Origin of the sequence: Tuberibacillus sp. Marseille-P3662 (assembly GCF_900178005.1) — a bacterium.
In the GTDB taxonomy this organism is placed as follows: Bacteria; Bacillota; Bacilli; order Bacillales; family Sporolactobacillaceae; genus Marseille-P3662.
The window spans coordinates 1-57,671 of sequence record NZ_FXBS01000004.1 but is presented as its reverse complement, the minus strand read 5'-3'; the positions used below and the strand labels follow the sequence as shown (position 1 = coordinate 57,671).

The following is a 57,671-nucleotide window of genomic DNA, read 5'->3' as shown; positions in this document are numbered from 1 at the left end:
AGTGTCGCATTTGTTATTGTCATATTTGTTACTGACATGCTGTATGGTGTAATTGATCCAAGAATCCGTATTTCTGGGGGTAACTCATAATGGCGACATCTAAAGATGATATCTCACAAGATTTGTTTGAGCCAGCCAACATTCAAGCGGGTAAAGAGGAAGAAATCACTCGAAAAAGTATTGGTTTTTGGCAAGATGCGATGCGCCGATTGTCCAAAAATAAAGGGGCAATGGCTAGCCTGGTTATCATTTTACTCATTGTAGCAATGGCCTTTATAGGACCGACGCTGAATAAGTGGGGTATCGACGATCAAGACCTTTTACGTCATAATCTACCCCCACAAGTATCTGGGCTATCAAGTATTCATTGGTTACCCTTCGATGGCTTAGATAAAAATGGTGATAATATCTATGAATCTAGAGGGATTGAACAGAATTTTTGGTTTGGCACTGACGAACATGGTCGTGACATATGGACTCGTGTTTGGGAAGGGACAAAGATCTCTTTATTTATAGGACTTGTTGCCGCACTCGCTGATTTTATTATAGGTGTTATCTATGGCGGTATATCGGGATATTTCGGTGGCCGAATTGATGATATTTTGCAACGAATTATTGAAATTCTTATTGGTATTCCGCAGTTAGTCTTAGTCATTTTGCTTATAATGGTGATGGAACCTGGATTAACGGCGATCATTCTCGCGATCGCGATGACCGGTTGGATCGGACAATCGAGGATTGTCCGCGGTCAAACCTTGCAATTAAAACAAATGGAGTATGTGCTTGCCGCTCGAACACTTGGAGCTACTAGTTGGCGCCTTATCCGTAAACATTTGCTTCCAAATACAGTAGGTATGATCATTATTACAACTATGTTTAGCGTTCCGGCAGCCATATTTACAGAAGCTTTCTTAAGTTTTATTGGTCTTGGTGTCATGCCACCGCAAGCTTCACTGGGCTCTTTAATTAAACAAGGCTATGAAGTCTTTCAACTACATCCTTATCAAGCCTTGTTTCCAGGGGTATTAATTAGTTTACTTCTTATCTGTTTTAATATTTTCGCTGACGGTTTGCGCGATGCGCTTGATCCAAAGTTGAGACAATAAAGGGTGAATAACATTGGACAATATATTAACAGTCAATGACCTGCATGTTTCATTTGATACGTATTCCGGAGAAGTACAAGCTGTTCGTGGCGTGAACTTGGAGCTTAAGAAAGGTGAAGCTTTGGCGATTGTTGGTGAGTCCGGTTCAGGAAAATCGGTGTCCTCTAAAACCATCATGCAGCTGAATCCAAGTCCGCCGGCACGGATAAAATCCGGTGAAATATTATTTGAAGACCAGGACATTACTAAACTATCGGAAAAAGACATGCAAAAAATTCGCGGTAGAGATATTTCGATGATTTTTCAAGATCCGATGACAACGCTTAATCCGACGATGACTGTGGGTAAGCAAATTATGGAAGGTCTTAGAAAACATCAAAATATGACTAAATCGGCGGCTAAAGAACGCGCTGTTGAATTATTAAGCCTTGTCGGTCTTCCGAATCCTGATACACGTGTCAAACAATATCCACACCAGCTATCAGGCGGTATGCGGCAGCGTGTTGTGATCGCAATTGCACTCGCGTGTGATCCGAAAATTTTGATTGCGGACGAGCCAACGACAGCGCTGGACGTGACGATCCAGGCACAAATTCTTGATCTAATGAAAGATTTGCAGGATAAGTTGAGTACTTCCATTCTATTAATCACGCATGATTTAGGTGTTGTTGCTAACATGGCCCAACGTGTGGCTGTTATGTACGGGGGCAAAGTTATTGAGACGGGTACGGTTGATGAAATCTTTCATAATCCAAGGCATCCTTATACTTGGGGACTGCTAGGTTCGATGCCCCGCCATAATGTTAAAAATGATGAATTGCAGGCCATTCCGGGGACACCTCCTGATCTGGTCGACCCTCCAACGGGCTGTCCATTCGCTGCTCGCTGTCCACATGCGATGAAAGTATGTGTCGATCATATGCCTGACTACACGGAATTAAGCGATACGCAGAAAACAGCCTGCTGGCTACTGGACGAACGCGCACCGAAAGTCGAACCTCCAGAAGCCGCTAAAACGGGTAGTCATAATGAATCAGGTGAAAGATAAGGAGGTGGGAAGATGACACAATCTGAAGAAAAATTAGTTGAAGTTAAGGACCTTAAAAAACACTTTAAAGTGGGTAGAAACCAAGTTTTAAAGGCTGTCGATGGTATTACTTTTGATATTTATAAAGGTGAAACTTTCGGTCTTGTGGGAGAATCTGGTTGCGGAAAATCCACAGCGGGTCGGACCATTCTGCGATTATATGATGCGACCGATGGTGAAGTGACATTTGAAGGTGACAGTGTCCATGAAAAGAAGTCGGGAAAAGACTTGAAGGCTTTAAAGAATAAAATGCAAATGATTTTCCAAGATCCGTATGCTTCATTGAATCCGCGGATGACGGTTAAGGATATTATTGCTGAGGGTCTTGATATTCACGGACTTGTTAAAAATCAGAGTGAACGCACGCAACGTGTTAATGATTTATTAGAAACTGTGGGTCTTAACCGTGAACATGCCAATCGTTTCCCACACGAATTTAGTGGGGGTCAACGTCAGCGCATCGGTATTGCCCGTGCACTTGCGGTGGATCCAGAATTTATTATTGCAGATGAACCGATTTCGGCGTTAGATGTATCCATTCAAGCACAAGTTGTTAATTTGATGAAAGAATTACAAAGAGAACATGGATTAACGTATCTATTTATTGCTCACGACTTATCAATGGTTAAGCATATTAGTGACCGTGTTGGTGTGATGTACTTGGGTAATATGGCAGAATTGGCGGATAGTGACGAACTCTATAACGAACCACTTCACCCTTATACCCAAGGTTTGCTATCTGCGATTCCGGTTCCGGATCCTGAAGTCGAACGCACGCGTGAGCGTATTGTTATCGAAGGCGACGTACCAAGTCCAATCAGCCCACCGAGTGGCTGTCCGTTTAGAACGCGTTGCCCGCATGCCATGGATGTTTGTGCACAAGTTACTCCAAAATGGCAAGAAGCACGCGACGGGCATTGGGTTGCTTGTCACTTGTACGATGATGAATATAAAGATCATTTTAAAGAAAATCAATAATAAGATGAGGCTATGGGACAAATCTAAAACAGGATACTCAGGAAGCTGAACAATAAGATATGAAAACAAGTTCTAAGCGGAGTCAAAATACGTAGACGCCTGCGGGAACAGCACGAACGCCTTATAATAAGCTTCTTTGAACTGCGACGAAGCATCTTGCTTTTCTGAATAGGCTTGAAGATGCAGGAGCACGAGCCGAAGATCCACTTGGTAAAGGGTTTTTCTTTACCAAGTTAGCTGAGGCCGTGCCCGCGGCAAGCGAAGGATTTTGACGAAGCGATGACAGAAATGACTATTTCATCCGAACTGATTAACCAGTTCGGATGATTTTGTGACTCATATACTTCTGTCCAAGTCTCATTTCTTTTGCCTTTTTCTTCTCCAAACAACATCAATGATGAATAAAATGATAGCGAGCCATAGCCACGTCTGCATCAGCCATGCGGGCATAAAAGGCCGCCAATTCTGGATGAGAAGAGCAATAACAAAAAGTCCGGCAAAACCGGCAACAATTTTTTGGAACATATCGTGTATCATCCTTATCTTAACCTGCTTCTATCATAGCGGGAATGAATACGAAACACAAATGACAACAAACGTTGATTCCACCGTCATCTTGACATGAATCCGCTTGCTTGTATATAATATTATTAAGCCTTCACTAGATAAGTGAAGGTTTTTTATTATTGTTGAGAGGAAATTTCTTCAACTCTCATAGAACCACTTATGATCCTCTACTTGCCAGCCTAGCTTAATCCTGTTCTACATTCTTGACTCAGTGGGCAAATCGTGTTTAAAAACAACACATATCCACATAATAATTAAAAAAGCGAGGGAAACAATGGACTGGTACAAAAAGCTGAACAAGTATTTTCCAATCGAAGAAATGAAATCAAAGGAACACATGGAGCTTTTATTAAAAGAAAAGCCTGAAATGTATCATAAAGATGAAAGCTCCGAGCACGTCTTAATGTATGCTGAGACGGCTGATTTTCTATTTATTGATTATATTTGGGTATCTGGAAAGACCCGTGGACAAGGAACGGGTCACAAGTTAATGCAAAAGCTAAAGGACAAAGGTAAACCGATTATTTTGGAAGTTGAACCCGTTGATTATGATGACTCGGATTCGGAGAAACGGCTGAAATTTTACAGGCGGGAAGATTTCAAGCATGCGTGTTCTATCGGATACCGCCGGAAGAGCTTGGCGACCAATGAAGTCAATGAAATGGAAATTCTATATTGGTCACCAACGGATGAATCTGAAGAAAGTATACTTGAGAAAATGAAAAAAACTTATGAGGAAATTCACACTTATAAAGATGAGCAAATCTATGGTGAATCGTATGAGGATGTTGACGATGTCTTGACAATTCAAGATGATAAGGAAGACAATATACTTGAAACATTTGATACAGAAAGGCCCTCTTCATAAGGGGTGTGTTGTGGTGCGGTATCGACCATAAAGGAAGGCGGTGATGGGATGTCCCGTTCCAAACAGCGAAAAGGACGTCAATCATTGAAGGATTGGTTAAAAAAACAATTAGGACGTTGGCAACAACCAAATGACAAAAAATCACCGGCGCCACAAAGCAAAAATACGGCTTAGTTTTGTAATGATCGGCATTGGTGGACGGAACAGCCACCACGGCCGATTTTTTTACTTAGAGAAAATATATAAACTTCCTTCATAGAAAAATGAACTGCAAGTTTTTTACTTGATAACACATGGGTCTATTTGAAAACCGAGATAATGATACAGGTCAGTAATAATTTTTATAACAGATGTTTAATCTCCAACTGAAACGGGAAAGAAGATACTAAGTCAAAAATCGGTATGATTTTATAACAGGGGTAGCCAAATTAAAAATATTATAATATAATAATGATATGAATAAAGTATTCAATTGACAATTTCCAGAGGAGGGGATGTCATGGTCACTTTATATACATCACCAAGTTGTACATCATGCCGAAAGGCTAAAGCTTGGTTAGAAGATCACAATATTGATTACAATGAACGAAATATCTTCTCGGAGCCATTATCCATTGAAGAGATTAAAGAAATTCTTCGCATGACGGAAGATGGAACCGATGAAGTTATCTCAACGCGTTCCAAAGCATTTCAAGATTTGAATGTCCAATTGGATGCCCTTCCAATGCAGGAATTATATGAAATGGTTCGCGATAATCCCGGACTGTTAAGACGTCCCATTTTATTGGATGACAAGCGTTTGCAAGTGGGTTATAATGACGATGAAATCCGGCGGTTCCTACCACGGAAAGTCAGAACGTTTCAACTGCAAGAAGCCCAACGCATGGTTAACTAAACAAAAGCACTTTCCGTCATTGGAAAGTGCTTTATTATTGATTTTGATAGCGTTTGGATTGGTTATAAATCCATCCTGACAGCAGTACGCCGACAATGACGGCCACATACACTGTTGATTTTAATTGAGGATGGTCGGCAAAAACGGTATTAATGGCCGGTTCGCCTGTGATCATACCGCTGGCTGTATAAGCGAGGACACCGCCGCCAATGTATAGAAGGCCCGGTACATGTTCAATGGCTGTTAAAATTAATTTACTGCCCCAAATGATGATAGGGACTGAGAAAAGTAGTCCAAACACAACGAGTGTGATATCACCATGGGATGCACCGGCAATGCCTAAGATATTATCAAGTCCCATCACCAAATCAGCAAAAACAATCGTCTTGACGGCGGTGAATAAGTGTCCGCTTGACTTGATATCCGGTTCAGAATCGTTGTCAATCAGCAATTTAAAGGCGATGAAGATCAGAAGCCCGCCGCCGACAAGGAGTAGATAGGGAATTTGCATCAGTGACATCATCACAGCGGTGAGAAAGATTCTTAGAATGACGGCAATTCCGGATCCAAGAAAAATGGCTTTATTTCTTTGTGCAGATGGTAATTTCCGGCAAGCCATGGCAATGACCACGGCATTATCACCACCAAGAATAATGTCAATGAGAATAATATTTATAACAGCTAGGATAATATCACTATTTATGTCCACGATACAACCCCTTTCTTTTTCTTACAGCCACAACCAATTTATGCGGACTTGTCCGAAAACATGCTTGAAATGGATTGAAAAATCGTGATGATAATCTGAAAGAACGTTTCATATAATCTCTAAAAAACGGGTCAAAAGAAAAGGGCATCCGCAATTATCAAAATGCTTGTATTTTTTATTTCAATGTATTAGGATTTATCATACAATAGAAGTACAAGATATGTAAGCTACAATGGTTGTGACACAAGTTGCTCCCGATACAGATTTTTTTCGGAAGGGAGAGAGAGCGTTTATGGAGATTGAACGCGTAAATGATTATACGCTGAAGTTTTTCATCAGTTATGTCGATATAGAAGATCGGGGATTTGACCGGGAGGAAATATGGTATAATCGTGAACGGAGTGAAGAACTGTTCTGGGAATTAATGGATGAAGCTCATCACCAAGAGTCTTTTCCGTTAGAAGGACCGCTCTGGATTCAGGTTCAGGCGATGGATAAAGGATTAGAAATTCTTGTTACACGGGCGCAATTGTCTAATGATGGTTCCAAGTTAGAATTACCAATTTCTAAGGATAAACATCTTGACATTCCAGTTCATGAGGAATTTGAAAATGTTTTGAATGAACAATTGGAGGACAGTGATCTTGATGATGAACCGCTTGATGAGGCGGAGCATTTGGGTGATTCGGATGGACAGATGTCTTTCCTAATCCGGTTTCACGATATTGAGGACCTTATTGCTCTCAGCAGCGATTTTGGTAAAGATGATGTTGATACTAAGTTGTACCATCATGGTAACGATTATTATCTTAGTGTCACCTTCTACGATGAGATGGGCGAATATGAGCAAGAAAATACTTTAAGTCGAATCCTTGAATATGGTGATGAAACAGGCTTAACTGTTCATTATGTTGCTGAATATGGTAAAGTCATCATCCAAGAGCGAGCGATTGAAAATATTCAATATTATTTCGGTTGATGTTGCGACATCGACCGTATTTTTTTGCCTAAACTATGTCAATTGCTGATGATGTGCGTTATTATAGTCATAGACATCGCTCAGGGCGGATTGCTATGGGCCGCTTATGAGTTTTTTTGAAATAGAGCAACAGGGTTTGGGCATAAGGGGTATCAGTTATGAAAAAACAAGCGCAGCTGCTATTGATTGTGTTTGCGGTCATGCTTGGTCTATTATTTTTACAAGATTGGCAGCAATGGATCTTTGATACGCTCAATATTGGTTTATCACTCAGCGTTATTTTTATTGCAATTGTGATTTTCCTAGAGAATCGCCAACCATCCAGAACCATGACATGGTTATTAGTATTGGCGGTTTTCCCTATTTTTGGATTTATTTTTTACATTGCTTTTGGCCAAAGTTATCGGAAAAAACGGCTGTTCCGTAAACGAGCCTATATGGAAGAACAATATCTTAACTATGCCGCTTCACCATCGGTGGACCAAGAACGTCTTGATATCATGGGTGAGCATCAAGAGGCAACGCTGCGGCTGTCTCAACGTCTGGGACAACACCCGGTATCATTCGCGACTGATACTGAGGTTCTAACGAATGGTGAAGTCACTTTCCGAGAGATTTTTAAAGCTCTAGAAGCGGCGGAGCACCACATCCATATGGAATACTATATTATTCGCAACGATGACCTCGGTCACCGCATTAAGGATACTTTGATTAACAAAGCCAACGCTGGTGTCGAGGTGCGATTTTTGTATGATGCCGTTGGTAGCTGGCAATTGTCGAAACGGTATATTCATGATTTAAAAAAAGCTGGCGTCGAAATGGTGCCATTCTTTCCAGTGAAGTTACCTTTCTTTAACCATAAACTGAATTTCCGTAATCACCGCAAGATTGTCGTCATTGATGGTGGAACGGGTTTTATCGGAGGGTTGAACGTCGGTGATGAGTATTTAGGTAAACATCCTGGATTTGGTTTTTGGCGTGATACGCATTTGCAAGTCATGGGTGAAGCCGTGCAAAGTTTGCAGATGATCTTTATGCAAGATTGGTATTATATGACAGGGGCATCTTTGGATCATGGCCATTACCTTAAATCTGAACCGGTGACGAGCGACCATGGCGCTGTGCAGATGGTGTCCTCATCACCTGATGATGAGTGGGAAGTGATTAAAAATCTGTTTTTCTCAATGATTACGTCTGCCAAGCGTTCGATTTGGATTGCTTCGCCTTATATGATTCCAGATGAGGATATTTTGACTGCACTGAAGGTCGCCGCCCTTAGTGGCATTGATGTCAAAATTCTTGTCCCAGGAAGGCCAGATAAGCGCATCGTTTTTTATGCTTCACGATCCTATTTTCCCGAATTGCTTGAAGCAGGTGTCGAGATTCATGAATACCAGCAAGGATTCATGCACAGTAAAGTGATTGTTGTTGACCATGAGTTGGCATCAATTGGGACGTCGAATATGGATATGCGCAGTTTTCATTTGAATTTTGAAGTTAATGCGTTTTTGTATCGCACTGAGAGCACTGTCCAACTCGTCGCTGATTTTCTAAATGACTTGGATAAATCTTCACAAATTGCTTTTGACGAATTTAAAAAACGCCCGTTATTGACGCGGGTGGTTGAATCAACATCAAGATTGCTTTCACCGTTATTGTAGTCAATGGCCATGGGACCATGGCCCCCATCTTTTCTTAAAACGAGGTGATGTCGATTGTTGGTTGCTCAAACCATTAATGGCATGTCTGTGTCATTGATGCATCATGATTGGTCCTTTCGGAAACTTGACGCTTGGCGACGAAGGACTCGATTTATATGTCCGGCTTGTCAAGGGACGGTGATTCTTCGCCTCGGTGACAAAAAACGCTGGCACTTTGCCCATAAAAACAATGCGTCATGTTCAGCACAGGCTGAACATGAAACCTCCAATCATATTCTCGGGAAACGAGTCCTTCATCGTTGGCTTAAAGCGCAATTGTATCATCCTCAACTTGAACATTATCTACCTCAAATCAAACAGCGGCCCGATTGTTATACAGAAAAAACAGAGCCTCCTTTAGCGATAGAATTTCAGTGTTCAACCATTCCTGCGCGAGATGTGATGCAAAGAACGCAAGGCTACCGGAGCATTAAGGTTCTCCCGCTGTGGATATTGGCCAGAGAACGCTTGAAGCGGGTGATGACTAATATTTATCAGATTACAGGAACAGACATAGCTACCCTTCAATTATCCACTCAATCATCACTTGTCTACTTTGACCCACATGAAAGACAGTTTTTACTTCTACATGATATCATTCCATTAACGGCGACACGGTTCTACGCACAGGCGCTGACATGGCCCATACAGGCCACACCGCTATCAAGATTATATGAAGTCCCAGAACGTCATGAGAAAGCCCTGACGACCGCTGTTTTGCAGCAAAAGAAACGATTGAGAACCAACCAGATCCCCCCGCAAACACCTGATGAAAGATATGTGCAGCAAATGCTCGCCTTAAGAGGCTACTCCCTTTATTCTTTTCCTGACTTTGCGGGTCTACCCTCAGCACGCTTTCTTCCGATACAGACACCAGCTTATCTTTGGCAGATATGGCTGATTGTGCAGTTTCTACTACACAAGCGGGGCGATACTTTCCATAAAAATAATATTCTCCAACGATTTCACCGGCTGATCCAAAAGGGGGTTTTTCGCTTGCGGGAGACGACTTACCCGATGAATGGGGTAAATAAGGCCATCAGTCATTATTTATTCTTGCTAACGGAACGAGGACTTCTATCACAGTCCCAAGATCAGTATCAGGTTATCAGCGATATTAAATGGCGTAATATGACTTTAGATGAAGCTCTAGAATGTGACATAAGCTGTCTTAAAAGGTTGGTTATGATTCTGTAGTAATGGACCCGAGAAAAATTGTGTACAATAATAGGTAGGATTTTTATGCCATGATGATGAATGGTATAATAGTCGATATTTATAGGAGGTGCACCATAAATGGCTAACTCGTTGCCAACAAGAGATGAGATCCCTGAAGAAGAGAAATGGAACTTGGAATTGGTCTATGGTTCCGTTGATGAATGGGAAGAAGATTATGAAGCTGTTAAAGCGATGATTCCAGAAGTGGCGGCTTTTAAAGGTCAATTGGATGAATCAGCTGAAACCTTATATCAAGCCTTTCAAAAGCGTGATCAATTAACAATGAAATTCGGTAAGCTTGTGCTTTATGCCACACGAAAGTCTGATGAGGATACATCGGATTCAACGTATCAAGCTTTAAAGGAACGGGTAATGAGCCTCGCATCACAAACTAACAGTGAGCTGGCTTATATGGTTCCGGAGATTTTATCGATTGATGAAGCCAAATTGAAGGGATTCATTGAAGACTATGAACCTCTGCAGCTGTATCGTCAGCAATTAGAAGAAATTAATCAGGAACGGCCACACATTCTACCTGAGGAACAAGAATCATTGCTCGCTCAAGCGGGTGAAATTCTAGATAATCCGTCAAGTACGTTTAACATGTTAAACAATGCAGACATGACGTTTCCTAAAGTGAAAAATGACAAAGGGGAAGAAGTGGAGCTCTCACACGGTCGCTACGGCAACTTGATCAAAAGTGATGATCGTGAGGTGCGCAAACAGGCCTTTGAAGCGATGTTCGACACGTATGCTTCTTATAAAAATACGCTCGCTAGCACCCTCGGTGGTGTCGTTAAGCATAATAATTTCACGGCGAACGTTCGTAATTATCGTTCAGCACGCGAAGCGGCGCTAAGCAGTAATCACATTCCTGAAGAGGTCTATGATAATTTGCTCAAGACGATTAATGACAATCTGCACTTGCAGCATCGCTATGTCAAATTAAAGAAGCAAGCGCTGGAACTTGATGACATACATATGTATGATTTGTATACGCCGCTTGTTAAAAACGTCGATATGGATGTGTCTTATGATAAGGCTAAAGACCTTGTTCTTGAAGGTTTGCAGCCACTAGGGCAGGATTATCTTGATGTCATTAAAGAAGGCTATAAAAGCCGTTGGATTGACGTACGAGAGACCAAGAATAAACAAAGCGGTGCTTACTCAGCTTCGACTTATGGCACAGCCCCCTATATATTGTTGAATTGGTCCGATGATATCCGTGATGTATTTACGTTAGCGCACGAGCTTGGACATTCAATGCACAGCTACTATTCATCAGAGCATCAGCCTTATCCGTATCATGATTACACCATTTTCAACGCTGAGGTCGCATCAACATGTAATGAAGCGTTATTAAATGATTATTTACTGAAAAACACAAATGATCGTCGTCAAAGAATGTTTTTGTTGAATAATTTGCTTGAAGATTTCCGTGCGACGGTCTTCCGCCAAACCATGTTTGCTGAATTTGAACAGATCATTCATGAGAAAGCGGCAGAAGGTCATGCTCTGACACCTGATTTTTTCACAAGTATCTATTATGATCTAAATAAGAAGTATTTCGGTGATGATATTACTGTGGATGAACGTATCGGTTATGAATGGTCGCGCATTCCGCATTTCTATAGAAGCTTCTATGTGTATCAATATGCGACAGGCTATAGTGCGGCCGCTGCTTTATCAAAGCAAATCATTGACGAAGGTCAGCCGGCGGTGGAAAGATACAAAGGCTTTCTGCAATCGGGAAGCTCTGATTACTCCATTAATTTGTTAAAAAATGCAGGTGTGGATATGACGACTTCCAAGCCAATTGAAGAGGCCCTGTCCGTTTTTGAGGGTCATCTCGATGAACTGGAGAAATTGTTACAGGAATAAGTCAATTTCATAAATGCTTATATTCATCATTGATCCGAACACTCGAACGGTCTAATGTATTAATGTTTGTCAATTCAGCGCATTAACATTGTTGATTGGAACGGCAGGCGGCGACTCCTGCGGGAATAGCATGAGTCTTGAGACCCCGCATCAAGGCTGATCAGCTCATGTAAGGAGGTTCGACTAAAAACACCACATCCTGTGGCAACGTCGAACTGACCCGCGTCCTGCGGGCCTACGTCCTGTGACAACGCTGATCCTACCCACATCAATCCACCCCAAAAAGCAAAAATCGCTTTTCGGGGACCCCGGGTGTGGGCATGAGGCTCAAGCCATGCCCGCGGAAAGCGTCCGCCTAAAGTGGAAAGCAACAGGCCAAGCACACTGACAAATGTTTGGTTTTTCTGCTTTAGTCTTGAATGATGAAATTGACTCGAATAAATAAAAAAAGAGGTCAAGTGCTGCTGACTTGGCCTCTCTAAGTTTCATTTTTTCCGTACTGTCTTTTATACGTGATGAGTTGAATGGTGACAAGCAGTGAAATAAAAAAGATGGAACCTGATATTAGCGGGGGGTATATATTCAGTAAGCTTAATAAATAGAACATAAAGGACACCCCGTTAACAAATAGGGACGCGATGATGAGCCATTTTTTCATGAAATAAGACACCTCCACCTTTATTATAAAAAATATGGTGAAGGTGTCCTTTTCATGTCTCTAAAATGGGAATTAGCCTGTGTACCTCCAAAAGGTACCGAATTTGACGGGAACGGCTTCCACGGATTGCCGTAGCTGCAGTTTCTTCATTTCTTTTTCCGTCTCTTGTTGATCCATATCATAAACCATGGCGATTTCTTGTGTTGCTACAAATTGATATTTAGACATAAAAGCTTCAAGCGGTGGGTGGGATTCAGGTTTCGGTGTTTCGCCTAACAATTCTGTCAACACTTGGACATACACATGATAGGGATAACGACCGTTGATTTTGATCCCTTCATCATTCTCACTAATATTGAAAAAGACAAATGCCGGCAAGTTGTCAACGTCCATTTCCGAAGTGATGTTTCGATCACACTGCAATGCTTTAAACGGGCGTTCTGATTCGATATCTTTCTTAAATTCATCAAGGTCAAGGTTAATACTTTTTGCGCAATCCATCCATAAATCTTCTTGATTCATATGGGCCTGGTTAACAAAAAGTTGTTCTCGGAATCGCCGTAAAAATTTACGTCCAGCGCTTTTTCCTTGCAGTTCAGCGGCCTTGACAGCAATGGATGTTTGATATGTCGAGAGCGCTTGTGTGGCAGCACCATCATAGGACATTCCTGTCAAATGGGCCATTTTTTCCTTGGTTGAATATTTATGACTTGCTGATTGATTGCCGATCACATATCTTAATGTGAAATATTGACTGTATTCTACCGTTAATTTTTTTATAATCGGTTCGAGTCCCCAGCATTCAGGACATAATGGATCTATAAATGAATAGATTTCAATGGGTTTGTGTGATTGTGATTGATATTGAGGTGTTGTACAAGTCCCATTAGATCCTTCACACGCGGCATTCTGCGTAAATGGTTGCACGACGTATCACCTCTCTAGGCTGTTTTCCTCGTGTAAGTTTACCATGTGGTGTGCCGTTAACGTCAAACGTTCAAACATGATCTCACACCAAGGTTCAGGAATCGTGACTGCATCCATCGCCGCTTGCATACAGGATAACCATGCACGACCTTGAGCGGCACCAATCGGAAATCTCAAGTGACGAGCCCTTAGGCGCGGATGTCCATGTTCTTCACTGTATAAGGACGGTCCGCCAAGAAACTGAGTGAGAAATTGCTGTTGCTTTCGTTTCGTCTCAGTTAAATCATCTGGGAAAATCGGTGCGAGATCAGGGTGGCGGGCAACGCGATCATAGAAATGATCGACAAGGGCTGCCACCTTATCGGCTCCTCCGATCCCTTCATATATCGTTTGATCCGGGTATTCCATATGATCCCCCAATAATTAATATTAGACAAAATTAAGTGAATCATGCGATTTAAGTCTGATGTCGTAATGTGATTATATTTTAGCAAGGATCTGTAGAGAAGGGCAACTATAAGGCATCGTGTGGGGCATATCTCATACTCTTTGATGGGGACAACACACTCGCAATGGGACACGTGCGTTCCGAGATTGATGAAATGCGGGACAGAAAATTTACAGTTTGGGACACTTTTATTGAGGTACGGGACAGCCTCGGGACAACACACTCGCAATGGGACACGTGCGTTCCGAGATTGATGAAATACGGGACAGAATCTTTACAGTTTGGGACACTTTTATTGAGGTACGGGACAGCCTCGGGACAGCGCACACCCAATGGGACACGTGCGTTCCGAGATTGATGAAATACGGGACAGAAAATTTACAGTTTGGGACACTTTTATTGAGGTACGGGACAGCCTCGGGACAGCGCACACCCAATGGGACACGTGCGTTCCGAGATTGATGAAATGCGGGACAGAATCTTTATAGTTTGGGACACTTTTATTGAGGTACGGGACAGCCTCGGGACAGCGCACACCCAATGGGACACGTGCGTTCCGAGATTGATGAAATGTGGGACAGAAAATTTATGTTCCGGGACACTTTTATTAAGATACGGGACACTCACGGGACAGAGCGTCTCCTTTGGGACAACCTGCGAAATAAAAGCACCGGGACCCAAAGGCCCAGTGCTAATTAAGATTCAACATCACCGTTGAATTTTCTCACAAAAAATCGTTGTACTTTATTTTGTGGGGGGCGCTCGGGAAGCTTGAACTCGTGCATCAGCGCATCGAATTGCTTTCGACCTAAGTGGGCATCGGACACTTCATATTCCAATTCATAGTCATCCTTTTTTAAGTAAAAACTGTGATCAAGTACGAGCGTTCCATCTTTATAGGCTAACTCCGCCCGTTCCGTTGACAGACGCCCAAGGTATTGGAGTTTATCGGTGGAAATATTGCTTTCTCTAAGCGCTTTGCGTACGTCACCTTCAGGCAATACCCCGGTTGCTATAATATGTTCAGCTTGTTTCTGTTCAATCGATTGATGAGTTTCCATTAAGCCGATGCCGGAGGGTGCTGATTGTTTCAATGTCAATGTATACTGATCTTGTTTTTGACGGATGCGTAAGGCAGCACTCGCTTGTTTGAGTTCAAAATGGTATGTATCAAAATAATCATTGTGCTGTTTGAAAAAATCGTGTTGCTGCAATTGAAAGTGGTGTTTAAGTGTATCAAATTCCTTTTGCGTTAATAAATTTTTGTATTCAATCTCAAGTTCTTGACTCATTGTTTGTGACCCCTATCACGAATTGGTAAGTATAATCAAATTATGACATAATGGAGGTTGGGAAACAATCTTTAAAAACCCCATCAATCAAAGTCATTAGGTGGTGACCCATATTGGACTGGGACCTATTTCTAACACCGTATCATCAAGCCATTGATGAATTGAAAATAAAGTTAAGGGGGTACAGGGAACAATATGAAATGACATCGCAGCATTCACCAATTGAATTTGTGACTGGGCGCGTCAAACCGGTTCCCAGCATTCTTGATAAATCAAGGCGGAAGGATATCCCCTTTAATCAATTACATACCATGCAGGATATAGCTGGTTTACGTGTGATGTGTCAATTTGTTGATGACATCCGAACCGTTATTGAACTTCTGCGCAGTCGTGAAGACCTGCAGATCGTGGAAGAAAGAGACTACATTGCTGATAAAAAGGACAGCGGTTACCGGTCCTATCACTTGGTGGTCAGTTATCCTGTTCAAACCATTGTAGGGGAACAAAATATTTTAGTTGAAATTCAAATTCGTACATTAGCGATGAACTTTTGGGCTACAATTGAGCACTCATTGAATTATAAATATGAAGGCCAGATTCCGATAGAAATCAAAAATCGTCTGCAACGGGCAGCTGAAGCGGCCTTCCGATTAGATGAAGAGATGTCTAAGATTAGAGAAGAAATCCAGGAAGCGCAGAAACATTTTTATCTAAAGAAGACCGATGACAAAAGCCGAAAAAAATAATTGATAGACAGGAAGATGTTAGCATGCGATTTGCAATCCAATCTAAAGGTGATGAAACCTCTAACCAAATCCAAGAACAAATCAAGCGTTATTTGACCGGTTTTGAACTCGTCTATGATGAAGAAGAACCGGATATTGTCATTTCTGTTGGCGGCGATGGCACCCTTCTGTACGCCTTCCAACGTTATGTCCACCGACTTGATGAAACAGCGTTCGTCGGCGTACACACCGGTCATCTCGGTTTCTATGCTGACTGGACGCCGGAAGAAGTTGAAAAGCTTGTAATACATATTGCGAAAACGCCCTTCCATATTGTGGACTATCCATTGCTTGAAGTGACAGTACGATTTAATGATGATAAAAAAGAAAAGCGTTATCTTGCGCTGAATGAGTGTACAGTGAAAAGCATGGAAGGCTCATTAGTTATGGATGTTGTCATTAAGGGAGAAACATTTGAGACGTTTCGTGGCGATGGACTGTGCATTTCAACACCCTCTGGAAGCACCGCTTATAACAAAGCGTTATCAGGGGCGATTATTCACCCCTCATTACCATCCATTCAATTAGCAGAGATGGCGTCAATCAATAACCGTGTGTTTCGGACAGTCGGTTCACCGCTGATTTTGCCTCAGCATCATACATGTATGCTCCGTCCTGTGAATGACGTTAATTTTGACGTGACCATTGATCACTTGTTTCTTGTTCATAAGGATGTTAAATCGATTCAATGCCGCGTTGCCCATGAAAAAGTCCGGTTTGCCCGGTTCCGGCCGTTCCCATTTTGGAAGCGCGTGAAAGAATCATTCATCAGCGATTGACGGACACTACTTGAAAGGATGCACTCTATGGAACCTTACACTCTAAAGCAAGTGATACAAGACGCCGCGGATGGCGTCTTGTTACGAACCTATTTATTTGACCATCTCAAGCTATCCCGGCGGCTTGTTAAATCGATTAAATTTGGCGGACAATTTTTCATTAATGGTCAACCCGCAACCGTTCGTTATCGGATCACCACCGGTGATGAACTGGTCATCAAATTTCCCCCTGAGCATACTAGCGATACGTTAATGGCTCGGTCGATGCCCCTCGATATTAAGTATGAAGATGATGACGCTTTGGTTATCAACAAACCGCCGGATTTACCGGTCATTCCCTCCTTTCAATATCCTAATGGCACATTAGCTAATGGTGTTTTGGCTTATTTACAAGGGCAGCACCTGCCTTACACTGTACATACGGTCACCCGTCTTGATCGGGATACCTCAGGCTTAATTTTAATTGCCAAACATCGCTACGCTCACGAACGTTTTTTTCATATGCAACATAGTAAGGCTATAGAAAGGGAATATTTGGCGGTTGCGGAAGGACATCTGCAAGCAGTAGAAGGAGTTATTGATGCCCCTATTGGCAGGGAAGAGGGAAGTATTATCAAAAGATGCGTCCGAGAAGATGGAAAATGGGCTCGGACGCATTATAAGGTCGTCAAAAGATTGGCGGGTATGGATGTTGTCACAATTCGGTTAGAAACCGGTCGAACACATCAAATTCGGGTGCATTTTGCTCATATCGGTCATCCATTAGCCGGTGATGACCTCTACGGTGGTTCACTAACCAGGATTCACCGGCAAGCTTTACATAGCCAGCATCTATCCTTTAAACATCCACTAACAGAGGAAACGATTGTTGTTAGTGCTCCCCCTTCGCCGGATATTCATGGCATCATTCAACATTCGTCAAGTATCTAATCAAACATATAACGCCGTGACCGGGCTTCAATACTTAAGACGAGACCAATGGCAATCATGTTATTGAGCAGGGCACTACCGCCATAACTAAGAAACGGAAGCGGGATGCCGGTGATCGGCATGACTTGAAGCGTCATGCCGATGTTCTCAAAAATCGTGAAGGTCAGCATGCCGATGATACCTGTGCAGATATAAGTCCCAAACGGATCATGGGTTGCTAAAGCGGCATTGACAATTCGATAAATCAGCATAAATAGCAGTGATATGACAACGCTGGCGCCAAAAAAGCCGAAATGGCCGGCAATGACTGCGAAGATAAAGTCCGTATGGCCAAAAGGTAAAATCACGGACGTGCTCTCTATTCCTCGTCCATAAAGTTGGCCTGATCCAATGGATGTCAATGAATGCAAGAGTTGATAGCCGATATTATTAGAGTATTCATTAGGGTTCAACCAAGCGGAAAACCGGTTCAATTGGTGCTTTTCAAGAATGGTGTTTAAAATGTCTGGATGGTTGAAAAATAAGTAAAAAAATAAAGCAACACCTAAAATAACCAAGGTGATCATCATCAGCAGCCATCGCCAACGAATCCCAGACACAAAAATAAGAAAAAACGTGATTGCAAACAATATAAGTGCCGTTCCTAAATCGGGTTGAATCAAAACAAGGGCAAACGGCGGGAAAGCCGTAATGAAAATTTTCCCGACTAAGAGCAAATCTTGTTTGCCACTTGGATGATCATAAGTGTCACGGTGCCGGTAAATAATTTGTCCTAAGGCAATGATGAGTGCGACCTTCATAAATTCAGCCGGCTGAATCGTTCCGATTCCTGGTAATTGGAACCAGCTGTAAGCCCCATTGGATTCATGAGCAAAAGGCACAGGGATACCCAATTTGAAGGCAATTAAGCTCACTAATAATAATAGGACGAATCCGTAGACAAACCATGCGAGGTTTTGCAATTTGTCGTAATCAAATATAAATACGACAACGCAGACGACAGAACCGACGACATACCATAAAATTTGCTTTTGAATGACAGATGTAATCGTCAAGTTCCCATCTGGGTCCGGAGCCTGTGAAATCGCAATTAAACTTGTCAAGCCTAATAAAAAAACGACGAAAATCAACGTATAATCAATTTTGGTTGTTAACTTGGGGTCATTTTGACTCATGGGTATCGTTCCTCTTCTTTAACCAGTTCTTTAAACATCATTTCCTATCATATCTTAATTGCGTCAAAAAAAAAACAGTCCCAATGCTTTGACACACAATTTTAATCCCTTGATATTCGGTCGTTAAGTGTCTAAATTAGATATTTTTTGGTTAGCCTAAGACACCAAACTTTTTTCTTGAAAGAATGTAGAAAGTCGGTTAAATTGATGGGGACTGACAAAATGAAATGGTTTTACATATAACACTTTGAGAAGCAAGGAGGCTTGTCATGACTCATGCACAATCATTTGAATCACTGGTTATTGTTGTCCTTGCCGCCTTTATCACACCGATTTTGCTCAATCGGTTTCGCTTGCATTTTATACCTGTCGTAGTTGCAGAAATTATTGCCGGGATTATTATTGGCAAAACAGGCTTTGACATTATTGATGCCGGTTCATTTCTGGATACTCTGTCAACGCTCGGTTTCATTTACCTCTTATTTTTAAGTGGTGTTGAAATCGATTTTTCCGTTTTTGCACAAAATAAAAAGAAAGACAAAAAAAAGCAAGAACCCAATGGACCTATTCTGGCTTTACTGATTTTTACTTCAATCTTATTGCTATCCTATGTGATATCTTTGGGGATCGTCTGGTTAGGGTTCAGTAACAATGAATATATTTTAACTTTGGTTATTTCAACGATCTCACTAGGGATTGTTGTTCCGACGCTTAAGGATTCAGGCATTTTAAAATCAAGTGTCGGGCAAAATATTTTGCTGATCACTGTCGTCGGGGATCTTGCAACCATGATCTTACTCGCGGTGTTTGTATCAGTTTCTGGAGGGGCAAGCGGGAGTACATGGTTGTTACTCATTTTATTTGCTGCAGGTGTGTTACTTTACTTATTAGGTAAATTCTTTAAATCACGGTCGTTTATGGAGACAATGACTCGAGGAACGATTCAGATTGATATTCGCGCTGTTTTCACGTTGATTATCGTGCTTGTGGGTCTGGCGAGTCAGCTTGGAACGGAGATCATTCTCGGTTCTTTCTTAGCGGGGGTGCTTGTGTCTCTATTATCACCTAATCCAACCATGGTTCAGAAGCTGGATTCATTTGGCTATGGCTTTTTAATTCCGATCTTCTTTGTAATGATTGGCGTTGATCTTAATTTGCGATCATTGCTTACGGATCCTGAAGTTCTGATGCTGATTCCATTGTTATTCGTAGCGTTTGTAGTTGCGAAATTGATTCCGAGCCTTATTTTACGTAAATGGTATGATTGGAAGACGGTACTCAGTATCGGCAGCTTAATTTCAGCTAAACTGACTCTGGTTATTGCCGCAGCCCGAATCGCTGAACAAATGGGTATGATTGCCACGAAAACAGCATCAGCCATTATTCTTGTCGGGGTTCTTAGCTGCATTATGGGACCGATTGTCTTTAAAAAATTGTTCCCGTTTGCTTCGGATGATGCCAAGCAATCTGTGGCTTTTATCGGGGCTAACCAGATTACGTTACCACTATCTTTGGAACTCGATAACGAAGACTACGAAACCTTTATGTATCACAAAAAACAGGGTAAGAAGGAAGACAGCTTCGCTCAAAGTCAAGACCAGAAATTCGCTATTACGGAGCTGCCTGATTATAATGTTAAGACTTTGGATGGCTTAAAAGTTTTTGATGCCGATATTTTAGTGTTTGCAACCGGTGATAGTCACACGAATGCAGAATTAGCTTGTGCTGCAAAAGAACGTGGGGTCGAGCGGGTGATTGCTCGAATTGAAAGACCAGATACACGAAAAGATTTGAAGGAACAAAACATTGATACTTTTGCAACAATGTTGTCGACAAAAACCATCTTAAAAGCCATGGTTGAATCACCGAATATTATTGATATCTTAACAAAAGAAGATACGGGCTTATATGAAGTACCGATGCAGAATCCCAAATACGAGCACACAGAGCTTCGTGAGTTTCCATTTTTGGGTGATGCCATTATTGTCCGGATTTTCAGGGGCAACGATTCGATTATTCCTCACGGTGATACTCAGTTACATATGGACGATCACTTGGTTGTCTCAGGGAGTAAAGAGCATGTTGAAAAACTTAAGCGGATGCTATGTACACAATAATTTTGAACGCACTTCTGGTGAAATGGAAGTGCGTTTTTCTTTCTTTACAAGGTCATGATATAATATTTACGTCCTGTGTGTCGGAAATAAGTGAATTGATTTAAGGAGGTTACTTTAGAATATGGGAATATCATTACAAGGACATACGTATGTCATTATGGGTGTTGCTAACCAACGCAGCATAGCTTGGGGCGTCGCGGAAGCGCTGCATCATGCAGGAGCTCGTTTGATTTTTACATACAGTAGAGAACGATCTGGAGAGAAAGTGAAAAAATTAGTGGAAAAGCTTGATGGAGCTGTGGATCCCATGGTTTTACAATGTAATGTGGCCGACGAGGAACAGATTGAAACAGCTTTTCGAACGATTCAAGAACAAGTGGGTGTCATAAGCGGTGTGATTCACTCTGTTGCGTATGCTAATACCGAAGAACTTAATGGGGAGTATGTCAATACCTCCCGTGAAGGCTATTTAATGGCTCAAGAAATCAGTTCATATTCACTCGCAGCTGTGGCTCGATTCGCTCGGCCGATTATGTCTGAAGGGGGAAGTATTGTCGCGATGTCCTATATCGGCGGTGAGCGGGTCGTGCAAAATTATAATGTGATGGGAGTGGCCAAAGCCGCCTTAGAAGCCAGTGTTAAGTACTTAGCCAATGACCTTGGCAAAGATGGAATCCGGGTTAACGCTATATCTGCGGGGCCGATTCGTACGATATCTGCCAAAGGAGTGTCTGGCTTCAATGACATTTTAAAGGATATCGAAGACAACGCTCCTTTACGCCGACCGGTAACAAAAGAGGATGTTGGCAACACAACCTTGTTTTTAATGAGTGAATTATCGAAGGGGATTACTGGTGAAATCATTCATGTTGACAGTGGGTATAATATTATTTGATTAGAAAAAACGGGTGGTTTAAGTTCAGTGAACTTGAACCACCCGTTTTCCATGGATTATTGTTTATAAGGTTTCCAAGTGACTTTTCCGCACGTCCTACAACCTTGATTAGGTTTCTCGGCAGCAAATAAGGATGTTTGCCGGTTTTGCTTGCGACGCAGGCTTTTTTTTCGTTGCACGTCTTTATATAACGCTTGAACATCATGTTTTTTCATCAGCCTCACCCCTCTTCCTACTCGCAAATATATTCAAAAAAGGGTGAACGTGTTCAGTCGGCTACCGCTTCTTTTTAAATGGATTGAATGGCTTTGTTTGCTGTTTGTGGGTACGTTTAAAGGGATTAATCGTCTCACCACCACCGTGATCGCTATCGGAACCATTCTTAAAAGGGTTGATGGTGTGTTGATTCGTTTGTTTATGGCCAAAATGGCTGCCTTTTTGCGATGACACCTGCTTTTTATGGGGTGCCGGCTTTTCAACAGCTTGTTGCTGTTTAGGTTGAGGTGATAGCGGTAAATCAGGCTCACTTTGTTCAAAAAATTGTGTTTTGGCAAATGATTCATTCAAAGGTGTGAGCACTTTTTTTACAAGATATTGATAGACTGGAAAGGAAATATGTTTGAGATCAGGCAATAATGAATCGCTCATCTGTTGCATGAATAGATAGGCGAGCCATTCTGCACTTCTAGATTGATAGGATGCATCAATGATAACGGTATATGGTTCCATACCGGGCGGTAACCACAAGTTTTTGTGAATGAAACGTTGAACGGTTGTCGCACTTCCGGGGTGAAGGGGTTTTAAATTGTAAGTCATGTTCCGTGTGCCCGCTTGTACGGATATGGGGTAATCATGATTATTGAAGAATTGAACATCGTACATAGGTGATTGCTGCTGGTTTTGCATAAGTGTCAAGCCTGTGTGTTGCAAGTAAACCTGAGTTTGTTCGATTAAATAACTATGGCTACAGTGTATATTAATCGTGTGTTTGTCAAAGGCCGGTCCAATGGCTTGATCTTGATTCAATGACAATCCCCAGTAAGGGAGAAGATTGAGCAATTTTGCCTGTTCGCGTTGATTTAATTCGACCGTTTGTTGGTTGATGAGAACGGTCATCACAGATGCCTCCTTAAAGTCTATAAAAAAATGGGCGGGCAGATGAGTGCCAATATCTTGGTTATCTCCATACTATGTAATGAACCAATCAACAATGATTTTGTTGAAAAGAAAGGAAGGTTATTTCATGGGTAACAACCATAAACAAAGGAATATTCCAAGGGCCGCTAATAGCCTTCAAGATGAATGTATTCGCGTTCCTAAAGTCTATGACTGGGTAACAGATACACTAACTGTCACAAAAAACATTGCCTTTGATGATGAACAAATGGAAGCCATTGAAAGAGCCATGGAGGATCCCGGGCGCCGGCCGTTAAGAATCGTTTGTCAAACACCGGAGACCCCACCTTTGTTTCCGTTGAATCAAAGTGATTCAACCCTTTGCGAGGATAATGGTTTCTTCTGTGAGCAAGTCGGTGAAAAGCGCGATGTAACCGTACCGATTAGCGGTGAATTTGTCGATGCCCAACTTGTCGATTTGTTGTTCAATACAGACGTAAAAATCGAAGTGGTGGATCGCTACGGCAAATGCGTCACAGAGGCTGTGTTGGATGCAGCAGCCCTTGAATCGTTCGTATTATGCTATCCAAACGGTACAGATCTTCTATGCCGGGTGTCGAAAATTTTCTGTCGCATTTCGTCCGGGACGTTGCTGCTCAATAGCCCATGCCCGCGCAGTTTCGAATTAGAAGTCACGTTCTGTGTTGATGTGCAAGTAGAAGCAGAAGTCAAACTGGAAGTGCTGGCGAAGTTCTGTTCACCGCGTAACAATGATCTTACTGCACCTGAAGGTATTGATCAGTGTCCACCGATTGAATTTCCGGAACAATGCCCAGACATTTTCCCACGGAAGAATTGTGACTGCCAAGCAAGCGGTGAAGCTTCCGGTTTCACGGGTGAAGATGCAACTGAACAAGGCGAGGTTGGTATTCTAGCAGATATCTGCCCGAATTGTAGTCTTGTTGATTCGACGTTCAGACTCACTTTTAACGACACCGATTCAAGCGATGGCCTACGGAATTTGCAATTCACAGCCGATAGCTTTGATGCCGACTCACTTGAATGTAGCGAATGCTACGGCGGTGACGGTCTGAAGGTCGTCGTAAGCGGTGAAGGTCGAACGAACGACGGTCGTCGTCTTGACTTTAATCTAGCCCTTGTTGATGGTCCTGCTGGTGATGAATATCAAGTCCAACTCATCAATGAAAGATATGGCGATGTTCTCTTTGATACAGGCATCGTAAATGTCAGAGAAGGCAATATTGATGTCGAAGACTGTGTCACTTTTCAGGATGTCAAATAAGCCACAACTGTAGTATGAATGAAGGAGAAGCGGGGACTCATGGTGAGTTCCCGTTTTTTGCTATAAGTCGTAGTGAAAAACAAACAGGCAACAAATGGGCGGCTGTTACATAAGCTGTTAGGAGAAAGGATTTCGTGTCAGGGGGCGTTTTGTTTGGATAAAGATCGAAAAACAGTTAGTTATTCGCAGCTGATTGATCGACAAAATTATTATAAGGAAAAATCATTACAGTTAGAGAAGGATCATATTTTCGCTGAGGAGAAGATTAAAGCATTGGAAGAACAACTCGAACGCCTGAAAGAAGACGGAACTGAGTATCACAAACTGAAACAAGACTACGATGCGCTCAAAAAAGCTTATGATGACGTGGTCGCTAAACATACACAGTCTGAACAAAAAATTGCTGAACTTCAAGCAGCGATGGAAAAACTCAATAACGGGCAGGAAGAACAGGCGGGCAGCTCGAATTCAGAAGCTTATCAAAAACGTGTTAAAGATTATGAACGGTTACTCGCGGAAGTGCAAAGAGATCTTAATGAGAAAGATGAAGAACTATCTGTCTATAAAAAAAGGTTAAATATCTTAGATAAACGGTTAAAGAATAATGGCGAGGCGGTGTTAAATCAAAAACCTGATTTGGAAAAAAATCCAAATAAGAAAGATGACTGTCTAGCAGTTGGTATTTTGGATTATGCGATGATTATGAATCAAAACCGATGTGTGATCCGGGGAGATTTTATTTTGCAAAATAACGGTACCCAATCTTTGGGAACCCCGTTTGTGTGTTTTCGTTTCACTCCAGGTGATGCGGCAGAATTAAAAGGGAGAATTTTAGGAGCAGAACATGTAGACCAAGGGCAAGTTGATACCCAGCAGCTCCAATGGACATTCCTGGAGAATGATTGGGCTCAGGAGGCTAGAGAACGCGGTGAAATATGGGTCCATCCGGTATCCCAGGTGTCCATAGCTGCCGGAGAAGAGTTGGCTGTCAGTGATTTTCAAGTTCCTGTCGAAACCAAGTACTATGATCATGTGGCCATTGAGGTCTTTGTCTATTTTCAAGAGTTAGATTACAAAATCAAAAGTACAAATCAAATATTGGTTAATCTTTAGTAGCTTTCTTCTTATCCTAGCACTTATAGGCGATGGACTATACAAAACCTAGTGCTTTCGCATACAGTGTCAAGAAACCATCTTTAGGAGGGAATAAGATGTCGGAGGAAAGAAAGCAACCTAAGACCATTCACGTTGATAAACTTATTATCAAAGCAGATGAGGTTCAATTATCTCCCGAGACGGAAGGTAAGCATTGGGAAGGCCCACAAGGCCCGCAGGTTCAACGTGATTTCTGGGGATTCCCTATTCGTCCAGTCGAATCTTCGGAAGAGGAAAAGGACCATCATGATCATGAGGGTCATGACGATCAGGAAAACTGGAAAGACGATCACAAAGATCACGACGAAGAGGATGATCAGGATCATGACGATCACGATGATGATCGTGAAGAACCGCGCCGGCCTTGGGGATCGTGGATTTAAAGAAAAAGAGCAACCCATGGGTTGCTCTCTATCATTAATCATATGAGGTGATTGATTTGGGGTATTTGCCACCTGTTCATGTTAAGCACTTTGAAGGTCAGCCAATGAAGTCAGTTAGGCATCGGACGCCAATGAAAGTGGAAAAAGCTCAGCCTGTCAAGGATCACCGTGATCAAGCCTCTTTGCATTTCCAAAAGCAGCGACTAAAACAGATGGATGAGAAGGGACAACGTGTCGATATTCGAATCTAGTGGATACTTAAGCGTTATCTAATTTTTGGACCAACAGTCCATCCTCTTGACTCCATTCTGCTAACATGACATCAGTGATGGCGTTAATTCCGCGCTGATTTAACTCATTGAGGAGCCACTGCTCATCTTGTCCCATTTGCAGCAAGTTTCGTTTAATGAGAACCCCATCATTAATTAGTAGCAGGGGGAGCCTTTTTGATTGACTGGGTAGGTTCATATCACTTCTAACAACATTCTGGTACATAGGTTTTTTTAGCACAGTCACTTTGCCATTGGGTTCGTAAATCGCGTATTCAATTTCCCGGAATGAAAAAACCTCCTTATCTCTTAACAATGTTTGCAGGCGATTGATGTCCATTCGGCGTTTTTTCATTTCTTTCCGGTCAACGACCCCGTTTTTGATAAGTAGAGATGGCTTACTTTCAAATAGGTTTCTGGTGATGTTAAATTTCATCGTAATGAGATCAATGGCAAGGATCAGTACAGCCCATAAAGCAACGGCAAATAAAATCCGCCAGATATCCACTTCAGAGTCGTAGACCGCATTTCCGACGAATTCCCCTAAGACGATGGCCGCAACGAAGTCAAAAGGGGTCGCCTCAGAGAGGGAGGTTCGGCCCATAATCTTCGTTGCGCCCAGAAGTGAAAAGTATCCGGCGATCAATTCAATTGTTAAACTAAGATATTCCATGAACCGTCACACCCCTTTAAAACTTAGGGTGGCTAAAAGCTCGGCCCAATATGCAAAAAACAGCCTAAGATCAGGCTGTTTGCTGCTTTTTTATAAAGATTTTGTCATCTGTACGTGAGGAATACCCGCGTCCATAAATTCATCAGAACAAACGTCATACCCCAACTGTTGATAGAACTTGATAGCGTGGTTCTGGGCGTTTAGTTTAAGGGTATGAAACCCCTGTTTTTTTGCGGACGATTCAATGGCGCACATGATGGCCTGTCCCACCTTATGTCCCCGGTAAGCCTTTAATACACAAATCCGTTCAACTTTGCCAACTTGATCAATGTGGCGAAGCCGTCCAGCACCGATGGGTTTGTCTTGTTCATAAGTGACAAAATGTGTCGAGTCGTCTTCAAATTCATCGATCTCAAGATCAGCGGGAACGTTTTGTTCATGCACAAACACTTCGTTCCGGACATTCAAAGCGTCATCATATTGTTTTTTAGATTCTACGATGATTACGGGCCTGTTCATCAATTACTTTCCTTTCTTTTGCAAATGAAACGTTTCATAGACAGTCCACGATTCATTGTCCAATTGATAAAGAAGTTGAAAGCGGTCGATCGTTTCTTTGTGATGGACATCCATCATTTTTAAGCTTTGCAGGATGTCAGCATGTTCCTCGTCAGAAAGATCCTGAGCAATTGTAATGTGTGGGACAAATTGATATTCACGATCATCCCCTAATTCGTTTTCATGCAGATTCTCTTGTAAACGCATCAAATTCGGATGCTCATCGATTTTGAAATAAATCACATTATTGACGGGATGAAAGGAGCTCACTTTTTTTACCTCAATATCAACGGGTTCGTGGTTATCAGCGATGCTGCGAAATTGTTTGATCATGAGGTCAATCTCGTCGTTTTCAAGCTCAAACGGCTCTTTAAGTGTGATATGCGGTGGCACATTGGAGTAATGGGGGTCATAGCGTTTTCGATAGGCGTTTGCTTTATCTTGTAATTCTTTTGATGGAAACATTGCAATTCCGTATCTCATAATTGGTTCCTCCTTATCGTAGTGCTTAGTGAAGCGGAAGGGCTTCTCTACGTATTATCATAATTTTTATTATATCATGTTCATGGTAAAAGTGATATAGGCATACCAGATTATGTCATCCGTGCTGTCGATTTTACTGTATAAAAAAGGGCTGGCCCATTTATTGCGGGCAGCCCTGTCAGAGATAACTATCTTAATTCAACGGGTTCCTGTTCCTTTGTCGTCGCGATTTCATCATCGTCATCGTCGACGGGAACTTCCTGATCAGTTTGATCGTCCTGATTAAATCGAGCTTTTAATTCTTTAGCTTTGTCACTGACTTTAGAAGATTGTTCAGAAACGGTTCTAGCAAAATCAGATGAACGGTTTTTGATGGCGACAGATTGGTCAGCAAGATCTCTGCGAACATCTTTACCTGGTTTTGGCGCTGTTAGAAAGGCGGTTGACGCTCCAACAATGCCGCCGATTAAGCCTCCAATTAAAAAATCCTTAACATTAAGGCTACTGTTATTCGTTTGATCATTTTGTTCTGTCATGATATACCTCCTTGGACTGTTATTCATATTATTACGAATTTGCTTACAACATTCAATCCCTTTTTAAAAAAAAATTAAATAATGGAATCGTAGGCACCTCTTATTTTAGGGATTACCCAATATTGATAGACTTATAAACATGAAAGATTTCATATTTCATATTTTATATTTGTATAAGCTAATGAATATGAACGACATTTTAATTTTACATTTTTATTGACGCATAGTTATTTATCTGGTATATTAATACTTGTCCTTAACAAAAAGATAAAGTTGAAGCAATTATGATCCGTTAGCTCAGTCGGGAGAGCGCATGCTTGACAGGCATGAGGTCACTGGTTCGAGCCCAGTACGGATCACTGTCACAACGCGGTTTCTCGCTTGGTCGAGGAACCGCGTTTTTACGTAATACAAATCTTTTTTTACAAAACAAGCGAAAGAGCTGTGTGATGTGCTAAAACATATTATAATAGAAATAAGATGTCACATGTGAAGGGGTGTCTCCGGGGTGAGTTTAAGAGGAAGTTATATTACATTATGGAAAAAATTTTCGCAGGGGACTTTAAGAACATACGTCCAAAATATGAGTTGTGATATTAATAGGCAATATTCACACGGATTGCAGGGATATTTCAAGTATATTAAATTAACTTTCCATGCTGTCTATGTATTTCTAGCGGCAATGATAACCATCATTTATGTATATAAGGAAAATTTCACGGGTTTAGCGTTTGGCTGGCTGTCCGCCATTCATTTAGAGCCTTCAGTTTGGTTACTGTTGTTATTTATTCTGTTCTTTGTCGGGCCATTTCTATATATCATCGTTCGTTTAAGGCAAATTTCTCGTATTTTTCTTCTGCAGTCGGTATTGGAAAATGCGCGTGAGGCCGGGCAATCATCTCATCTCAATCAGGACAATAGAGAAGAGAGGGGCAAATGATGAGTGGAGAACGAAGGCTGCAACAGCAGTTTGACAGTGAAGCAAAAGCCCTTGCTTTTTATGATAAGCAAATGCTAGATTATCTTAATGATGCGATGCAATCCTTTATCAAGAGGATTGGCATGGTATTTTTGGCAACCGCTGATGGTGAAGGACAAACAGATTGTTCTATTAAAACCGGTGCACCAGGATTTATAAAAATCGTCGATAAGCAGACCTTACTGTTTCCGGAATACAAAGGGAACGGGGTGATGGCGAGTCTAGGTAATTTGGTTGAAAATCCTCACTTAACGTTGTTGTTTATCGATTTTTTTCAACATCAAGTTGGCTTGCATGTGAATGGCTCAGCAGTCATCCTTTCAGAAGCAGACGCCTATCACTTACATCCGGAACTCCCGAATCATCAATCGATCACAACGTGGGTTAAGATTACCGTCGAGGAAGCCTACATTCATTGTTCGAAAAATATTCCGTTACTACAGCATGTTAGTCAGCCAAGTGGGACTAAATCTGGGGACTTTTTTCATGTAGCAAGGGATCATAAGGAATAACGTATAAGTATTAGTTTGGAGGGAGCGCTAATGTCTCAGAAGCCAACGCTAAAAGTTTTTTATGATGGCTGGTGCCCGATGTGTACGCGCGCCATGAGAGCGATGCGTAAGATGGATCGACTAGGGAACATTGAATTCATTTCCTTTCGAACTGAAGGTGTCATGGAAACGTATCAATTACACGGAATGGATGTTGAAGACCGGATCTATAGTATACGGAAACGAGATGGTCAAAGCTTTTCAGGGATTGCAACAATCTTGGAAATCACTAAGCGTATCCCGATCTATATTGCTTTGGTTCCGTTCATTTGGCTATCTATGAAAGTCGGACTTGGGCAAAAGTTGTACCGATTCATTGCGGATCGTCGGAGCATTGTTCCTGTAGGACAATGTGATGACGGACAGTGTCAAGTTCATTTTCAAGACAATCAAGATGATTAATCGATTTGCTCCAGACTAGAAAAATGCCCCCCGCTCTCAACCTCGAACTTTTCAAAATTATTCAATCGATTCATTTGTTGTGTTGGTTGCTTTCCATGATATGCCGTCGCATCATGGCTGCGATTGTCCTTTTGTCCATCGCCGAACGATACTGCCCAATGCACGCATGAAAAGTAAGCTTAGGGATACGCTTAAAAAGGTGGCCCATCCATTCCAACGGATATATTTAACAAGCCGGGTATATTTTTCGAAAATCATCTCTAAGATGGTCGTCGGCACAACCAGCATTAATAATTTTATGAACATTCCCTTGGATGTACGTGTCCATCGATTATAGATAACCCCCATCATTGGATAAAAGAGGCATTCGTAGATAAGTGATGTATGATATTTTCGAGAAATGCGAACCGGATAAGCGATCAACTTATTGGCCACAGCTAAGTTTCCCAACAAACTGCCCAATATTGATTGAGCGACATAAATGAACATCCATTCCAAAGTCCTCGGTTTTTTAACTGTAAAAGGGAATGAAATTAACCCTATAACTAATAGCCCTTTTAAAATTTTCCTGTCTGACATATTCTCACCGCCTGTTAATCATACCGATAGTATTTCCCTTAAAATAACAGACATGCAGGACTACAAATATTCTTTGGTTCGTTCGAAGGCCTACTGATACAAAAAACACACTAAGCAGCGCTGCTTAGTGTGTTTTCGGGGATCTTTTACTTAAAATAAAGGGGGTACATATATAGTATTTCGTTCCACTAAAGATTTTCTGGGTTATATGTCGATAATAATTTTTTATGGGGGTTGGTAACAGTAAGAATGCAAGGATGAAAAGGACGATTGATAAGGGATGAATGATGTGGTAAAAAGATTGGGCTTATTCGTTATTGGTTTTAGTCTCATTGTTGTCATTATACAAGTAGCGATTCCTTCAGCTGATGGACGTTTTGAACAAGCTGATGCGACGCCAGAAAAGCGGCCGTTCTTGATTGTTGCAGGACTTGATAGTTTAACCAACGGTGCTCTGACTCATAAAACAAAAAGCCGGTACTTGGATACATTAATCCCCCAAATGCATAAGACTTATGGGGACGGGGGACCAGGTTATGTCCCGTTTGACAGTATTTATTTTAAGCAGGATCATCATCAATTAAAGATGTCTCGGCGATTAAAGGAAATTAATGATTTAGAGCCGGGTCAATATCCTTCACAATATTCATTTGATTTAAAGGGACTGTATACGAATAAGGGGCGATCTGATTGGTTGCGTTTCGATCTCAAAAAGGACTGGACATACGGCCGTGTGTTCTATTTACAACAACCCGATGGCGGAAGCTTTAAAATAGGGTATCGTCATCAGAAGTTCATTCAGGTCGATACAGGCGGATCATTAAGTTTAAAAACCATTGAACTGCCTAAGCATGTTCAGGATCGTCAAGTGGTCATCCGGCATATATCTGGCAAAGTGACCCTTTTTGGCGGGATATTTTTAAAAAATGGCGGGGTAGCCGTTAGTCGCATCGGACAAGGGGGGGATTTGTTACGCTGGCATGCTCAATTGAACAATGCCTTTATGAAACAATGGCTTCAGCAGCTCAAGCCTGATTTGCTGATTTTTAACGGCGGGACAAACGATAGGTACAGAAGCTCAGTGGGTGAATTTAGACGCCACTTGAGGCACTATCTCAAGCCATTTGAAGCAAGCAAATGTCAGATTCTTATCAATGCACCCAATGCCGTCAAGTATAAACAAAAGCGATTATTAAATTTTATTCATTCGATGAAAGCCTATGCAAAACAGCATAATGATGCATTCATATCTAATCAAAAGGTCCTCGGGAATACATTTCAGGAGGCACAACAAGCGGGGTATATGGGAGACTGGGTTCATCCCAATCACCGTGGTACAAAAAAAATCGGGAATCAATTGTTTTTCTATATAAGAGAACATGTTTTACCCTCCTACAAAAAAGAACACGCCGGCTTCTAGCCGGCATGTTCTAGGCTGGGGACTGATTGATGCGGTCTGTCCGGAGGAGCCATCGATGCATGATATACTCCATTAATCCTAGGAAGGCAGCCCCGTACAATGCTCCATAAATATCAATTGCCGCATAGGGTAGAAAGAAACCTGATGCGTAGACAATCACAACGGCGGTAATGTAATCTGCAATAAGCGATCGCCAAAACGTATGATCACTCAACATCGACCTTTCCATAAAAACACCTACGATGGCTAGAACAATACTAACAATAATGGGTTGATAAATACTGTTATAATCTAAATTTTCAAGATATAAATCAGCTAGAATCAATGTAACTGAAAACCAAACCAATTTTAGAACAAGATTCATTTTTCCACCTCCTATTATTAAGATAGCTTGTCCAGCTGAAATCGGACCTATCCGTCCGCCATATGTAATAGGAGACTCGGAAGGGATCCGGTCTCCTACAATGTGTTATTAACAAACGTAAGCTGTACCGACAATGATTAAAAGGATGAAAAGAACGACAATTAATGCAAATGTGTTCCCTCCACCGCCATAGTTGCCGCAATGAGATTTGGCTCCGCACGACATGTTTGCAGTATATGGGGCATTAGCACCGTGCATCGGATTGCCTCCAAACTCAGCGTTAGCTCCGTACATTGGATTGCCACCGAATCCAGCATTGGCTCCATACATTGGATTGCCACCGAATCCAGCGTTAGCTCCATGCATTGGATTGCCACCGAATCCTGCGTTAGCTCCGTACATTGGATTACCACCAAAACCTGCGTTTGCGCCAAATGATTCATTAGCTCCGTGTCTATATGGTCCTACCATGTTGACTCACACTCCCTTTAGTCAAGTTACATTACATCATATGACTAGATATCTAAGTGTGTATGGGTGAATATCCTGACAGCTACTATTTTTTTAATACATTGTCTCTCCTGAGTTGATTTCAATGGCAGCACGAATTCCAGACTGTATCGCGCCTTCAATCCAGCCATGATAATCTGATGTATGTTCTCCGGCGAAATGAATGTGATTTTCCCGTGCAGATAGATGTGGCCCTAATTCTGATCGTTGATTAGGTTTAAAAAAAGTAAAACCACCTCCGGAATACGGGTGATTGCCCCAATTTTGCACCACGCCATTGACAAAGCTTTCATATACTTGATCACCGTGAACCTCTGCTAAAATCTTCAAAGCTTGAATGATTTGTTCATGTTCAGAAAGACTAGCCCATGGGGTACTGTCGTCTTCCCAAGTATAACTCGCGATAACAACGCCTGAACCGTTTGATCCAAGGTCATGACTTGGATAGATGGTGAAGCGCGTTGGAAGATCGGTGACCATTTTTCCACCATAGATACCGTCTTTCTCCCAAAAGCGTTGATTGAATTCAATACCGATTTTCGTCGAGGGTACATAATGCAGACTATGGATCGCGGTGCGTTTTTTGTAAGATAGCACGTCTATAGGATCGAATTGCACAAATTTAAGGATGGAAAATGGAAGGGTCATGACAACTTTGTCAGCAGAAAAGTGTTCAAGATATCCAGATTGTGTGTTTTGAGCGGCAATCGTCATACGGCCGGCGTTTTGACTGATCTTTTTGACACAGTGATTGAAATATAGACTGTCTTTAAGCTGCGGATAAAATGAAGCAGGGAGACGCTCATTTCCCCCGGTGATTTCATAAAACTGTGTGTCAGGATTAAAAACGGTCGTAAACAATTCGAATAAAATTTCAATAAAAGATAATTCCGGAAATCCATCAACGGCAAGAAGCTGTTCAATCATTTCAATGGCGGCCGGAGATAAGCTCCTTCCGTATGGATTGTAGCGAAAATAGTTCGCAAACGAGTATTGGTCAAAGGCTGTTTTCATGTGATGACGGAGATGGGGAGGGGTTTGCCTGAACTGTGTTAAAAACGGTTGGACAGCATATTCTACAAGTTCTGAAGCAGTTATTCCTTGTTCATGGTTTGCTACAGGATAGCCCAATAAGCTGGGATTCTGTTCGTAATTTTTCCAACGTGTTTTGACACCATTGACATATATCAGATCATTGGCTGTGGCGTTGATAAAGCGGTTAATGGGGAGGTTGAACTTTTGGATATATTCCCAAACTAACCTATGGTCGATTGGAATGCGCATAGCCCCTGCTTCCATATAAAGACCATCCGAGAACGGGGCATACTTAGTCATGACGCGTCCGCCGATTCGATCTGATGCTTCAAGCAGAGTGACACGATGCCCGGCTTCCTTTAATAATGAAGCTGAAACCAGTCCTGACATACCTGCACCAACGATGATAACGTCTTTGGGTTTCGGCGTCTTCGGTAAACCATTCCTTATGATTGATCGCTCGTCCTGCCGGTATTGAGTCATTTTTGAAAATGCTGGTTCCAAATCCTATCCCCTCCGGTTTTTAATCAATTCCATTTCACTGTATTAACTTAATTGGGGGATTATGACTGTATTTTGCGTTTTTTACCAAAAAACGAGGCTGTTCCGAAAGTTGGAACAGCCTTACTAAATATTTATTGAACGTAAGTGACACCAACAATGATGAGTAAGATGAACAGAACGACGATAATGGCAAAACCGCCACCAGCGCCTCCGCCGCCGTGGCATCCACCACCGCAGCTGCTACCACCGTAGCCGCCACCACCGTAGCCGCCAAATCCAGATCCGTAACCGCCAAAGTAACCCATAATCAGAAACACTCCTTTTTAATGGTTTCAATGACATCTTATGTGTGTGATCGACATTTGCATCGACACATGTTACGGGTTCGGGCAAATTCAGCAGGAGCCCGTCTAATCAGGCATCATTCAGATTTCGGATTCAATTATGTTAAAATAGTCAAATAATAGGGAAAGGGGATTTTAATGGTATGGGAGGATAGTCATGGATAGGAAAAAGGCCTATGTATTGGCCATAACAGGTGCGGCGTGTTGGGGTTTAATTGGTTTGTTTGTTCAGCCTTTATATGCCTACGGTCTATCGGCTTGGAATGTGGTGGCTATTCGGGTTATCAGCTCAGGTTTGTTAATGATTGTTTATTTAGGTGCATTTAACCCAAGGTTATTAAAAATCCGTTGGCAGGATAGTTTTTTCTTTGTTGGAACAGGTATTTTAAGTATTGTCTTTTTCAACTGGTGCTACTTTACGGTGATTGATCAAGTGTCATTATCACTGGCAGTGACCTTGTTGTATACGGGGCCGATGTTTGTCACAGTGATGTCCTATCTTTTATTTAAAGAAAGGCTTAGCAAGATGAAAATCATCGCCTTACTGGTGACATTGATTGGCTGTGGGTTTGTTGTCGGTCTATTTCCCAGTTTAAAAGTTAATATGTCATGGTCAGCTGTACTGATTGGTTTAGCATCGGGTTTCTGTTATGCATTGTATAGTATTTTTGGCAAGTATATGGGCGAACGGTATTCGACATTGACAATCACAACTTACTCTTTTGTCTTTGCCAGTCTGTTCATGGTTCCTACAGGCGGTCTATGGCAAAAACTTGATGTTGTTTTAACTGGAGACGTGATGTTATTAAGTTTGGGTTTAGCTCTGATACCGACGTGTCTGGCTTATATTCTTTATACATACGGTCTCTCATTGATTGAATCAAGCCGGGCGTCGATTTTAGCTACTATTGAACCTGTTGTCGCAATCATTATTGGTGTGCTCGTCTTCAGGAATCATTTAAGCTACTGGCAAGGAGCCGGTATGCTCTGTATTTTAGTCGCTATTCTTATGACAACAGGTTTATATAGAAGGAAGAAGAATGATGCAGGAACGACTTCATCCGTTGGAACGCTAAAAGGATAAGAAAGGTCGGTTTCGGCAATCATGAATCTTAGTGAATCAACAATGGATAGGATGATGGCATGCACGCATTTAACGAAGTTTTTATCCAAATTATTCTACTACTGAGTATGGCTATTGGCGTAACAGCAATCGCTAAATACTTTGATCTGCCTTATACGATCGCGCTTGTGATTGCCGGACTCGCTCTAGGAATGGTTCACATCGAGCCTTTGGAAAAAGTTTATGATTTTGTTAACACCTCTTCAGTTTTTCAAGTCATTATTATTTCGATTTTTTTACCGGTTATTTTAGGTGAAGCGACGATTAAAATGCCTTTTAGACATCTTAATGATAACCGCAAGCCGATTCTATTCCTTGCCTTTGGCGGCACATTCCTGTCTTACATCATTGTTGGTGCTTTAATGTACTTGGTGCTTGATTTGCCCTTACAGGTGGCGTTTGTTTTCGGTGCTTTAATGGCGGCAACAGATCCGATTAGCGTGATTTCTATTTTTCAGACAAAAGGCGTTAATCGTAAATTAACGACCATCTTAGAAGGAGAGTCGTTGTTTAACGATGGTATTGCCGTCGTATTATTTAAAATTTCTTCTATCTATTTATTGGAATACATAGCCATGGGATGGGCTGGTCTTGGTGAAGGCATCTTAATGTTTTTGCAATTTGCGATTGGCGGCTTCCTTATTGGTGCTTTAGCTGGGTTTGTTTTTTCTCATTTAACAAGATTGTTTGATGATTATCCTTTGGAGATTGTCTTCTCGTTTATTATGTTCTTCGGTATCTACTTCACGGCTGAGCACTTTCAACTTAGCGGTGTGATTGCGGTCGCGGTTTCCGGTATTATTTACGGTTCTTATGGAACCAAAGTGGGTATGACCCCATTAACTAAAATGAGTATTAAAAACTTCTGGGACGTTATTGCACTGATTGCTAACTCCATCATCTTCTTTATGGTTGGGTTACAAATTAACAGAATTTCTTTTAACTTCTCTCAAGATTGGTTTTTAATTGTCGGTGCTATTTTGATTGTGCTTGTGACTCGTTGTATCGCTGTCTATCTAAGCTTAAGCTTTGTGAAGGTGCCGCTTAAATGGAAGCATGTTGTGAATTGGGGCGGTTTGCGAGGAAGTCTTTCTGTCGCTTTGGCGCTCAGTTTGCCGGCTGATTTTATCATGAAAGATGAAATTATTATTTTAACCTTTAGTGTTGTCGTTTTTTCCTTAGTTGTTCAAACCTTAACATTGGATCCGCTGATTAAATGGCTCCGTGTCGTAAAGCCGTCACAGGGGGTCGAAGATTATGATAATGCGATTGCTCATATTCATCGGATTGATAAAGCCAAGGAAAAATTAGAGGAGATGCGGGCGGCTTCATTCGTCGCAGGCGATGTCTATAATGATCTCAAAGAGCAATACCAAAACGAACTGGATGCCTACCATGAAGAACTGAGTCGACTGTATGACGCTTACCCCGAGATTGAGGCCGAGCAAATACATGACGCCCGCAGGCAACTATATTATGAAGAGCATGATGCTGTTAATGAATTGATTAATAGAGACATCATTAATAATAAAATTGGTGATAAACATAAACGGACCATCATTGAAAAAGTAGAAGAAATCGATTCAAAGGATGAATAGTGAACACAGTGCTCCTTGCTTTAATCAGGGAGCACTTTCTTTGCGAAATTTAACATAAGGATTAAAGTTAAAAATAACAAAATTCAACAGTCACCGTTTAGAGAGGGTTGTTTCGTTATTTCTCAGGAAATATTTTGCCATGTCGAGTCGAATGATGACTATTGAGTCTGTAAGAATCTATCTTTGTTTAAGGGATGTTTATAGGGGGTTGAAGTATATCTGATTCATTGACGAGTGAAACTAATAGCAAATAGTGGCTTTGCGTGATGAGGTGTTAATAAGATGGAACCGATTATTAACAAAGGTGCTGTCCAGTTTGTTGATCGATATTATCAAAGGTTTCATCAACTGCAAGCAGATATGCTTGATTACTGGATCGATCATACGCTGTTTCATTGGGATTTCTGGATTTCAGTCATATTGACGATTTTTCCTTGGATTGTTTGGTTCTGGGTATGTGATAAACAGAATTTCGGACGAATTTTATTTGCCGGATGTTTGGTCATCATAATCGCTTCCTATATGGACTTTCTGGGAACGGCATTGGGTCTATGGTACTATGCAGGTAAAGCCTTACCGACCATTCCTGCTTATGTTCCTTGGGATATTTCTTTGATCCCAATATTCGTTATGTTGCTTCTACAATTCAAACCCCATCTCAATCCTTGGCTAAAAGGTGTGTTTTTTGGCGTTGTAAGTGGTGTGGTAGCTGAGGTAATTTTTAAGTTGCTTGGCTTTTATGTATCCAAGGGTTGGCACATGTGGTACTCGGTTCCGATTTATGTTTTAATCTATTTAATAGCTCACTGGATGGCTGAAAAGTGCCGATTTGGTCCCATTGGTAAGAAGAAGCGGGACGAATGATGATGATTCATAAACCTTGACTTAACCGCAAAGACTAATTTGCAACAAGGAAAGGAGGTTAAGGTTTTGGCACACAAAAAGCATCCCGAACGCAAGGGCCATCAACCTGAACCGCTTAGTGGTTCAAAAAAAGTCAAGAATCATAACCATTCGCGTAACAACCATGGTGAAGGCAGTTAAATCATCCAATTAAAGCGAGTCCAACAAAGGGACTCGCTTTCTTAGCTATCATCTTATACACTGGAGATTACCTAAGGTTCTGAACGGTTTGAAGACGATGGGGTGTCTTCGCCTTGGTCAGGTGACTTTCTTCCTGACAAAAACCATCCGCCAACCGCAATTACGATTAGAACACCCCAGAAGGTTAGTTTCCAAGCTGTACTGTGTACGAAATGTTCATTTAATACGCCGATGCTCGGATGTGCGAGTGTAATAACAGCTAGTTTGACACCGACCCATGCAACGATCATGTAAGCGGTTGTTTCTAGACCGGGACGTTTGTCAAGAAGTCTCACAAACCAATTCGCTGCGAACTTAATTAAAATAAGTCCTGCTACTGTTGCAGCCACGATAATTGCAAATTGTCCACCATCCATACCACCAAACCGTGGCAGTGGAGTTGGTGGCAATGTGACAGCAAGGGCGACAGCTGCCAGAATGGAGTCAATAGCAAAAGCAATGTCCGCTATGCCAATTTTGGCTACTGTTGTCCAAAAACCGGCTCCTTTTTTATTTTCATTATCTTCTTCGTGTTCTTTTTCTGAACTAAAGAAGTTACCATAAACATGTTTGCCGCCTAAGTAAATAAGATATGCTGCACCGATGGCCTGAACTTGCCAAATATCTGTCAAAAATGATATAAGAAAAATGGAGATGAATCGGAAAACAAACGCCATGTAGATGCCATAGTCAATGGCGTGTTTTTTTTGTTTGTCCGGTAAGTGTTTTGCTATGATCGCTAGAACGAGGGCATTGTCAGCTGATAGGATCCCCTCTAAACCGATTAATATTAACAAAGTCCAACCATATTCAAGCCAAATTGAGTCCATATCGATACTCCCTTCATCAGACGTAGTTTGTACATAAAAAAATACCTTTACCCAATTTTGGGCAAAGGCATTCAACACCAAATTAGACCTTTACCCAAATATAGGCAAAGGTCTTGCTAACAACTCAAACAGTTGCCAATGACGGCCGGGGTTTGATCCCGTAATGACGACCGTTATTGTTAAGCTACTCCCCTTTGACAACAAAAGGTTATTCAGTTCTGATAAGCTGATTATAGCATAAGGGAATAACGATGAACTGTCAACTTAAACGATTTTAAAGGGCGTAGGGATTGTGGCATCACACTTGGACAAATATCAAGAGGAACACATAGTGACATCATGGACGCACCATATTTGCCAAAATTAAGAGTAAAGGATGGCAAGTTTGGTTTAAATATTAAATCAAGGCTTGAAAATATGAATGGTCTGAAAAAGATGTTGTGAACGCCTTCAATACATGGTATTATGAAAACAAATAAATCGACTTTAATAAAACTCTGCTAGGGGTGCCTTCGGGCTGAGACGGAATCATCCGAACCCTTGGAACCTGATCTGGTTTGTGCCAGCGAAGGAAAGTAGGGGTTGACGGATGATCATACTTACGTTTGTCAAACCACTTTCCTGTTGGAGAGTGGTTTTTTGTATGAATTTTATTAAGGGTTGAGGTCGCTCACTTTTTATGGGATTTCGCTCATTTTTCGTAAAAATCGCTCAATTTCGGAAAGAAACGCTCACTTTTGGTGATAGAACGCTCATTTCTTCCGATAACCGCTCATTTTTCGGAGAAACCCGCTCATTTATGTTTCTAAGACATCATTCTTATTTTGAAGGGAGGGGGAGATGATGCCAGCCTTTCATGTCATATCAAATGGACAACAATCGTTGTCACAGTTTCTAAAGGTTTTAACATCGATTGAACCTTGGATTGATGCTGTCCACATTCGTGAAAAGCAGCGCACTGCATTAGAGATCAGGCAATGGGTCGAGGCAATGCTTGAAAATAAATGTCCCACTGACAAGATCATTTTAAATACTGGAGCTACAATGAACCACTTATCTGACATTGGCGGTATCCACTTGCCCGAAGATGACTCCCCGAAAAAATGGAAAGCATCTTATCCCCATTTACACGTTGGTTGCTCCAGTCATTCCAGTGATTCAGCTGCTCAAAAAGCGGAAGCAGGTGCTGATTATCTCTTGTTCGGTCATGTTTTTTCAACGGCTAGCAAACGAGGGCTCATGCCACAAGGCATTGAAACGTTAAAACAAGTGTGCCAAGCCGTCGATATCCCAGTACTCGCGATTGGTGGGATTCAGGCTGACAACGTGGCAAAGGTCATGGACGCTGGAGCGCATGGTGTCGCGGTGATGAACGGGATCATGCAATCGGAGGAGCCGGAGCGTGAAGCGGAGGCGATTCGGATGCAATTGGAGGTGCAAGGACATTATGGTTAAAAAATACGATGTCTTGATTGTTGGCGGAGGTGTCATCGGTTGTGCGGCGGCATTTTATTCAGCCAAAGCCGGCCAGCGGGTGCTTTTAGTGGAAAAGGACAAGATTGGATCGAGGACATCACAAGCAGCTGCCGGCATGCTTGGTGTGCAAACCGAACTTGATGGCCCATCGCCGCTGTATGACTTGGCGAAACGCAGCCGTTCTATGTTTTCTGAACTTAGTGAGGAATTACGTCAATTAACGGGGATTGATATTGTTTATCGGCAGTCAGGTGCGATGCGGCCGGCATTCTCAGAACAGGATATGGCACGTATGGAGACAATAGCCGATTGGCAGCGGCGTCAAGGGGAGACCGCCCAATGTCTGACACGATCCGAAGTGTTAGCGACTGAACCGGCTCTCTCAGACACGATTTCCGGTGCTCTTTATTTTCCTTATGAAGGTCAGGTCGAGCCGACTGATTTAACACAAGCTTTGGCACGAGCAGCGGTGCACTATGGTGCGAAATTGGAAGAACATAATGATGTTTTGGAAGTGATGGAAGAAAGTGAGAAGGTGACAGGGGTACGAACGTTAAAAGGGGATTATGCTGCTGATCATGTCATTGTCACTGCAGGGGTATGGAGTGGGAAGACAGACCTGACGCATGCTGATATTGACCTATTTCCAATTAAGGGTGAAGCCCTATCTGTACGCGTGGCTGAGCCCATGTTGTCTCGGACGATTTTTTCCGAATCATGTTACATCACACCCAAACAAGGGGATAAAGTCTATATTGGTGCTACAGAAAAACCTTATGACTATGACACGGATGTCACTGTGGACGGTGTTTACCAATTATTATCTTCTGCTAGAGCCTTGCTGCCAGCACTCAGCCAAGCTAAGATTGACCAGATCTGGGCCGGGCTCAGGCCGACAACCCGAGACAGGCGACCCTATATTGGTCAGGCACCTCATACCGAAAATTTATGGTATGGTTTTGGGCACCATCGCAATGGGATTCTACTAAGCCCTGTGACTGGCTGGCTGCTCGCACAACTGGTCCAGGGCCGGCAACCGGACATTGATTTAACACCATTTTCTCATTCCCAATATTCAAGCAAGGAGGTTTTGAAGTAATGGCTGTTGTTATTAATGGCCAAGATGTGTCATTACCAGAAGACGTTCACACAATCAATGATTTGCTAGGATTTTATCAATTGCAAGAAAAAATGGCGGTCGTTGAACACAATCAAACGATTATGAAAAAAAATAACTATGAAAAAAGTTACATTCAAGACGGTGATAAAATTGAAATTGTTCATTTTGTAGGAGGCGGATGATCATGTTAACAATCGGTCGATATCAATTTCAATCACGGTTACTCTTGGGAACTGGGAAGTATGATGACTTACAGGTACAAACCGAAGCGGTCCAGGCTTCGGAAACGGAAGTGCTGACGTTTGCCGTGCGGCGGATGAACATTTTTGAACCTGATCAACCCAATTTTTTAGAGGAAATCAATGTTCATCAATACACGTTATTACCGAATACAGCTGGAGCAACAACAGCGGAAGAAGCGGTCAGGACCGCGAAACTCGCGAAAGCTTCTGGACTATGTGATATGATTAAGGTCGAAGTGATCGGTGATCAAAAGACTCTATTACCAGATCCACTTGAAACGTACAAGGCCTGTGAAACGCTTCTATCTGAAGGATTTACCGTGCTCCCGTATATTTCTGATGATGTGATTTTGGCTAAGCGCCTGCAAGCATTAGGGGTTCATGCGGTGATGCCAGGTGCATCACCGATTGGGAGCGGTCGAGGGATCTTGAATCCCTTGCATCTACAATATTTGACCGAGTCTTTAGATGTTCCTGTCATTGTAGATGCCGGCATTGGTGCGCCATCAGATGCTGCGCAAGCGATGGAACTCGGCGCTGACGGCATTTTATTGAATACCGCTGTCTCAGGTGCAGGTGATCCGGTATCCATGGCGCGGGCGATGAAATTAGCTGTTGAGGCCGGTCGCCTAAGCTATGAAGCAGGCCGAATTCCGATGAAAACGCAAGCGACGCCAAGCAGTCCAAAAGAGGGAATGAGTCCGATTGATGAATGAACGCTATTCGCGGCAAACGTTGTTCTCTCCCATTGGAGACAGCGGCCAACAGAAATTAAACACGTCTAAAGTATTGATTGTCGGTGCGGGTGCTTTGGGAACAGCGGCGGCCGAAATGTTAGTGCGCGCGGGTATCGGCCATCTGGTGATCGTTGACCGCGATTATGTCGAGTGGAGCAATTTGCAACGCCAACAACTCTATACGGAGACCGATGCTGAAGCGGGCACGCCAAAGGCAACAGCGGCGGCCGAGCGGTTAAAGGCGGTAAACCATGAAGTCGACATTCAGCCCTATGTTTCCGATTTTTTTGATTATGTCAGGCAGCATTTTACGGCGGATGTCGATGTTATAATTGATGCAACTGACAATTTTGAAACGAGATTATTCATCAATGACTTAGCGCAAAGGCACTGCATTCCCTGGATATATGGCGGGGCGACGGCAAGTACAGGTATGACGTACACATTTGTTCCCGGGGTGACGCCATGCTTCTCCTGTCTGCTGCCGACGATGCCAACGGAGCAAGATACATGTGATACGGTCGGTGTGATTGCGCCAATTATTCAATGGGTGACTAGCCATCAAGTGACGGAAGCGATGAAGTTGTTGACAGGGAATCAAGCGTCGCTACGCGGCACATTAATATTTACCGATATTTGGGGGAACGAGCAGACGTCTATGAAGATGGATCAATTGAAAAAAGACGACTGCCCGTCATGTGGTCATGATCCGACGTATCCTTATCTTCAAACGTCATCAGGAACCAAAACAGCTGTGCTTTGTGGCCGCGATACGGTGCAAATCCGCCCGCTTGAAGGTGAACGCTTAGAACCGGAAGCCGTAAAACAGAAGCTAGAAGGGGTTGCCCAGAAGCTAGCGGCGAATGATTTGCTCATCCATGCCAGATTGGACGATAAGCGTCGTATCGTTGTGTTTCACGACGGTCGTGTCCTATTACATGGTATGCAAAGTGTCGAAGAGGCCCAATCAATCTATGACCGACACATACGAACAACATAAATGATCCTATTAAAAAAAGGGTGCCTTCTAGATTGCATCATACTGAGGGCACCTTTCTTTGTCTATTTTTCAGCTAATTGTTTCAGGTCTGCAATGATAGTGTCATAAGGGACGTTTTGATAGCCATTGTATTTCTTAATGATTTTGCCATCTCGATTCACTAAATAGAAGCTCGTTCCGTGCGTGAATTGGGAAGAACCCTCCGGTGGTTTGGAAACGGCTGATTTAAAATGCGTTTCGGAAAAGTTTTTGATGGTTTTAAAGTCATAGCCTGTTAGGAAATGCCAATTAGAAAAATCCGCATGATGGTCTTTGCCAAATTGTTTCATTTTTTTCGGTGTGTCGACTGACGGGTTGACACTGAATGACACGATATCGATATCTACACCGGCTTTGTCAATTTTTTGCTGAACTTGTCGTAAATTGGCGGTCATGGGCGGACAGACCATTTGGCAACTTGTGAAGATAAAGTTGGCCAGCCAGATATCCCCTTTTAAGTCCTTGCTTCCAAAAGCTTGACCATTCTGATCGGTAAATTCAAAATCACCGACCATCCAGTTCGCATCGGTCAAGTCAGTCACTTGATTGCTGTTTTTATTCGTATCGATTTGCTTGGCTGCTTGATCTTGTGTCGATTGTTCTGACTCAGATTTTTGCTCACCGCAGCCACTAAGCACCATGCCTATGATTAATAGGCCCATTAATAGTAGACGATATTTTGGCATAATGACGCTCCTTTTAATCATTCTTCTACAAACCATTGTAAATTTTATGATTCATAAAATCATTAACAATCTGTAACGAATTTATAACATTTACAAGATGGTTTCATAGAAAATGTTTCACGTGCATCACGACTTTTCGAGAAATTCTGTGCTAGAATGGTAAAAAACGAGAGGATTCCACAATCTTCTTCAGAGTTTATGTGAGTGTCGAATCATATAAGAGGGAGGTAGACAGGTGAAGCGCTTACCAACACGAGAACGATTACTTGAAATTATTAATATTTTACAACAGGAAACCGATGATGAAAATCAAGTTGGATTACAAGACATTGAGCAGAAACTCAAACACATATACGGTGATGGGGCGGCTGTAAAACGGGAAGTGCTGCGAGAGGATTTGTCGGCGATTGATGCGTACAATATGTCTGTTACAAGAAATCATGGCTCGCATGGTAAAAATTTATACAGTCATCAAGAACGATTATTTGAACTCTACGAACTTAGAATGCTGATGGATGCGGTCCTGTCAGCGCGATTTATGACGACAAAGGACGCCCAGCGTTTGATCGACAAAATTCGTCATCTTACAAGTGAACCACAACGTGAGAAATTACAGCATCATCTCTATGTGGATGAAACCGTCCGAAATGATAGCGACCTTATGAAGTACGATGTTAATAGTCTCCATATCGCGATGTCGGATAGTAAAAAAGTTGAATTTCAATATGGTCATTATAATAACGACATTGTGTTCACACTCCGCAGGGACGGCATGTTCTACCCGGTGAAACCCTATGCACTGACGTGGGATAACGGCTTTTATTATCTGATTGGCGAATTTGAACTTACCAATGAAATCCGGCACTACAGAGTCGACCGTATGCGCCACGTTCGTGTGAAAGACGAAACTTTTAAGCGGCCTGATTTTAATGTCTCCGAATATATGAAAACGGCTTTCAATATGTTTGCCGGTAAGGAAGCTGATATAGAGATACAATTTTCGTCCAATCTTTTAAACATCATGATTGATCGCTTTGGTCGAGATTCCAATTACGAAAAAGTCGATGAGGAGACGTTCGTGATTAAGACGAAAGCGGCTATCAGCGACGGACTTGTGCACTGGCTGTTGGCAAGGGGCGGTGAAGTGAAGGTTTTATCACCAGATGATTTAATTGACCGAATGAAGGAAGCGATCATGCAATTATATGAGGTTTATTATTAGTGCGTAAACTGACACACACATCCTGCGAGCCCTAAAAAAATTTCCGAAGCTTGAAGGAATTCTGCTTATCTTGTCGAATAACTATACATACAACTGATTACCCTTTATGACTCACAGTTGGTGAGTCTGATGTTTTATTCACCCATATTTTCAGCTGGCCGTTTTTTCGGTCAGCTTTCTTTTTATACTTAAAAAATACAACCGAATTGGATAGACTATAAATATATAATAAAAAGCGCTTATTTAATTATTGGGATTGCGAGGAGGTTGTCGGATGGGCGGTTTAATGGAGGCGCTACACAAGATATGTCTAAAACATCCGTTTGTGGAAAAGCGATTGCTTGCTAGAACGCACCGGGAAGGGCGTCAACTGGTTGAGTCTTATGTTTCCGATGGTTATCAAGCGGTTAATTTACACGTCTACACATTGGCTGATGTTATGGAGGAAATGGTGGCGGAAACACTATTCCATAATGATTGGAAGGTTGTGAATGAACATGAGGCAGTTTATCTTGTGTTCCAATGTCTACAGAAATGTGGGCATACAGGTGAGTTGACTTATTTTCATAGAGTTGAACCCACACTGGGTCTGGCCCGGTCGATCTATACTGCCATCTCAGATTTAAAACAGGCAAATGTCCATCTTAGTGAATGGCCAGAAAACGCATCCGTCCACCCGGATAAATGGCGAGACTTGCAAATCATTGATCGGTATTATCATCAAGCCCTAAAGAATACTAAAAAACTTGATCAGGGAGATCTTGTTGACTTGGCGTTGAAAAAGGGGCAACCCTTGCGTAGGAACGTGACCTATATCATCGCCCCTAATCACAAGTTTTCTAGACAGGAACAGGCATTATATGACCGGTGGATCCAGCCTGACGCTGTCGTTCTCCCCACATTCGTCGTTGTTGATCCCGAAACGCCAACCCATGTAGTCAATGAGAATCGATATGCTTACATGTATCACCCAGAACTCGCTATAAAAAGAGACACCGACCCCGATGTTCGTTTTTTCCATGCTTATGGTGAATCGAATGAACTCCGGCACATTTTGTCTGAGATTCGATCCCAGAAACACCCTTTAGATGATGTGACGATTGCGATAGCTGGAGGTGAGTCGTATACGCCATTACTCTATCAACTAACGTCTCAATATCAGATACCTGTCACATTTAACAGTGGGTATGCCATCCATAATACCAGACCGGGACGCTTACTTCACCAGTTACTCAACTGGATCGAGCAGGATTATAGTGATCAAATGTTATTGACGATGATTCGTTCTTCTGAATTTGATGTAAAGCACATGTCGCTGACCAAGCGAGCCTTAGCCAAGGGTGTGAAGCACGCGAACATAGGTTGGGGGAAAACGAGATATGTCAGATATGTTAATCAAGTTTTAAATGATGATTTATCGAAACGGGACAAATCGGTAATAGACAGTTTATGGACGATGATTCATGATTTACCGGAAACAGGCTCTCAGCAGACAGTGGATGTCAGCCATTTTAGCGAAGCATTGTCACAATGGCTTGAATTGTACGCTGCTATTAAGGATGCTGCCGATGGTGAAGCGCTGGAGGCATTGATGGAATCATTAGCAGTGCCCGCAAGCGGAGGTCGTGAATCGATTCAATTAGAGGATGCCATCCAGCTCATGCGTGACGTCACTTCAGGGTTGTCAGTTCAAGCCGCCGCATCACAACCAGGGCATTTACATGTCACCCGGGTGAGGGACGGCCTTTTTGACAACCGTGAGATCACCTATATTGTTGGCCTAGATCAAACAAGCGTCCCGGGGCAGGTGATGGAGAATCCGGTTTTACTGGATGCGGAGAGACAACGAATCAGTCAATATTTGCCGCTGTCAACAGATCATTTGAGCGAACGACATCAAGCCTCTGCTCAATATTTAGCCACTCGTATTGGGGAGTCGACACTTAGTTATTCGATGTTTGATATGAATGATCATCGCAAACGCGAGCCGGCTTCCTTTATGCTGCAAGCTTACCGATTAGCCGCGATGCAATTAGATGCCGATTATCAAGTCTTGGCCGATGCTCTTGGTACACCGGCCGGATTTATTGCTGAACCGGATGGCGGCTTGGATACGGGTGACGAGTGGCTATCGTATGCTTTAGAGAACGACTCGGAAGCCACTTTGTCTCAATTGAGGACAAACTTTCCGTTAATGGCATCTGGTTTTCAAGCGGCAAAGGCAAGGCGCCTGCCACAACTGACACCCTATGATGGCAACATTCATAGGTCAGCGGCTAACCTTGACCCTAGGATGAATAAAGAATTAGTGATGTCGACTGAAAAGCTACAGACGCTCGCGACGTGCCCATATCAATATTTTCTTCGCTACGTATTACGCTTAAAGCCGAAGGAAGTTAGGCGTGGTACATCTGATGAATGGCTGGATCCATTGCAACGTGGCGAGTTGCTGCATCGTATCTTTGAGCATTTTTATCGATCTATAATGGCCAAAAACGAATCAACGAATGAAACCCATAGACTCCATTTATTCGAATGGGCGGAAAACCAGATCAATGAACAGCGCATGAATGTTCCGCCGCCGAGCGACTGGGTGTTTGCTTTAGAAAAAGATGAACTGTTAGCTGCTTGTGACGTCTTTTTGCAAAGTGAAATGACGTATGCGGATGAGGGAGACCCTGTCGCATTCGAATGGACATTTGGATTGGATGACGAGCGAGCGCCAGCAGCCATTGACCTTGGTGATACAGGACAATTCCGCTTGGCTGGCAAAATTGATCGGATTGACAAGCTTGACGCAGGCGATTATCGAATTATTGATTATAAAACAGGCAGTGCCAAACGTTATGGAAAACATGACTATTTTAAAGGCGGTCGTCAGCTCCAGCATGCTTTATATGGCTTGGCACTTGAAGCCGAATTGGCGGATACGGAAATAACCGGATCTGTCCGTGACATGGCTTACCTATTTCCGACGTTAAAAGGTGAGGGGGAGCGTGTTTACCGCACCGGAAGTAAAAGAGAAGAGACGAAGCAGGTCCTTAATACAGTCTTTGATCTCACTCGTGAAGGTTTGTTTCCGGTCACCGATGATGCTCATGATTGCACGTTCTGTGATTTTAAACATGTTTGTCGCCGGTCAGCCTTTGCGGACAGCGTTAAAGCGAAAATGGCAGATGATACAAGACCTGAATTGATCCATTTCAAAAGGATGAGAGATAATGAGTAACGTTTTGATTCAAGATCAGGCTGACCGCAGTCAGATTGCTGCCGAATTAAATAAAAATTTTCTCGTTGAAGCTGGGGCGGGGTCGGGAAAAACATCCAGCCTCGTTGGACGGATGATTCAGATCATTCGGACCGGGTTTACCACGGTCGATAAGATAGCGGCAATTACGTTTACCAAAAAAGCGGCCAATGAACTGAAGCAACGGTTTCAGACTGGTTTAGAGACGGCGTGTCACGACGCTGTGGATGAGGACAGCAGGGCGCGCTTAGAAGAGGCGCTCATGAACCTTGACTGCGCTTTTCTGGGAACGATTCATGCTTTTTGTGCTCAATTATTACACGAAAGACCCGTTGAAGCCGGGATTGACCCTGAATTCAAAGATCTAGACGAGGAAGAGAACCAGGCTTTGTTAAGAGCAGCGTGGGATGCCTTTCTGTTTGATGTGAAGAAGAATGCCCCGGAACAATTAGAGGTGCTTGATGCATTAGGTGTAACACCGAAGGATCTTCAGACGATCTATATGAAACTTTCCACGTTTCCTGATGTGTCGTTTCCACCGTGTCATGCGGCTCGACCCGATTTGACCGAGGCTTTACCACCTTTAACGAAAGCGGTTAATGATGCTGTACGTGCGATTCCGGATGATGAGCCAGAAAAAGGTTACGACGCGTTACAGCAAAAAATCCTTCAGTTCCGGCGCTTATCAGGACTATTGGATTTGACCACGGACAAACAAATTATCCGGCTTTTATCGATATTTGAGAGCGGAGTTAAAGTCACACAAAATCGTTGGGATGTGAAAGCAGAAGCGATTGAATGGCGCGACTATTTTTCCGAGTTGAGAGAACAGCATGTATTACCTTTGTTAACCGCATGGCGTGAACACTGTTACGGTGAAATGATGGATTTTATCCAACCGGCCATAAGGCGTTATGAGCAAGCTAAAAACCAAAAATCAGGTCTGAATTTTCAGGATCTATTAATGACAACACGCCGGCTGCTTAAGGACCATCCAGAAGTCCGGCAGTATTTTCAGCAAAAATACCGTTGTTTGCTGGTCGATGAATTCCAAGATACGGATCCATTACAAGCGGAAATCCTGTTTTATTTAACGGGCGATCATCACCAAGAGAGAGATTGGCGTAAGTGCGTACCGCTGCCCGGCTCATTGTTCGTTGTAGGGGATCCGAAACAATCGATTTACCGTTTTCGCCGGGCGGATATTGATATTTATAATACGGTGAAAACCTTAATCGCAAACAGCGGCGGTGATATTCTTGATTTGACGATGAATTTCCGGTCAGTATCATCTGTTACGGAACGGTTAAATGTCGTATTCCGTCAGCTGTTATCCGGGAATGATTATCAAGCAACCTTTAAGCCATTGCAAGCCGCGCGAACATCAAAGGACGAGGCTGTCCAAGTGCTGTCGATTCCGTCAGAATACAGTAAAAAAGATGAGATCATTGCTTTTGAAGCCGACGCGGTTGCAAAAACAATCGCGGCATCTCTCTGCGGTGGTATCAGATTAACCAGCCGTGAAGCGCCGCATCAGGCCAGTGACTTTATGATTCTAACCCGTTACAAAGATGGTATGACGGTCTATGCCCAGGCACTAGAGAAATGGGGCATTCCTGTGCACATCGCCGGTGATACAGCACTGAATGAATCGGTTTTTGTCCAGGAATGGTTGACATTGTTACGGTTTCTCTGTGATCCCTCGGACCGTCTGCAGTTCGTTGCTGTCCTTAGAGGTTTGTTTTTTGGAATATCCGATGATGCCTTATACCAATACAAAACATACGGCGGTCAATTTGAACTTTTTCAAGACGTTCCTGAACAAATGCCTGATGAAATACGATCGTCATTGATGTCGGCGTTTGAGTATTTGCACCGCTACCATCAATGGTCACAACAGTTACCGCCGGCAGTGGCAATGGAAAAGATCATGAAGACTTCGGGGCTGTTGTCATTTGCGGCCGCCCAGGACGAAACGGAGGCCGCTTATCTTTATCAGGTGTTGGAATATGTCCGGAGTGGTGAAGTTGACGGTGTAACTTCGTTTGATCAAGCGTTAGCAGCGGTTGAAGAGTGGGTAGCGGCACGGCCCGAAGAGGCCCTGACACTGGATGCTCACGGACATTCAGCGGTCAGAATCATGAATGTTCATAAGGCTAAAGGATTGGAGGCGCCGGTCGTTTTCTTAGTGAATCCGATGAAATTGACGACCCCACCTGTGGACCGGCATATCAGACGAACGGACAATGGGGCTAACGGTTTTATGTTGTTGCAGAAATCTGTTGGTACATGGCACAAGCAAACATTGGCCCAACCTCAGGGTTGGCAAACCTATGCCCAAGAGGAGGCCCGGTATCTGACAGCTGAAGAAGACCGTCTTCTTTATGTTGCGGCTACGAGGGCTGAGGATGCTTTGATTATCAGTTCATCGGAGAAAAGTAATAAAAGGAATCCGTGGTACCGTCTAATCGAATATCATCCAGATCTTTCTGTTCTCCAAGTTCCAGAACATGTAACAGAGTCCAACCAATTAGGTGAAAAAGTGCAGGCCGCTCCGCGAGATCCCTGTGTTGATAATTGGGTGGAGCCTTTGTCCCAGCCGAGTCTTGCGCATGTTGCACCAACGGATGAGAAAAAATCGTCTGCTTATTGGAAGGTAGAACGCTATGAGGGCGGCGGTACCGCTTGGGGGAGTGTCATTCATCGTGGTCTAGAGGCGCTCGTAAAAGGCGAGAAGACTGAATGGATCGTTCAACAGTCGTTACGTGACCATGAGCTCCTAGGAGAAGACTATGATCATGTTCAGGCGATCTTGGAGTTATTTCAACAATCATCAGTATGGGATGATTTGCGTGCCGCTGATGAATGTTATGCCGAAATGCCCTTCGCCGTTCAACTCATCAAAGGTGACCGCTTGTATCACTCCGTGGCACAGTGGATGGATTTACATCATGATGTCGTGCACTTATCCGGTGTTATCGATTTGGTTTATCAAAAAGGTGAAACATGGACAATCGTTGATTATAAAACGGATCGGATGAAGCATGACGAGGACATGTCTATTTTAATGGAGGAATATTATCAACAACTGCAAGTGTACAAAGCTGTACTAGCGACAATGGTACCGAGCGATGAGAATTGCCGGGCTTACATCTATTTTACTGAAAAAGACGAGCTGTGTGAGGTATGAGGGGAGAAGTCAGATGAATGATAAAGGGGATTTCTATGAATCAACTTGGAAAGCCAGAGGACGCAGCGCGGTTGATTCGATTCTTGGCGACAGATGAAGCCGAATGGATTACCGGCCAAGTTATTAACTCTGAAGGTGGATTTCTACGTCAGTAAGTGATATATACTGAAAACGGGGCTGACCCGTTTTGGGATCAGCCCCGGAGTGATCCGTTCAGAGGGGATGGACTCCACCTACTCAATGGCTTTTGATACATCCAAGTAGCCTGCACCTTGAACATATTTTGGTAAGCCCTGGTCAACGGCTGCTTGAAGGATCTTGGTTTTGACCTGATCAGGCGTATCCTCAGGTGAGGATTCCAGAATTAAAGCACATGCCCCGGCACATATCGGTGTCGCCATAGATGTGCCTGATAATGAAAAATAGTCGTTATCGACACGGTTTGATTTCTGTGTTTTATCTAAATATGAGCTTGGAGATCTCAGTGATATGATATTCACACCTGGTGTAACAACATCTGGTTTAGACGTTTGGCCGCAAGCGGGACCGCGGCTTGAAAATGGTGCAATCTCATCATCGGAACGGTCGACGGTATTCTGATCGTCCATGGCACCGACTGTGATAATGGTTGAACTGTTACCGGGTGTTCCGATGGTTCGTTTATCGGGCCCTGAATTTCCGGCGGCAACACAAACGACAATCCCGTTAGCCCATGCTTTGTCCACCATTTTAACGAGTGGATCGTTACAATTGGATTGGTCAGCAGGTGCGCCTAATGACAAGGAAATGATGTCAATTTGATACTCAGCTTTGTGTTCGATACACCACTGGATGCCTGCTGCGACAGTTGAGAGGGATCCTGAACCGGTTTGGTCAAGCACCTTAACACCTATGATCCCCGCCTCAGGTGCAGGGCCCCGGTAATTTCCATCGGAAGCGTAACCGTTTCCGGCGGCATCCCCAGCGCAATGAGTTCCGTGGCCGTTGTCATCATAAGGTTTTGTCTTATTTTTGACAAAGTCCTTAAAAGCCACGATGCGATCAGTTGGTTGTTTTAAATCAGTGTGTGGATGGACTCCGGTATCCACGACAGCAATGTTAACGTTCTTCCCTGTTAATCCCTGGTCATGCAATGCTTGGGCACGAATGGTTGGTGAGGCAACATCAAGATAAGCACTTACTTTTCGATCATGATATACCTTTTTAATATTAGGGTGATTATAGATGAGTTTTTCAATACTTGATGGTGTTAATGTGGCTGATAGGCAAGAGATTTCAGGATAATCATGAGAAATTTTGCATCTTGATTCATGTTTTAATAGTTGATCCATATCGTTTTTACTTGTGTGAAAGGACTCAGCATCCTCTTCAAGTTCAATAACGACGGGAAGCTTCTTGAATTTAACCATTAACTTTTCTAAATGACGGTGCATAAAACAAGGAATGCGCCGGAATGGGCGGTAAAGCTGGACCAGCTGCTGACGCAAATCCTTATCAAACTTATGATGATACTTTCTGGTGAGTTGAATCATAGAGAAACCATACAAAGTCTATCACTCCTTTATATGATTTATGCTATGAATCATCTGACAAAAGGTCGCGGTATTCGTGGATAATGAGGAAAAAAAGGTGGTTGTCTCATAGACGAATCTTATAGATTATCAACTTAAGACTTTCGTTATAGGATTAAAGATTTGGGGTGAATGTCGATGATTAAGGCGGTTATGTTTGACTTAGATGGGACTTTGCTGGATAGAGACCGCTCCTTATTAGCATTTGCTAAAAATCAGTACCAACGATTTAATCAACAGTTAGCATCAATCGAAGAAAATGCTTTTGTAGAAAGATTGATCGCTTTAGACCAACATGGCTCTGTTTGGAAGGATCAAGTATATCAGCAATTATTAAGGGCATTTGGAATTAAAGATTTGCATTGGGAAACATTGCTGAACGATTATATTCGCCATTTTTGCGACCATAGTCTTCCTTTTCCCAAAATGGTGAAAACGCTACAGACTTTATCTAATCGCGGATTTTATTTAGGGATCATCACCAATGGTCAATATCCTTTTCAGTTTAATAATATCCAAAGTCTAGGGATCGAATCCCGTATGTCGGTGATATTAGTGTCGGCAAAAGAAGGGATCAGGAAACCAGATTCTCACATTTTTCATCAAGCAGCACGTCGGCTGGGCCTGAAACCTAGTGATTGTGTCTTTGTCGGTGATCACCCAGAGAAAGATGTTGCAGCCGCTAAGCAGGCTGGATTCCGTGCCATTTGGAAAAGAAATGATATTTATCATCAACCGTCTGTATATGATGGGATGATCACGAATCTTGATGAACTAAATGATATGAATTTTAAAGAAATATCCTTTAAGGAGGATAGGTGAGGATATGCATCCATTAGTCATCAGTAAAAAAATGCCGGCTGAGGCTATACCATATGAATGGCTACTCTTAGCTGACCCATCAAAAACCATCATTGATAATTATATGTATAGAGGGCAAGTCTATATTGCGAGAATCGATGATTGCGTGGTCGGCGTGTACGTTTTGCTGTCGACGCGTCCGGAAATGGTTGAATTGGTTAATGTTGCTGTTGCTGAGCAGGAGCAAGGAAAAGGCATTGGCCAACAACTCGTCAACCATGCTATTATTACGGCTCAATCTCAAGGGTTTAAGACGATAGAAGTGGGGACAGGGAACTCTAGTATCGGGCAACTTGCGATGTACCAAAAGTGCGGGTTCCGGATTACAGGCATTGATATGGATTTTTTTGTTAAACATTATTCAGAGGAAATCATTGAAAATGGTATTATCTGTCGGGACATGATTCGATTGGCACAGGATTTGTTTTGACAGGGAGACTTGTTCGTGCCGGATACACTTAAGCGTGTTAAAATAAATAGCGATGAAGGGAGTACATAATATGCAAACATTCGATCAGAAACTTGAGAAGTATGCTGAGCTGGCCGTTAAAATCGGCGTTAACATTCAAAAAGACCAAGACCTTGTTGTAAGTGCGCCTATAGCGGCTGTTGATTTTGTTCGTAAGGTCACTAAGGAGGCGTATCAATCGGGAGCCAAACAAGTTTATTTTCGCTGGAGTGATGATGAGCTCACATTGACCCGATTTCAGTATGCCCCTGATGAAGCTTTTAAGGAGTATCCCACTTGGGAAGCAGAAGGGCTTGAGCAGTTAGCCAAAGAGGGTGCAGCGTTTCTTGACATCCGGACACCAAACCTTGATTTATTGAATGGCATAGATCCTGAGAAGATTTCGATGGACAATAAAACAGCTTCAAAGGCACTTGAGCCTTACAAAGAGTACCGTATGGCAGATCGCGTGAGTTGGTCCATCGTCGCTGTGCCATCAGAAGAGTGGGCGAAGAAACTCTTCCCTGATTTGGAGACAGATGCAGCCGTGACAGAGCTTTGGAATACGATTTTTAAAATGACGAGAGTCGATCGCGAAGACCCTATTGCTTCGTGGGAAGAACACCAACAACAGCTAACTGAAAAAGGTAACTATATGAATAACAAGAAGTTTAAACAACTTCATTACCGTGCCCCGGGAACGGATTTAACGATTGAGTTACCTAAGGATCATGTGTGGGCTGGCGGTGCTGCTGAAGATGCATCAGGAACGTCGTTTATCCCCAACATTCCGACGGAAGAAATATTTACACTGCCACTTAAAACGGGCGTCAATGGCACGGTAACAAGTACGAAGCCCCTTAATTATAGTGGGACTTTAATTGAAAACCTTTCTCTAACATTTGAAGACGGCCGGATTGTCGATTTTAACGCTGACCAGGGATATGAAACGCTGAAGCGTCTAATCGAAACCGATGAAGGCTCGCACTATTTAGGTGAGGTGGCGCTTGTCCCTCATAATTCACCCATTTCGCAATCAGGCTTGATTTTCTTCAACACTTTGTTTGACGAAAATGCTTCCTGTCATCTAGCCATCGGAAAGGCATATCCTAAATGTCTGGAAAACGGTGCTGATTTAAGTCGTGAAGCGTTGGAACAGCATGGCGTTAACAATAGCCTGGTTCACGTCGACTTCATGATCGGTTCAGATGAATTGGATATCGACGGCATCACTCATGATGATGATGAAGAACCCATTTTCCGTCATGGGCTTTGGGCCTTTTAGATCAATAAATTCATAAACTCAACCGTTCGCCTATACTGCAGTATAGGCGAACGGTTTTTTATTTCTGGTTCATCGTTTCTGATGCTTATAACAACAGGTGAAACATGGATTTTATAATAAATAGGGGTTGATGTATTTATCTACACATGATATATTATTAAATGTCGCTTTTAACGGCGCCAACAAAATATCAAACGTTATTGACACGATTAAATAGCTTTTGATATATTATTAGGCATTACTTTTGAAGCACAATATTATTTCAAAAAAATTATTGACATACTGATCCTTGTTTTGATACAGTTGTATTTGTCGCTTTGAAAAACATTCGCGATAGCAACACGAATTGCTTTTAAAATCATAATGACAAGAAAAAAGTCATTGACATTATGAAAGATATTTGTTAAAATATAAAAGTCACTTTGATAAGCAACAATATGAGCGAATGACAGATTGCTCTTTGAAAACTAAACAAAAACTCAAGCGCTGTTTGAAAGGAACCTCTTTTCAAACATAGCCAAGGGTCAAATATTTGCAGATATTGGCTTAACAGCCAAGGATGTAAAGGAAGGCCGACTAACGGCGTGACGTCCTGTCACAACGTCGGCACTTGTACGTCCTATACATCGGAGAGTTTGATCCTGGCTCAGGACGAACGCTGGCGGCGTGCCTAATACATGCAAGTCGAGCGCGAGATATTCTATGATCTCTTCGGAGTGATTAGGATGGATCGAGCGGCGGACGGGTGAGTAACA

Annotated in this window: 59 protein-coding genes, 1 tRNA gene, 1 rRNA gene, 1 pseudogene and 1 riboswitch (1 of these 63 running past the window's edge); of the genes and pseudogenes, 42 read left to right on the top strand and 20 right to left on the bottom strand. The window is 42.6% G+C overall.

What is annotated here, in order from left to right:
* The 4 genes in view from opp3b to B9Y89_RS03860 are tightly spaced (at most 13 nt apart) and all read left to right on the top strand, a layout consistent with a single transcriptional unit that may run on beyond the window.
* On the top strand, positions 1–90 hold the end of the coding sequence (gene opp3b / locus B9Y89_RS03875; RefSeq protein WP_085521731.1) for an oligopeptide ABC transporter permease. It extends 840 nt beyond the left edge of the window; only the last 90 of its 930 coding nucleotides appear in the window; its start codon lies beyond the left edge, outside the window; the stop codon is at positions 88–90.
* A complete protein-coding gene (gene opp3C, locus B9Y89_RS03870; protein WP_085521729.1) occupies positions 90–1,106 on the top strand; it encodes an oligopeptide ABC transporter permease in 1,017 nt (338 codons plus the stop codon). Before opp3b ends, opp3C begins: the two co-directional genes overlap by 1 nt.
* Before the next feature lie 13 nt (positions 1,107–1,119).
* Complete coding sequence (locus B9Y89_RS03865; RefSeq protein ID WP_085521727.1) at positions 1,120–2,154, top strand: ABC transporter ATP-binding protein; 1,035 nt, start codon at positions 1,120–1,122, stop codon at positions 2,152–2,154.
* A 12-nt stretch (positions 2,155–2,166) separates the two neighbouring features.
* Positions 2,167–3,171, top strand: a complete 1,005-nt coding sequence (locus B9Y89_RS03860) for an ABC transporter ATP-binding protein (protein ID WP_085521725.1) — start codon at positions 2,167–2,169, stop codon at positions 3,169–3,171.
* A 357-nt stretch (positions 3,172–3,528) separates the two neighbouring features.
* Here the strand turns inward: B9Y89_RS03860 and B9Y89_RS18965 are convergent, their stop codons facing one another.
* Positions 3,529–3,696, bottom strand: coding sequence for a hypothetical protein (locus B9Y89_RS18965; RefSeq protein WP_176222094.1), 168 nt, complete (start codon positions 3,694–3,696; stop codon positions 3,529–3,531).
* A gap of 316 nt (positions 3,697–4,012) precedes the next feature.
* Here B9Y89_RS18965 and B9Y89_RS03855 point away from each other — a divergent pair, with 316 nt between their 5' ends.
* The 3 genes from B9Y89_RS03855 (at position 4,013) to spxA (ending at position 5,501) form a co-directional block, all read left to right on the top strand.
* Positions 4,013–4,606, top strand: a complete 594-nt coding sequence (locus B9Y89_RS03855) for an N-acetyltransferase (RefSeq protein WP_085521723.1) — start codon at positions 4,013–4,015, stop codon at positions 4,604–4,606.
* 48 nt (positions 4,607–4,654) lie between these two features.
* On the top strand, positions 4,655–4,780 hold the full coding sequence (locus tag B9Y89_RS19280) for a hypothetical protein (protein ID WP_254901175.1): 126 nt from the start codon (positions 4,655–4,657) through the stop codon (positions 4,778–4,780).
* Between the two features lie 325 nt (positions 4,781–5,105).
* Complete coding sequence (gene spxA / locus B9Y89_RS03850) at positions 5,106–5,501, top strand: transcriptional regulator SpxA (RefSeq protein ID WP_085521721.1); 396 nt, start codon at positions 5,106–5,108, stop codon at positions 5,499–5,501.
* A 34-nt stretch (positions 5,502–5,535) separates the two neighbouring features.
* Here spxA and B9Y89_RS03845 read toward each other — a convergent pair whose 3' ends face one another.
* Complete coding sequence (locus B9Y89_RS03845; RefSeq protein WP_369596715.1) at positions 5,536–6,210, bottom strand: TerC family protein; 675 nt, start codon at positions 6,208–6,210, stop codon at positions 5,536–5,538.
* Positions 6,211–6,502: 292 nt separating this feature from the next.
* Between B9Y89_RS03845 and mecA the strand changes: the two genes are divergently transcribed.
* From mecA to pepF, 4 genes are all read left to right on the top strand, one after another.
* Positions 6,503–7,189: an adaptor protein MecA gene (gene mecA, locus B9Y89_RS03840; protein WP_085521719.1), complete on the top strand. Its 687-nt coding sequence runs from the start codon at positions 6,503–6,505 to the stop codon at positions 7,187–7,189.
* 158 nt (positions 7,190–7,347) lie between these two features.
* The gene (cls, locus tag B9Y89_RS03835) at positions 7,348–8,850 is read left to right on the top strand and encodes a cardiolipin synthase (protein WP_085521717.1); all 1,503 of its coding nucleotides are present in this window, start codon (positions 7,348–7,350) and stop codon (positions 8,848–8,850) included.
* A gap of 54 nt (positions 8,851–8,904) precedes the next feature.
* Positions 8,905–10,086, top strand: a complete 1,182-nt coding sequence (locus B9Y89_RS03830; RefSeq protein ID WP_085521715.1) for a competence protein CoiA — start codon at positions 8,905–8,907, stop codon at positions 10,084–10,086.
* Positions 10,087–10,185: 99 nt separating this feature from the next.
* Positions 10,186–11,988, top strand: coding sequence for an oligoendopeptidase F (gene pepF, locus B9Y89_RS03825; protein ID WP_085521714.1), 1,803 nt, complete (start codon positions 10,186–10,188; stop codon positions 11,986–11,988).
* Between the two features lie 730 nt (positions 11,989–12,718).
* On the opposite strand, the gene B9Y89_RS03815 is transcribed toward pepF, so the two are convergent.
* The 3 genes from B9Y89_RS03815 to B9Y89_RS03805 form a co-directional block, all read right to left on the bottom strand.
* A complete protein-coding gene (locus B9Y89_RS03815) occupies positions 12,719–13,573 on the bottom strand; it encodes a DsbA family protein (protein ID WP_085521710.1) in 855 nt (284 codons plus the stop codon).
* A gap of 6 nt (positions 13,574–13,579) precedes the next feature.
* On the bottom strand, positions 13,580–13,981 hold the full coding sequence (locus tag B9Y89_RS03810) for a globin domain-containing protein (RefSeq protein ID WP_085521708.1): 402 nt from the start codon (positions 13,979–13,981) through the stop codon (positions 13,580–13,582).
* A gap of 735 nt (positions 13,982–14,716) precedes the next feature.
* Positions 14,717–15,313 (bottom strand): CYTH domain-containing protein, encoded by a 597-nt coding sequence (locus B9Y89_RS03805; RefSeq protein ID WP_085521706.1) that lies wholly within the window; start codon positions 15,311–15,313, stop codon positions 14,717–14,719.
* Positions 15,314–15,423: 110 nt separating this feature from the next.
* Between B9Y89_RS03805 and B9Y89_RS03800 the strand changes: the two genes are divergently transcribed.
* Genes B9Y89_RS03800 through B9Y89_RS03790 form a run of 3 tightly spaced genes read left to right on the top strand, consistent with a single transcriptional unit; the run spans position 15,424 to position 17,807 of the window.
* Positions 15,424–16,059 (top strand): GTP diphosphokinase, encoded by a 636-nt coding sequence (locus B9Y89_RS03800; protein WP_254901193.1) that lies wholly within the window; start codon positions 15,424–15,426, stop codon positions 16,057–16,059.
* Between the two features lie 23 nt (positions 16,060–16,082).
* On the top strand, positions 16,083–16,877 hold the full coding sequence (locus B9Y89_RS03795; protein WP_085521704.1) for an NAD kinase: 795 nt from the start codon (positions 16,083–16,085) through the stop codon (positions 16,875–16,877).
* Positions 16,878–16,904: 27 nt separating this feature from the next.
* On the top strand, positions 16,905–17,807 hold the full coding sequence (locus B9Y89_RS03790) for an RluA family pseudouridine synthase (protein WP_085521702.1): 903 nt from the start codon (positions 16,905–16,907) through the stop codon (positions 17,805–17,807).
* Here the strand turns inward: B9Y89_RS03790 and B9Y89_RS03785 are convergent.
* Positions 17,804–18,982, bottom strand: coding sequence for an FtsW/RodA/SpoVE family cell cycle protein (locus B9Y89_RS03785; protein ID WP_085521700.1), 1,179 nt, complete (start codon positions 18,980–18,982; stop codon positions 17,804–17,806). The two genes, B9Y89_RS03790 and B9Y89_RS03785, sit on opposite strands and share 4 nt — an antisense overlap.
* 269 nt (positions 18,983–19,251) lie before the next feature.
* Here B9Y89_RS03785 and B9Y89_RS03780 point away from each other — a divergent pair, with 269 nt between their 5' ends.
* Both B9Y89_RS03780 and fabI read left to right on the top strand, forming a co-directional pair.
* On the top strand, positions 19,252–21,099 hold the full coding sequence (locus B9Y89_RS03780) for a cation:proton antiporter family protein (RefSeq protein ID WP_085521698.1): 1,848 nt from the start codon (positions 19,252–19,254) through the stop codon (positions 21,097–21,099).
* A gap of 121 nt (positions 21,100–21,220) precedes the next feature.
* Positions 21,221–21,994 (top strand): enoyl-ACP reductase FabI, encoded by a 774-nt coding sequence (gene fabI, locus B9Y89_RS03775; protein WP_085521696.1) that lies wholly within the window; start codon positions 21,221–21,223, stop codon positions 21,992–21,994.
* Between the two features lie 56 nt (positions 21,995–22,050).
* On the opposite strand, the gene B9Y89_RS18960 is transcribed toward fabI, so the two are convergent.
* Complete coding sequence (locus tag B9Y89_RS18960; protein ID WP_176222093.1) at positions 22,051–22,209, bottom strand: hypothetical protein; 159 nt, start codon at positions 22,207–22,209, stop codon at positions 22,051–22,053.
* A 61-nt stretch (positions 22,210–22,270) separates the two neighbouring features.
* The gene (locus tag B9Y89_RS03770; RefSeq protein ID WP_085521694.1) at positions 22,271–23,110 is read right to left on the bottom strand and encodes a hypothetical protein; all 840 of its coding nucleotides are present in this window, start codon (positions 23,108–23,110) and stop codon (positions 22,271–22,273) included.
* A 127-nt stretch (positions 23,111–23,237) separates the two neighbouring features.
* On the opposite strand from B9Y89_RS03770, the gene B9Y89_RS03765 reads away from it, so the two are divergent.
* The 4 genes from B9Y89_RS03765 to B9Y89_RS03750 all read left to right on the top strand — a co-directional run bounded on the left by B9Y89_RS03765 (position 23,238) and on the right by B9Y89_RS03750 (position 26,202).
* Positions 23,238–24,413: a BMQ_0737 family morphogenetic spore coat protein gene (locus B9Y89_RS03765; RefSeq protein WP_085521692.1), complete on the top strand. Its 1,176-nt coding sequence runs from the start codon at positions 23,238–23,240 to the stop codon at positions 24,411–24,413.
* A 153-nt stretch (positions 24,414–24,566) separates the two neighbouring features.
* Positions 24,567–25,526 carry an AAA family ATPase gene (locus tag B9Y89_RS03760; protein WP_085521690.1) on the top strand — a complete coding sequence of 320 codons (960 nt, stop codon included), beginning with the start codon at positions 24,567–24,569 and terminating at the stop codon, positions 25,524–25,526.
* A gap of 98 nt (positions 25,527–25,624) precedes the next feature.
* Positions 25,625–25,951: a hypothetical protein gene (locus B9Y89_RS03755; protein ID WP_085521688.1), complete on the top strand. Its 327-nt coding sequence runs from the start codon at positions 25,625–25,627 to the stop codon at positions 25,949–25,951.
* 56 nt (positions 25,952–26,007) lie between these two features.
* On the top strand, positions 26,008–26,202 hold the full coding sequence (locus B9Y89_RS03750) for a hypothetical protein (RefSeq protein ID WP_085521686.1): 195 nt from the start codon (positions 26,008–26,010) through the stop codon (positions 26,200–26,202).
* Positions 26,203–26,209: 7 nt separating this feature from the next.
* Here the strand turns inward: B9Y89_RS03750 and B9Y89_RS03745 are convergent, their stop codons facing one another.
* The 4 genes from B9Y89_RS03745 to B9Y89_RS03730 form a co-directional block, all read right to left on the bottom strand.
* Positions 26,210–26,893: a DUF421 domain-containing protein gene (locus B9Y89_RS03745; protein WP_085521685.1), complete on the bottom strand. Its 684-nt coding sequence runs from the start codon at positions 26,891–26,893 to the stop codon at positions 26,210–26,212.
* A gap of 90 nt (positions 26,894–26,983) precedes the next feature.
* Positions 26,984–27,412 (bottom strand): GNAT family N-acetyltransferase, encoded by a 429-nt coding sequence (locus B9Y89_RS03740; RefSeq protein ID WP_085521683.1) that lies wholly within the window; start codon positions 27,410–27,412, stop codon positions 26,984–26,986.
* A 3-nt stretch (positions 27,413–27,415) separates the two neighbouring features.
* Positions 27,416–27,934, bottom strand: coding sequence for a YjcG family protein (locus B9Y89_RS03735; protein ID WP_085521681.1), 519 nt, complete (start codon positions 27,932–27,934; stop codon positions 27,416–27,418).
* Between the two features lie 188 nt (positions 27,935–28,122).
* Positions 28,123–28,470: a YtxH domain-containing protein gene (locus B9Y89_RS03730; RefSeq protein ID WP_139822707.1), complete on the bottom strand. Its 348-nt coding sequence runs from the start codon at positions 28,468–28,470 to the stop codon at positions 28,123–28,125.
* 286 nt (positions 28,471–28,756) lie between these two features.
* Between B9Y89_RS03730 and B9Y89_RS03725 the strand changes: the two genes are divergently transcribed.
* The 4 genes from B9Y89_RS03725 to B9Y89_RS03710 all read left to right on the top strand — a co-directional run bounded on the left by B9Y89_RS03725 (position 28,757) and on the right by B9Y89_RS03710 (position 30,402).
* A tRNA-Val gene (locus B9Y89_RS03725) sits at positions 28,757–28,829 on the top strand.
* 149 nt (positions 28,830–28,978) lie between these two features.
* Positions 28,979–29,410, top strand: coding sequence for a hypothetical protein (locus B9Y89_RS03720; RefSeq protein WP_085521678.1), 432 nt, complete (start codon positions 28,979–28,981; stop codon positions 29,408–29,410).
* On the top strand, positions 29,410–29,961 hold the full coding sequence (locus B9Y89_RS03715) for a pyridoxamine 5'-phosphate oxidase family protein (RefSeq protein WP_254901174.1): 552 nt from the start codon (positions 29,410–29,412) through the stop codon (positions 29,959–29,961). The genes B9Y89_RS03720 and B9Y89_RS03715 overlap by 1 nt, the downstream gene beginning before the upstream one ends.
* 30 nt (positions 29,962–29,991) lie before the next feature.
* Positions 29,992–30,402, top strand: coding sequence for a thiol-disulfide oxidoreductase DCC family protein (locus tag B9Y89_RS03710; protein ID WP_085521674.1), 411 nt, complete (start codon positions 29,992–29,994; stop codon positions 30,400–30,402).
* A gap of 111 nt (positions 30,403–30,513) precedes the next feature.
* Here B9Y89_RS03710 and B9Y89_RS03705 read toward each other — a convergent pair whose 3' ends face one another.
* Positions 30,514–30,981, bottom strand: coding sequence for a CBO0543 family protein (locus B9Y89_RS03705; protein WP_085521672.1), 468 nt, complete (start codon positions 30,979–30,981; stop codon positions 30,514–30,516).
* Between the two features lie 289 nt (positions 30,982–31,270).
* Here B9Y89_RS03705 and B9Y89_RS03700 point away from each other — a divergent pair, with 289 nt between their 5' ends.
* Positions 31,271–32,401, top strand: a complete 1,131-nt coding sequence (locus B9Y89_RS03700; protein WP_176222092.1) for an SGNH/GDSL hydrolase family protein — start codon at positions 31,271–31,273, stop codon at positions 32,399–32,401.
* Between the two features lie 10 nt (positions 32,402–32,411).
* Here the strand turns inward: B9Y89_RS03700 and B9Y89_RS03695 are convergent, their stop codons facing one another.
* The 4 genes from B9Y89_RS03695 to B9Y89_RS03680 form a co-directional block, all read right to left on the bottom strand.
* On the bottom strand, positions 32,412–32,765 hold the full coding sequence (locus tag B9Y89_RS03695; RefSeq protein ID WP_085521668.1) for a hypothetical protein: 354 nt from the start codon (positions 32,763–32,765) through the stop codon (positions 32,412–32,414).
* A 108-nt stretch (positions 32,766–32,873) separates the two neighbouring features.
* Positions 32,874–33,236 carry a YjcZ family sporulation protein gene (locus tag B9Y89_RS19475; protein ID WP_085521666.1) on the bottom strand — a complete coding sequence of 121 codons (363 nt, stop codon included), beginning with the start codon at positions 33,234–33,236 and terminating at the stop codon, positions 32,874–32,876.
* A 93-nt stretch (positions 33,237–33,329) separates the two neighbouring features.
* Positions 33,330–34,793 carry a flavin monoamine oxidase family protein gene (locus B9Y89_RS03685; RefSeq protein WP_085522324.1) on the bottom strand — a complete coding sequence of 488 codons (1,464 nt, stop codon included), beginning with the start codon at positions 34,791–34,793 and terminating at the stop codon, positions 33,330–33,332.
* Positions 34,794–34,945: 152 nt separating this feature from the next.
* Positions 34,946–35,119 carry a YjcZ family sporulation protein gene (locus B9Y89_RS03680; RefSeq protein WP_085521664.1) on the bottom strand — a complete coding sequence of 58 codons (174 nt, stop codon included), beginning with the start codon at positions 35,117–35,119 and terminating at the stop codon, positions 34,946–34,948.
* Positions 35,120–35,315: 196 nt separating this feature from the next.
* On the opposite strand from B9Y89_RS03680, the gene B9Y89_RS03675 reads away from it, so the two are divergent.
* From B9Y89_RS03675 to B9Y89_RS03660, 4 genes are all read left to right on the top strand, one after another.
* Positions 35,316–36,242 (top strand): DMT family transporter, encoded by a 927-nt coding sequence (locus B9Y89_RS03675; RefSeq protein ID WP_085521662.1) that lies wholly within the window; start codon positions 35,316–35,318, stop codon positions 36,240–36,242.
* Between the two features lie 59 nt (positions 36,243–36,301).
* Positions 36,302–37,879, top strand: a complete 1,578-nt coding sequence (locus B9Y89_RS03670) for a cation:proton antiporter (RefSeq protein WP_085521660.1) — start codon at positions 36,302–36,304, stop codon at positions 37,877–37,879.
* Positions 37,880–38,161: 282 nt separating this feature from the next.
* The gene (locus B9Y89_RS03665; RefSeq protein WP_085521659.1) at positions 38,162–38,743 is read left to right on the top strand and encodes a CBO0543 family protein; all 582 of its coding nucleotides are present in this window, start codon (positions 38,162–38,164) and stop codon (positions 38,741–38,743) included.
* A 9-nt stretch (positions 38,744–38,752) separates the two neighbouring features.
* Positions 38,753–38,923, top strand: coding sequence for a small acid-soluble spore protein P (locus B9Y89_RS03660; protein ID WP_441351463.1), 171 nt, complete (start codon positions 38,753–38,755; stop codon positions 38,921–38,923).
* Positions 38,924–38,994: 71 nt separating this feature from the next.
* On the opposite strand, the gene B9Y89_RS03655 is transcribed toward B9Y89_RS03660, so the two are convergent.
* Complete coding sequence (locus tag B9Y89_RS03655) at positions 38,995–39,792, bottom strand: TerC family protein (RefSeq protein ID WP_085521655.1); 798 nt, start codon at positions 39,790–39,792, stop codon at positions 38,995–38,997.
* 492 nt (positions 39,793–40,284) lie between these two features.
* Positions 40,285–40,383: riboswitch (TPP riboswitch) on the top strand.
* Between the two features lie 252 nt (positions 40,384–40,635).
* Here B9Y89_RS03655 and B9Y89_RS03650 point away from each other — a divergent pair.
* From B9Y89_RS03650 to B9Y89_RS03630, 5 genes are read left to right on the top strand one after another with little or no spacing between them, the layout of a single operon-like run.
* Positions 40,636–41,247 (top strand): thiamine phosphate synthase, encoded by a 612-nt coding sequence (locus B9Y89_RS03650; RefSeq protein ID WP_176222091.1) that lies wholly within the window; start codon positions 40,636–40,638, stop codon positions 41,245–41,247.
* The gene (gene thiO / locus B9Y89_RS03645) at positions 41,240–42,367 is read left to right on the top strand and encodes a glycine oxidase ThiO (protein ID WP_085521652.1); all 1,128 of its coding nucleotides are present in this window, start codon (positions 41,240–41,242) and stop codon (positions 42,365–42,367) included. Before B9Y89_RS03650 ends, thiO begins: the two co-directional genes overlap by 8 nt.
* Entirely contained in the window at positions 42,367–42,570 is a 204-nt protein-coding gene (gene thiS / locus B9Y89_RS03640) for a sulfur carrier protein ThiS (RefSeq protein ID WP_085521650.1), read from the top strand. Before thiO ends, thiS begins: the two co-directional genes overlap by 1 nt.
* A 2-nt stretch (positions 42,571–42,572) precedes the next feature.
* Positions 42,573–43,346, top strand: coding sequence for a thiazole synthase (locus B9Y89_RS03635; protein WP_085521648.1), 774 nt, complete (start codon positions 42,573–42,575; stop codon positions 43,344–43,346).
* Entirely contained in the window at positions 43,339–44,367 is a 1,029-nt protein-coding gene (locus B9Y89_RS03630; RefSeq protein WP_085521646.1) for a ThiF family adenylyltransferase, read from the top strand. The genes B9Y89_RS03635 and B9Y89_RS03630 overlap by 8 nt, the downstream gene beginning before the upstream one ends.
* Positions 44,368–44,429: 62 nt before the next feature.
* Here the strand turns inward: B9Y89_RS03630 and B9Y89_RS03625 are convergent, their stop codons facing one another.
* Positions 44,430–45,092 carry an SCO family protein gene (locus B9Y89_RS03625; RefSeq protein ID WP_176222090.1) on the bottom strand — a complete coding sequence of 221 codons (663 nt, stop codon included), beginning with the start codon at positions 45,090–45,092 and terminating at the stop codon, positions 44,430–44,432.
* A gap of 235 nt (positions 45,093–45,327) precedes the next feature.
* On the opposite strand from B9Y89_RS03625, the gene B9Y89_RS03620 reads away from it, so the two are divergent.
* The 4 genes and pseudogenes from B9Y89_RS03620 to B9Y89_RS03605 all read left to right on the top strand — a co-directional run.
* Positions 45,328–46,314 carry a helix-turn-helix transcriptional regulator gene (locus B9Y89_RS03620; RefSeq protein WP_085521645.1) on the top strand — a complete coding sequence of 329 codons (987 nt, stop codon included), beginning with the start codon at positions 45,328–45,330 and terminating at the stop codon, positions 46,312–46,314.
* A gap of 274 nt (positions 46,315–46,588) precedes the next feature.
* Positions 46,589–49,543, top strand: coding sequence for a PD-(D/E)XK nuclease family protein (locus B9Y89_RS03615; protein WP_085521643.1), 2,955 nt, complete (start codon positions 46,589–46,591; stop codon positions 49,541–49,543).
* Positions 49,536–52,751, top strand: coding sequence for a UvrD-helicase domain-containing protein (locus B9Y89_RS03610; RefSeq protein WP_085521641.1), 3,216 nt, complete (start codon positions 49,536–49,538; stop codon positions 52,749–52,751). Before B9Y89_RS03615 ends, B9Y89_RS03610 begins: the two co-directional genes overlap by 8 nt.
* A gap of 35 nt (positions 52,752–52,786) precedes the next feature.
* A pseudogene (locus tag B9Y89_RS03605) lies at positions 52,787–52,906 on the top strand (SDR family oxidoreductase); the annotation flags it as partial.
* Positions 52,907–52,984: 78 nt separating this feature from the next.
* On the opposite strand, the gene B9Y89_RS03600 reads toward B9Y89_RS03605, so the two are convergent.
* The gene (locus B9Y89_RS03600) at positions 52,985–54,298 is read right to left on the bottom strand and encodes a S8 family peptidase (protein ID WP_085521637.1); all 1,314 of its coding nucleotides are present in this window, start codon (positions 54,296–54,298) and stop codon (positions 52,985–52,987) included.
* A gap of 162 nt (positions 54,299–54,460) precedes the next feature.
* On the opposite strand from B9Y89_RS03600, the gene B9Y89_RS03595 reads away from it, so the two are divergent.
* From B9Y89_RS03595 to B9Y89_RS03580, 4 genes are all read left to right on the top strand, one after another.
* Entirely contained in the window at positions 54,461–55,144 is a 684-nt protein-coding gene (locus tag B9Y89_RS03595) for an HAD family hydrolase (RefSeq protein ID WP_085521635.1), read from the top strand.
* A 4-nt stretch (positions 55,145–55,148) separates the two neighbouring features.
* On the top strand, positions 55,149–55,613 hold the full coding sequence (locus tag B9Y89_RS03590) for a GNAT family N-acetyltransferase (RefSeq protein ID WP_254901173.1): 465 nt from the start codon (positions 55,149–55,151) through the stop codon (positions 55,611–55,613).
* Positions 55,614–55,683: 70 nt separating this feature from the next.
* Positions 55,684–56,916, top strand: a complete 1,233-nt coding sequence (locus B9Y89_RS03585; RefSeq protein ID WP_085521633.1) for an aminopeptidase — start codon at positions 55,684–55,686, stop codon at positions 56,914–56,916.
* Positions 56,917–57,539: 623 nt separating this feature from the next.
* Positions 57,540–57,671: ribosomal RNA gene (locus B9Y89_RS03580) — 16S ribosomal RNA — on the top strand; the annotation flags it as partial.

Excerpts from the sequence above, each read along its gene's own strand:
- B9Y89_RS03860 (WP_085521725.1), top strand. The coding sequence starts at position 2,167 with ATGACACAATCTGAAGAAAAATTAGTTGAAGTTAAGGACCTTAAAAAA.
- B9Y89_RS03780 (WP_085521698.1), top strand. The coding sequence starts at position 19,252 with ATGACTCATGCACAATCATTTGAATCACTGGTTATTGTTGTCCTTGCC.
- B9Y89_RS03695 (WP_085521668.1), bottom strand. The coding sequence starts at position 32,765 with ATGAATCTTGTTCTAAAATTGGTTTGGTTTTCAGTTACATTGATTCTA.
- B9Y89_RS19280 (WP_254901175.1), top strand. The coding sequence starts at position 4,655 with ATGTCCCGTTCCAAACAGCGAAAAGGACGTCAATCATTGAAGGATTGG.
- pepF (WP_085521714.1), top strand. The coding sequence starts at position 10,186 with ATGGCTAACTCGTTGCCAACAAGAGATGAGATCCCTGAAGAAGAGAAA.
- B9Y89_RS03715 (WP_254901174.1), top strand. The coding sequence starts at position 29,410 with ATGAGTGGAGAACGAAGGCTGCAACAGCAGTTTGACAGTGAAGCAAAA.
- B9Y89_RS03665 (WP_085521659.1), top strand. The coding sequence starts at position 38,162 with ATGGAACCGATTATTAACAAAGGTGCTGTCCAGTTTGTTGATCGATAT.
- B9Y89_RS03755 (WP_085521688.1), top strand. The coding sequence starts at position 25,625 with ATGTCGGAGGAAAGAAAGCAACCTAAGACCATTCACGTTGATAAACTT.
- B9Y89_RS03765 (WP_085521692.1), top strand. The coding sequence starts at position 23,238 with ATGGGTAACAACCATAAACAAAGGAATATTCCAAGGGCCGCTAATAGC.
- B9Y89_RS19475 (WP_085521666.1), bottom strand. The coding sequence starts at position 33,236 with ATGGTAGGACCATATAGACACGGAGCTAATGAATCATTTGGCGCAAAC.
- B9Y89_RS03595 (WP_085521635.1), top strand. The coding sequence starts at position 54,461 with ATGATTAAGGCGGTTATGTTTGACTTAGATGGGACTTTGCTGGATAGA.
- B9Y89_RS03635 (WP_085521648.1), top strand. The coding sequence starts at position 42,573 with ATGTTAACAATCGGTCGATATCAATTTCAATCACGGTTACTCTTGGGA.
- B9Y89_RS03785 (WP_085521700.1), bottom strand. The coding sequence starts at position 18,982 with ATGAGTCAAAATGACCCCAAGTTAACAACCAAAATTGATTATACGTTG.
- thiS (WP_085521650.1), top strand. The coding sequence starts at position 42,367 with ATGGCTGTTGTTATTAATGGCCAAGATGTGTCATTACCAGAAGACGTT.
- B9Y89_RS03655 (WP_085521655.1), bottom strand. The coding sequence starts at position 39,792 with ATGGACTCAATTTGGCTTGAATATGGTTGGACTTTGTTAATATTAATC.
- opp3C (WP_085521729.1), top strand. The coding sequence starts at position 90 with ATGGCGACATCTAAAGATGATATCTCACAAGATTTGTTTGAGCCAGCC.
- B9Y89_RS18960 (WP_176222093.1), bottom strand. The coding sequence starts at position 22,209 with ATGAAAAAACATGATGTTCAAGCGTTATATAAAGACGTGCAACGAAAA.
- B9Y89_RS03590 (WP_254901173.1), top strand. The coding sequence starts at position 55,149 with ATGCATCCATTAGTCATCAGTAAAAAAATGCCGGCTGAGGCTATACCA.
- cls (WP_085521717.1), top strand. The coding sequence starts at position 7,348 with ATGAAAAAACAAGCGCAGCTGCTATTGATTGTGTTTGCGGTCATGCTT.
- fabI (WP_085521696.1), top strand. The coding sequence starts at position 21,221 with ATGGGAATATCATTACAAGGACATACGTATGTCATTATGGGTGTTGCT.
- mecA (WP_085521719.1), top strand. The coding sequence starts at position 6,503 with ATGGAGATTGAACGCGTAAATGATTATACGCTGAAGTTTTTCATCAGT.
- B9Y89_RS03735 (WP_085521681.1), bottom strand. The coding sequence starts at position 27,934 with ATGAGATACGGAATTGCAATGTTTCCATCAAAAGAATTACAAGATAAA.
- B9Y89_RS03705 (WP_085521672.1), bottom strand. The coding sequence starts at position 30,981 with ATGTCAGACAGGAAAATTTTAAAAGGGCTATTAGTTATAGGGTTAATT.
- B9Y89_RS03790 (WP_085521702.1), top strand. The coding sequence starts at position 16,905 with ATGGAACCTTACACTCTAAAGCAAGTGATACAAGACGCCGCGGATGGC.
- B9Y89_RS03795 (WP_085521704.1), top strand. The coding sequence starts at position 16,083 with ATGCGATTTGCAATCCAATCTAAAGGTGATGAAACCTCTAACCAAATC.
- B9Y89_RS03675 (WP_085521662.1), top strand. The coding sequence starts at position 35,316 with ATGGATAGGAAAAAGGCCTATGTATTGGCCATAACAGGTGCGGCGTGT.
- B9Y89_RS03610 (WP_085521641.1), top strand. The coding sequence starts at position 49,536 with ATGAGTAACGTTTTGATTCAAGATCAGGCTGACCGCAGTCAGATTGCT.
- B9Y89_RS03625 (WP_176222090.1), bottom strand. The coding sequence starts at position 45,092 with ATGCCAAAATATCGTCTACTATTAATGGGCCTATTAATCATAGGCATG.
- B9Y89_RS03615 (WP_085521643.1), top strand. The coding sequence starts at position 46,589 with ATGGGCGGTTTAATGGAGGCGCTACACAAGATATGTCTAAAACATCCG.
- B9Y89_RS03585 (WP_085521633.1), top strand. The coding sequence starts at position 55,684 with ATGCAAACATTCGATCAGAAACTTGAGAAGTATGCTGAGCTGGCCGTT.
- B9Y89_RS03630 (WP_085521646.1), top strand. The coding sequence starts at position 43,339 with ATGAATGAACGCTATTCGCGGCAAACGTTGTTCTCTCCCATTGGAGAC.
- B9Y89_RS18965 (WP_176222094.1), bottom strand. The coding sequence starts at position 3,696 with ATGTTCCAAAAAATTGTTGCCGGTTTTGCCGGACTTTTTGTTATTGCT.
- B9Y89_RS03810 (WP_085521708.1), bottom strand. The coding sequence starts at position 13,981 with ATGGAATACCCGGATCAAACGATATATGAAGGGATCGGAGGAGCCGAT.
- B9Y89_RS03805 (WP_085521706.1), bottom strand. The coding sequence starts at position 15,313 with ATGAGTCAAGAACTTGAGATTGAATACAAAAATTTATTAACGCAAAAG.
- B9Y89_RS03710 (WP_085521674.1), top strand. The coding sequence starts at position 29,992 with ATGTCTCAGAAGCCAACGCTAAAAGTTTTTTATGATGGCTGGTGCCCG.
- B9Y89_RS03685 (WP_085522324.1), bottom strand. The coding sequence starts at position 34,793 with ATGACTCAATACCGGCAGGACGAGCGATCAATCATAAGGAATGGTTTA.
- spxA (WP_085521721.1), top strand. The coding sequence starts at position 5,106 with ATGGTCACTTTATATACATCACCAAGTTGTACATCATGCCGAAAGGCT.
- B9Y89_RS03770 (WP_085521694.1), bottom strand. The coding sequence starts at position 23,110 with ATGACCGTTCTCATCAACCAACAAACGGTCGAATTAAATCAACGCGAA.
- B9Y89_RS03745 (WP_085521685.1), bottom strand. The coding sequence starts at position 26,893 with ATGGAATATCTTAGTTTAACAATTGAATTGATCGCCGGATACTTTTCA.
- thiO (WP_085521652.1), top strand. The coding sequence starts at position 41,240 with ATGGTTAAAAAATACGATGTCTTGATTGTTGGCGGAGGTGTCATCGGT.
- B9Y89_RS03740 (WP_085521683.1), bottom strand. The coding sequence starts at position 27,412 with ATGAACAGGCCCGTAATCATCGTAGAATCTAAAAAACAATATGATGAC.
- B9Y89_RS03670 (WP_085521660.1), top strand. The coding sequence starts at position 36,302 with ATGCACGCATTTAACGAAGTTTTTATCCAAATTATTCTACTACTGAGT.
- B9Y89_RS03680 (WP_085521664.1), bottom strand. The coding sequence starts at position 35,119 with ATGGGTTACTTTGGCGGTTACGGATCTGGATTTGGCGGCTACGGTGGT.
- B9Y89_RS03855 (WP_085521723.1), top strand. The coding sequence starts at position 4,013 with ATGGACTGGTACAAAAAGCTGAACAAGTATTTTCCAATCGAAGAAATG.
- B9Y89_RS03730 (WP_139822707.1), bottom strand. The coding sequence starts at position 28,470 with ATGACAGAACAAAATGATCAAACGAATAACAGTAGCCTTAATGTTAAG.
- B9Y89_RS03650 (WP_176222091.1), top strand. The coding sequence starts at position 40,636 with ATGCCAGCCTTTCATGTCATATCAAATGGACAACAATCGTTGTCACAG.